Raw genomic sequence first — 43,525 nt, 5'->3', positions numbered from 1 at the left:
CGGCTCGTCGCGGCTCAGGGGCGGCCTTTACATGCCCGCGATCGTAGGAATTCAACACAATGAGGTGCTGAGCGAGTTCGCCAAGAGATTGAAGGCGAACGGAAAGGCTCCCAAGCAAGTTATCTGTGCAGTGATGCGCAAGATGTTGCACCTGATCTATGGCGTGCTTAAGAGCAACAAGCCATTCGACCCTGGAATTGCTTTGGCCGCTTGAAGGCTGATCGACCAGGACTTGGATGGCAAGGTTGTCGCTGCCGCGTGGGCTGCGGAGGCACCCGCCTGCCTGCTAGAAAGCAGCAGCGCTAACGCGCTGCTGGGGTTGCAGTCGGGACATCAAGACGATATCTACGGATTTTGTGTACGCCGACGATTGCCTGCTTTGCCGAGATCCCCTGTAGGAGCGCGCTTGCCCGCGAACGCGGTGGGTCAGTCGACATCTCCGTTTCAGACCCACCGCGTTCGTCCGATCGCGGCCCGCAGCAAGCCGGTTCCCACAGACCACTCGGCAGACCGGGGACGCCCGCAGCCTATCCCTCACAGAACAACAAGTCAGTGACCCCGATCAAGCACTCACACGCGCCTCGGTTTCCAGGCGGTTGATCGCCTTCTCCAATTCGTCCAGTGCCTTGTCGCTGTCCGCCGATTCTTGCTTGAGCAGGGTTTCACTGCGCTGACACGCCGCGCGCAGTTGCGGGACGCCGCAGTAGCGGGTCGCGCCGTGAAGGCGGTGGACGCGTTCGATCAGCGCGACGTTGTCCCTGGCCTCACGGGCAGTGAGGATGGCTTCGCGGTCAGTGGCGAGGGAGGCCAGCAGCATCGCCAGCATGTCCGCCGCCAGATCGGCTTTGCCCGCCGCCAGCCGCAGCCCTTCTTCGTGATCAAGCACTTGCAGGTTGATGCCACCCTGGGCGATCTCGATCTGCCGCTCCGGCGCCTGATTGCGAAGCGCCAGCCCGGTCCATTTCAGCACCACTTGCGCCAGTTGGCGTTCGCTGATCGGCTTGGTCAGGTAATCGTCCATGCCGCTCTGAAGCAGCGCGCGTTTTTCATTGGCCATGGCGTGGGCGGTGAGGGCAACGATCGGCAGCGACGTGGCCTGACGCTCGCTCTCCCAACTGCGAATAGCTTCCGTCGCCTGACGCCCGTCCATGCCCGGCATCTGCACGTCCATCAGCACCAGATCGAAGGGTTCATCCTGCACCGCTTGCACCGCCGCATAACCACTGTCGACGGCCTTGACCTTGGCGCCCATGTCTTCGAGCAAGGTCTGCACCAGCAGGAGATTGGCCGGGTTGTCGTCCACGCAGAGAATGCGCGGCGGCCGGCTCGACAGCGGCTCCGGTACCTCGTTGCGCAACTGCTTGGGCTGAATCAATTCCGACAGCGCGCGGCGCAATTTGCGCGTACACGCCGGCTTGGCCTGCAACTGGTTATAGGCGTCAGGCACGGAAAACTGATACAGCGCCTGTTCGGTGGTCGGGCACAGCACCAACACTTTGCAGTTGAGGTTTTCCAGGTCCCAGATTTGCTGGCGCAGGCGCTCGGGCGGCAACTCGTGGGCGGTGACGCCGAGCACGGCCATGTCGATGGCGTGGGGCGTCTGATGCACCACCGTCACGCCATTGATGAGGTTTTCCAGGTTGTTGAAGACCATCGGCAGCAGGCCGCAGTCTTCCAGTTGATGTTCCAGCGCCTGGCGCGACAGATCGTGATGCTCCAGCACCGCCACGCGACGGCCCAGCAGCGGCGGGGCGGGCAGGTCTTCGAGGTCGTCGCGGGTTTTCGGCAGCGTCAGGCTGATCCAGAATTCCGAACCTTCCCCTGGGGTGCTCTCGACGCCGATCTCCCCGCCCATCTGCTCGACCAGCCGCTTGGAAATCACCAGCCCCAGCCCGGTGCCGCCGGAGTGCCGCGACAGTGAATTGTCCGCCTGGCTGAACGCCTGAAACAGCGCGCGCACGTCCTGGCTGGACAGGCCGATGCCGGTGTCCTGCACGCTGATGCGCAACTGCACCGTGGTGTCGTGTTCCTCCTCCAACATCGCCCGCGCCACGATGGTGCCCTCGCGGGTGAACTTGATGGCGTTGCTGACGAGGTTGGTCAAAATCTGTCGCAGACGCAGCGGATCGCCCACCAGCGACAGCGGCGTGTCGCGGTAGACCAGGCTCACCAGCTCCAGTTGTTTGGCGTGGGCGGCGGGGGCGAGGATGGTCAGGGTGTCCTGCAACAGGTCGCGCAGGTTGAACGGGATCGCGTCGAGGACCAGCTTTCCGGCTTCGATCTTCGAGAAATCCAGAATCTCGTTGATGATGCTCAACAGGTTGTCGGCGGATTTCTCGATGGTGCCCAGGTAATCGTACTGACGCGGGGTCAGTTCGCTTTTCTGCAACAGGTGGGTGAAACCGAGAATGCCGTTGAGCGGCGTGCGGATTTCATGGCTCATGTTCGCCAGGAACTCGGACTTGATCCGGCTGGCTTCCAGGGCTTCCTTGCGCGCCAGGTCCAGCTCGATGTTCTGGATCTCGATGGTTTCCAGGTTCTGGCGCACGTCTTCCGTGGCCTGCTCGATGCTGTGCTGCAATTCTTCCTGGGCGTTCTGCAGCGTCGCCGCCATGCGGTTGATGCCCGAACCCAGTTCGTCCAGTTCGTAACTGCCCATGGGCGGCAATCGCGCTTCCAGGTTGCCGTCCTTGAGCTGGGCGACGACGTGTTTGATCTGGGTGATCGGGCCGTTGATGGTGCGGCTCATGCGCAGGGCCAGCATGGCGGTCAGGCCGAGGCCGATGACAATCAGGATGAGGCTGGCGAACAGGCTGCGATAACCGCGCAGCAGGGTGCCGTTGTGCGACAGCTCCAACTCGACCCAACCGAGCAGGCGATCGGCTTCGGCGGGGACCACATCGCCGGTCAGATGACGGCTGCGCCCGAACACCGGCATCAGGTAGCGGGTGGCGTCGTTTTCCGAGCGCTGCAGCATGTGCGTGCTGTTGCCGACGGGGGCTTGGTTGATCATGCTCGGCCCGGCGTGGGCCAGCATCGCGCGGTCGGCATCAAGGAACGACACCGCGCGCACGTCGGCCTGTTCCAGCACTTGTCCGGCGATGCGTTCGAGCATGGCCTGATCACCGCTGGCCAGCGCGCCGGCGGACAGCGGCGCCAGCTCGTTGGCAATCATCTCGCCACGCTTGAGCAACTGGGTCTGCAACTCGCTGAGCTGCATCCAGGTGAAATAACCGCCGAGCAACGCCGCCATCAGGCACGCCGGCAGCAAGGTCAGCAGCATGACGCGGCCTTTGATGCCCACTTTTTTCAGCACACTTGTTCTCCAACAACCCGGCAAGAATTCAGGCAACCGCTGCGCCAATGCAGCGTGTGACGCGCAACCACTGCGCAGTGTAGTCATTTGCGCTTCGTGCACACAGTGCGACCGACGCGTGCACAGCTGATGGAACTGGACACTCCCCTCGTAGGACCGGCTTTAGCCGGGAAGGCATTGGAGGTCATGCCGCGAAATTTGATGGTGCCCAACCGGGCCTCTTCCCGGCTGAAGCCGGTCCTACTAAAGAACGCATCGCCGGCAGGCCAGCATTGCTCCGCCGCGCGCAATCTTGAATAATCCGCGTCTTGAGAATCAGTCGCAGACGCCAATGACTCCCGCCAGCATCCACCGCCCCCACATACTCGCCATCGAGGACGATGTCGTGCTCGGCGCATTCGTTCACGATCAGCTCGATCGCTGCGGGTTTCAGGTGACCTGGTGTCAGAACGGCGTCGAAGGGCTGGCCTGCGCGCAACGCGAACCCTTCGATGTCGTGTTGATGGACATTCTGCTGCCGGGCATGAACGGCCTCGACATCCTTACCCACCTGCGCCGCCGCCACACCGTGCCGATCATCCTCATGTCCGCCCTGGGCGCCGAGGCCGACCGAATCACCGGCTTCCAGAACGGCGCCGACGACTACCTGCCCAAACCCTTCAGCGTCGATGAGCTGCGGGTGCGCATTGAGGCGATCCTGCGCAGGGTCGAGCTGGAACGACGCTTTCACGCCCTGGCAGCGACCGAGCCCGAGGCCAGCGCCGAAACAGCCGACGAAGACGGCCTGACCTTTGACGAGCGCCGCTGCGACGTTTTCTTCGCAGGCACCCCGGCGCAATTGACCGGCAGCGAGTACCGCCTGCTGGAAACCCTGTGGCGCAACCCCGAAGACGTCCTCAGCAAGGCCTTCCTTTATCAGCACGTTTTGCAGCGCGGCTATTCCCGGCACGACCGCAGCCTGGATATGCACATCAGCCAGATTCGCCGCAAGCTCAAGGCCGTCGGCTATCAGGCGCGACAGCTGCGCACAGTTTGGGGCAAAGGCTACGTGCTGACCGCGGTGGCGGCGGATGCCTGAGGTGTTGAATGCCTGAATCACGCAAACGACTGCCCGGCCGGCATTCGCTGTTCTGGAAACTCGCCGTACTGCTGGTCGGCTTCTGCCTGCTGATGATCTGGCTCAGTTGGTATTGGGGCCGCTACATCGAGACCCGCAACGCCTATCTGAACGCTGAGGCCCATCAGGTGCTGAACCACTATGCGGCGCAGGCCGAGCGTGCGTGGAGCAAGGAAAGCCGGCGCGGCATCGACGAATGGCTGAAGCAGGTCCGTCAGCAGGAAACCGGCTGGGTCGGGGTCATCGGCAGCGATTTGCAATCACTCGCCAGTACGCCACTGACCCGCGAGCAGGCCCAGCGGTTGACGTTCATGCGCGGCATCGACTGGCCCATGAGCACGCGACAGAAGACCGTGCCCTGGCTGAAGATCGCCTTTCCCGGCCACCCTGACGCGGGCAGCCTGGTCATTGAACTGCCCGAGCGCTTCAAACCGGGGCGTTATGCGCTGATCGGGCAAATCCTCACCAACGGGCTGATTCCTGCGTTGTTCACCCTGTTGCTGTGCGTCGGGCTGTATCGCCTGCTGATTCGCCCGCTCAATCAACTGCGCGAACAGGCCAACGCATGGCGCGCCGATCGGCTGACCAGCAGGCTGTCGCCGCAAATGACCGAGCGCCGTGATGAGCTGGGTGAGCTGAACCGCGCCTTCGATCACATGGCCGCGCGCCTGCATTCGACGGTGCAGGTTCAGCAGCAGTTGCTGCGTGATCTCTCCCACGAACTGCGCACGCCTCTGAGTCGCCTGCGGGTAGCGTGCGACAGCGAGCAAACTTTGCCAGAGCTGCGCGAGCGATTGAGCCGGGAGGTGGATGGCATGCGCCGTCTGGTGGATGACACTCTGCAGCTGGCCTGGCTCGACACCGAGCGGGAAAAACTGCCCGGCGAGGACATTCAGGTGGTGGCGCTGTGGGAGATGCTGGTGGATGACGCCTGTTTCGAAACCTGCTGGCCGTCACGTCAGTTGCGCTGCGATCTGGACAGCGAGTGCTGGGTCAGTGGCCATCTCAACACCCTGGCCCAGGCGCTGGAAAATATCCTGCGCAACGCCATCCGCCACTCGCCACCCAAGGGCATCGTGCGCCTTGACGGTCGCCGGGAAGGGGACGACTGGCTGTTGTGGCTGGAAGATCAGGGCGGCGGGATTGATGAGGACGATCTCGAGCGCATATTTGCGCCGTTCATTCGCCTGGACGGCGCCCGCCCCGGCGACGGTGGTTTCGGCCTGGGCCTGAGCATCGCGCGCAACTCCCTGCGGCTGCAGGGCGGGGACTTGTGGGCGGAGAACACCGGGCAAGGGTTGAAGATGATCATGCGGTTGCCGGCGAGGCAGGCCTGATGTCGCGGTTGGATCTGGTCACCAACCCGAATTGTAGGAGTGAGCTTGCTCGCGATGCGGAATGTCTGTGAGCTAAATGTTGCCGGCCTGAATGCAATCGCGAGCAAGCTCACTCCTACAGGGGGCAGTACCCGGCCCAGACAAGCCCAAGGACACCCCTTATTCCATTCAGCGATAACCACCTCACTTTGCGTGATATGGGCTGGCAGCGATTGCCGGTATGATGGGCGACCTCCGCACGTCTGGATCGCGAACACGCCATGACCCTGCAGTATCAAACCATCGCCGATTGCGTCGGCAACACCCCGCTGGTGCGTCTGCAACGCATGGCCGGGAACACCAGCAACACGTTGCTGCTCAAGCTCGAAGGCAATAACCCGGCCGGTTCCGTGAAGGACCGCCCGGCGCTGTCGATGATTACCCGTGCCGAAGAGCGCGGGCAGATCCACCCCGGCGACACCCTGATCGAAGCCACCTCCGGCAACACCGGTATCGCCCTGGCCATGGCCGCGGCGATCAAGGGCTATCGCATGATTCTCATCATGCCGGACAACTCCAGCGCCGAGCGCAAGGCAGCCATGACCGCCTATGGCGCCGAGCTGATTCTGGTCAGTAAGGAAGAGGGCATGGAAGGCGCCCGTGACATGGCCGAGCGCATGCAGGCCCAAGGCCACGGCAAAGTCCTCGACCAGTTCGCCAATGGCGACAATCCCCAGGCCCATTACGTCGGCACCGGCCCGGAAATCTGGCGGCAGACCGGCGGCACCGTCACCCATTTCATCAGTTCCATGGGCACCACCGGCACCATCATGGGCACCTCGCGTTTCCTCAAGGAACAGAACCCGAACATCCAGATCGTCGGCCTCCAGCCTATGGACGGCGCTTCGATCCCGGGCATTCGCCGCTGGCCTCAGGAATACCTGCCGAGCATTTATCAAGCCGACCGCGTCGATCGGATTCTGGACATGGGCCAGGCCGAAGCCGAGGACGTCATGCGTCGTCTGGCGCGGGAAGAAGGTATTTTCTGTGGCGTGTCGTCGGGCGGCTCGGTGGCCGGGATGCTCCGGCTGTCCCAAGAAGTCGAGAACGCGGTGATGGTCGCGATCATTTGTGACCGCGGCGACCGTTACCTGTCGACCGGTGTCTACGATGCGCCCAACTGATGGCCAAGCGTGATGCAGGCCTGCGTTTCCAGCCCAGCGGCGGCACCCGGACCCCGCAGGTCCCCACCGGTAAAAAACAACGCCTGACCATCGAGCGGCTGGCCAACGACGGTCGCGGCATCGGTTTCGTCGACGGCCGTACCTGGTTTGTCATGGGCAGTCTGGCCGGCGAAGAGGTCGAGGCCCGCGTACTCAATGCCCACGGCAAAGTGGTCGAAGCCCGTACCGAGCGCGTGTTCCAGGCCAGCCCCATGCGCCGCCCGGCCGCGTGCCCGCATTTCGGCCGTTGCGGCGGTTGCAGCACCCAGCAAATGCCCCACACCGAACAGCTCGCCCTGAAACAGAGCATGCTCGCCGAGCAATTGAGCCGCATCGCCGGGGTCGAGCCGGAGGAATGGGCCGCGCCCCTGACCGGCGATGAATACGCCTACCGCCGCCGCGCCCGCGTTGCCGTGCGCTGGGACGTGCGGGCCAAACGCCTGGACGTCGGATTCCGCGCCGCAGCGAGTCAGGACATCATCGCCATCGAACAATGCCCGGTGCTGGTACAGGCCTTGCAACCGATCATGATGGCGTTGGCGCCCATGCTTCGTCGCCTGAGCAAACCTCAGGCGCTGGGGCATGTCGAGCTGTTCAGCGGTTCGGCCATTGCCGTGCTGCTGCGGCACACCGCGCCGTTGCCTGAAAGTGATCTGGCAATCCTCAAGGGATTTTGCGAAACCCATGACGCGCAGCTGTGGTTGCACGGCGAAGGCGAGCCACAACCGGTCGACCCCTCCGCGCAACTGGGCTACCGCCTGGAGCCGTGGAATCTGTCCCTGGCGTATCGCCCTGGCGACTTCGTGCAGGTCAATGATCAGGTCAACACCGCGATGATCCAGCAGGCCCTGGCCTGGCTCGCGCCGGGCAAGGACGAACGAGTGCTGGACTTGTTCTGCGGGCTTGGTAACTTCGCCCTACCGCTGGCGCAAATGACGCGCGAGGTGGTGGCAGTGGAGGGCGTCGAGGCCATGGTTCAGCGTGCGACGGCCAATGCCGCCGGCAACGGTTTAAGCAACGTGACGTTTTATCAGGCCGATCTTTCGCAGCCACTGGACAAGGCGGCCTGGGTGGCGGAAGGTTTCGCCGCAGTGCTGCTCGATCCGCCGCGTGACGGTGCGTTCGAAGCAGTGGGCAAGCTCACGTCGCTGGGCGCTCAGCGCGTCCTTTATGTGTCGTGCAATCCGGCAACGCTGGCGCGCGACACGGTTGAATTGATCAAGCAGGGCTACCGTTTAAAACGTGCCGGAATCCTCGATATGTTCCCGCAGACAGCGCATGTCGAGGCGATGGCGTTATTTGAAGCGAGCAAGTGAGGCGGCGGCTCAGGAAATGCCGATGCCTTACACGGAGTCTCGTTTAATCCGACTGGCCCGCGCGTACACGCCTTTGCATGGCCCGCAAGGTGCACGCGCTCAAGAAGGCCGGCGACTGATGGCGCATTTCATCGCGCCGTAGGGAAGGTAAGCAACATGGTACAGGTGAGACCACACCAGCCGATCAACACAGACGGCAGTATCAACCTCGACGCGTGGCTGGATCACGTGGTCAGCGTCGACCTCGCAGTGGACCGACAGGCTCTCAAAGAGGCCTGTGAATTTGCCCGGCACGCCGAGCAACAGGACAACGCCGCCAAGAACCTCTGGGCGGAGGGCACGTCGAGTTTTCAGACGGGCCTGGAGATCGCTGAAATCCTGGCCGACCTCAAGCTCGACCAGGATTCCCTCGTTGCCGCCGTGATTTACCGCGGCGTGCGCGAAGGCAAGATCTCGCTGCCCGACGTCAACCAGCGCTTCGGCCCCACCGTCGCCAAGCTTATCGACGGCGTGCTGCGCATGGCGGCGATCAGCGCCAGTCTCAGCCCGCGTCAATCGCTGGTGCTCGGCACTCAGGCCCAGGTCGAAAACCTGCGCAAAATGCTGGTGGCCATGGTCGACGACGTGCGTGTCGCCCTGATCAAGCTGGCCGAACGGACGTGCGCTATCCGGGCGGTGAAGAACACCGACGATGAAAAGCGCAACCGCGTCGCCCGGGAAGTCTTCGACATCTACGCGCCGCTGGCCCACCGGCTGGGCATCGGTCATATCAAATGGGAGCTGGAGGACCTGTCTTTCCGTTACCTGGAGCCCGAGCAGTACAAGCAGATCGCCAAGCTGCTGCACGAGCGTCGCCTTGATCGCGAGCGTTTCATCACCGACGTGATGTCCCAGCTTGAGAACGAGCTGCTGGCCACCGGCGTCAAAGCCGACATCAGCGGCCGGGCCAAGCACATCTACTCGATCTGGCGAAAAATGCAGCGCAAAGGCCTGGAATTCAGCCAGATCTACGACGTTCGCGCCGTTCGCGTGCTGGTGCCGGAGATGCGCGATTGCTACACCGCCCTCGGCATCGTCCACACCCTGTGGCGGCACATTCCCAAGGAATTCGACGACTACATCGCCAACCCCAAGGAAAACGGCTATCGCTCGCTGCACACGGCGGTGATCGGTCCGGAAGGCAAGGTGCTGGAAGTGCAGATCCGCACCCACGCCATGCACGAAGAAGCCGAGCTCGGCGTCTGCGCGCACTGGAAGTACAAAGGCACCGACGTCAAATCCGGCTCCAATCACTACGAAGAGAAAATCTCCTGGCTGCGTCAGGTCCTTGAGTGGCATGAGGAGCTGGGCGACATCGGCGGGCTGGCGGAACAGCTGCGCGTCGACATCGAGCCCGACCGCGTCTACGTGTTCACCCCGGACGGTCACGCGATCGACCTGCCCAAGGGTGCGACGCCGCTGGACTTCGCCTACCGCGTGCACACCGAGATCGGCCACAACTGCCGTGGCGCGAAGATCAACGGCCGCATCGTCCCGCTCAACTACAGCCTGCAGACCGGCGAGCAGGTCGAGATCATCACCAGCAAGCACGGCACGCCGAGCCGCGACTGGCTGAACTCGAACCTGGGTTACATCACCACGTCCCGGGCGCGGGCGAAGATCGTGCACTGGTTCAAGCTGCAGGCGCGCGACCAGAACGTCGCCGCCGGCAAGGTGCTGCTGGAGCGCGAGCTGGCGCGTCTGGCACTGCCCCAGGTGGATTTCGACAAGTTGGCCGAGAAGGCCAACATGAAGACCGCCGAAGACATGTTCGCGGCCCTCGGTGCCGGGGACCTGCGCATTGCGCAGCTGGTCAATCTGGCTCAGCAACTGGTCGAGCCGGAGCGGGGCAACGAGCAGCTGGAGCTGATTCCACGCAAGGCTACGGGCTACAAACCGGGCAAGCGCGGGGACATTCAGATCCAGGGCGTCGGCAACCTGATGACCCAGATGGCCGGCTGCTGCCAGCCGCTGCCGGGCGATGCGATCGTCGGTTACATCACCCAGGGCCGCGGCGTGAGCATTCACCGTCAGGACTGCGCCTCGGTGCTGCAACTGGGCGGGCGCGAACCCGAGCGGATCATTCAGGTCAGCTGGGGCCCGGTGCCGGTGCTCACCTACCCGGTGGACATCATCATCCGCGCCTACGACCGCTCGGGCTTGCTGCGCGACGTTTCGCAGATCCTGCTCAACGAGCGCATCAACGTGCTGGCGGTCAACACCCGCTCGAACAAGGAAGACAACACTGCGCTGATGTCGCTGACCATCGAGATCCCGGGCCTGGACGCGCTGGGTCGTCTTCTGGGGCGCATCTCGCAACTGCCGAACATCATCGAAACGCGGCGTAACAGAACGCCTTGATTTTACGGCGGTTGATCGTTCCCACGCTCTGCGTGGGAACGCAGTCCGTGACGCTCCGCGTCACTCGTGGGACGCAGAGCGTCCAGGCGGGCATTCCCACGCAGAGCGTGGGAACGATCAGCATCAAGCCGTACGCGGATAACTTGAAGCTTGTGGCTTGTCGCTTACAGCTGTGAACGAAGAGAGACCCCCATGTACAGCCTCCAAGACCTCCTAACGCTCATGGCCCGTCTGCGCGATCCGCAATTCGGTTGCCCGTGGGACGTGAAGCAGAATTACGCGAGCATCGTGCCGCACACCCTCGAAGAAGCCTACGAAGTGGCCGACGCCATCGAGCGTGGCGACTTTGATGACCTGCGCGGTGAGCTTGGCGATCTGCTGTTTCAAGTGGTGTATTACTGCCAGCTGGCCCGGGAAGAAGGCCGTTTCGAGTTCGACGGCGTGGTCGACGGCATCACCCGCAAACTGATTCGCCGTCATCCCCACGTGTTCCCGACCGGCGATCTGTACGCGCCGCTGGAAACGCCGCGTCTCAGCGAAGAGCAGGTCAAGCATCGGTGGGAACAGATCAAGGCCGAGGAGCGCGCCGAAAAGGCCAGCGCGCCGGAGCAGCTTTCCCTGCTCGACGATGTGCCAAATGTACTGCCGGCGTTGTCTCGAGCGGCGAAATTGCAGAAGCGTGCGTCTCAGGTCGGGTTCGATTGGCCGGACGCGTTGCCGGTGGTCGATAACGTCCGTGAGGAACTCGACGAAGTCCTTGAAGCCATGGCTGATAATGACAGCGCGGCCATCACCGAAGAAGTCGGCGATCTGCTGTTTGCCGCCGTCAATCTGGCCCGACACCTCAAGGTCGATCCGGAAAATGCCCTGCGCGCCGCCAATGCCAAATTCGAGCGGCGCTTCAGATTTATTGAACAGGCCTTGCGCGACACCCGGCGCCCCATCGAAGATTGCAGCCTCGAAGAGATGGATGCGCTCTGGGGCGAAGCCAAGCGCCAGGAAAAGATCACGCCCAACTGCGGTTGAGTTGACTATTTAGAGAGAGAAGACAGATGGCGGGTATTTCCCTTCGTGACCAGTTGCTGAAAGCCGGCCTGGTCAATGAGAAACAGGCGAAGCAGGCCAGCAAGAGCAAGCAGAAGGAACAGCGTCTGGTGCACAAGGGCCAGGCGGTGGCGGATGACACCAGCCAGCGCGCTGCCCAGGAAGCGATGGCGGAGAAAGCCAAACGCGACCAGGAACTGAATCGTCAGCAGCAGGAAAAGATCGAGCAGAAAGCCCGTGCCGCCCAGGTCAAGCAGTTGATCGAAGCCACGCGCCTGCCGAAGCTGACCACCGAGGACTACTACAACTTCGTCGACGACAAGAAGGTCAAGCGCCTGTCGGTCAACGCCCTGATGCGCAGCAAGCTGAGCAGCGGTGCGCTGGCCATCGTGCACCACGGCGGTACTTACGAGGTGATCCCACGCGAAGCGGCCCTCAAGGTGCAGGAGCGCGACCCGCGCCGCATCGTCATGCTCAGCGCCCCGACCGAAGAGCCGGAGGGCGACGATCCGTACGCCGCCTACAAGATCCCGGATGATTTGATGTGGTAAGCGCCCGTCGCTCACTCAGCTAAAACAACAAAACCCGCCAAGAGGCGGGTTTTGTTTTGCTGCGATTCCGAAATTACGAATGACTGGCCTGCTGTTTTGCTTCTTGCTCAGCTAGCTCTGCTGCGTAACGCTGTGCGTCCGATTCGTAATGAAACATCCCTACCAGTTGGTCCTGTTGGCGAACATCCCAGATCTGGATGCCATCGGCGATGGATTCGTGGGAGATATGGGCGTCGTCGCGTTCAGTAACAGTTACGGTCATAGTGCAAACTCCTGACTCTTGGATATCTGCGGCAGGACGTCGCAGGCCTTCTTTATAGTTTTTGGTAGCCAGCTAAGTAAACGTGCACATCCGGCAACAGTTATTTACCGAATCCGTAACAGTGCGCTAAATGCTTGTATTCGAAGGGTGTGTGGCGTTTTGTCACACTCGGTTGAAGGCCATGAAGAATCTTTCATTTTGTCGTTCGCAGCCAGCGCGCTTGTTGGTCGGCACAAAACATCGCCACGCCGCAGATCAAATGTAGGAGCGAGGCTTGCCCCGCGATCTGTCGCGAAGCGGCAGCAAGCCCGGGGAAACGCGGTTCATCAGACAAACTCGGGTTGCTAGGTTTTACGACTGCTGCGCAGCCGATCGCGGGACAAGCCACGCTCCTAAGGCGTTCGAGGTGTAGCAGCAAACCTAGGCACGCCGCAGATCAAATGTAGGAGCGAGGCTTGTCCCGCGATCTGTCGCGAAGCGGCAGCAAACCCGGGGAAACGCGGTTCATCAGACAAAGTTGGGTTGCCAGATTGACGACTGCTGTGCAGCCGATCGCGGGACAAGCCACGCTCCTACGACGTTCGAGGTGTAGCAGCAAACCTAGGCACGCCGCAGTTCAAATGTAGGAGCGCGCTTGCCCGCGATCTGGCGCGAAGCGGCAGCAACCCGGGGAATGAGGTCCGTCAGATCAATGCTCGCCTGGCAATACTGGTTTTACGGCCAAAAAAACCCCGCCATGTAGGCGGGGTTCGATGTTGCGCGATGTAGGCGTGAATCAGCTGGCTGAATTAACTGCCCTTGACCGACTTACCGTTCACCGTGCCGTCCTGCAGCATGATGTTGTATTCCTTGCCGTCGGTTTCAACCTGTTGCAGGCGAACCAGCAGGTAGTCGTAGTCCTTGGCGAACCACATCACGGTGATGCGCTTGTTCTGCGTCGGATCACGCACGCGCTCGACCTTGATGGCGTCGACCGAACCCACTTTGGTCTCGACCTTTTCAGTACCCAGCACGCGGAAATCATAGGTATCGACTTCATCACCGTCGACCACCTGATACGACATGCTCTTCTTGCCTGCCGCTACGTCATGCTGCAGCGCGAGCTGGTAGGTGGACTTGTCGAGGACGCCGGCATTCAGCGGGATTTTCACCGCGTTGCCACGGTCCGAACCGGTGATGAACTTGGTTGGCCAGTCGAAGACCAGATCGACTGTCTTGCTCTTGCCCAGGCCGCCACGTTCGAAGTGGTAGGTCTGCGGCAGCAACTGCTCCTTGTCGACTTTGATCGTGCTGACTTCGGTCAGGCTGGCGATCATCATCGAGGCCTTGAAGCTCAGGGTCCAGGTGCCGTTGGCGTTCTTCTCGAGGCTGCGGCTGGCGCTGCCTCCGCTCATGGGCAGCTGTTTCCAGTCAGCGGTGTAGCTGGCGGAGAAAGGTTGAAGGTCGGCCGCGTTAACTGCGGGAAGTGCGAACAGAGCGAAAGCGAAGAGCAAAGCGCGACGCATAATATCTCCTAATGTCGGATCAAGTGGCCGCTGGGCCCTAAGGGCTGGCCGTCCAGTGAGGCGCCGTGTTCGTCGAGGGTCAATCGTCCTTCGGCGAACCAGCGAATGGCCAGGGGATAAATCAGGTGTTCCTGGGCGTGAACCCTTTGTGCCAGCGTGGCGGGCGTGTCGTGCAACTCTACAGAAACAACTGCCTGTACGACCAGAGGCCCCCCATCGAGTTCCTCCGTGACAAAGTGCACGCTGCAGCCATGTTCGGCATCGCCGGCGTCCAGCACGCGTTGATGGGTGTGCAGGCCTTTATACAGGGGAAGCAGGGAAGGGTGAATATTCAGCAGGCGGCCATGGTAGTGGCGGACGAACCCGGGCGTGAGGATGCGCATGAATCCGGCGAGCACCACCAGCGACGGCTGAAACGAATCGATGGCCTCGATCAGCGCGGCATCGAAGGCCTCGCGACCTTCGTAGCCGGTGTGGTCGAGCACGTGGGTGTCGATCCCCGCGCGGGCGGCACGCTCGAGCCCGAAGGCATCGGCGCGGTTGGAAATCACCGCACGGATGCGCGCAGGGCTCACGCTGTCCTGAAAGCTGTCGATCATCGCCTGCAGGTTACCGCCAGTGCCGGACAGCAGCACTACCACGTCACAGGGTTGGGGCATGTCAGGCATTAATGAGCCTTGACGTTCTTCAGCTCGACTTGTGCAGCGCCTTCGGCAGCGGTGCCGATCTGGCCTATCACCCACGGCTGCTCGCCAGCTTCACGCAGGGCATTGAGAGAGACTTCGACGTGTTCCTGCGCAACGCAGATGACCATGCCGACGCCGCAGTTCAGCACGCGGTGCATTTCATGCTCATCGACGTTGCCTTTCTCCTGCAGCCAGTCGAAGACCGCCGGACGTGTCCAGCTGGCCACATCAACGATGGCCTGAGCGCCTTCAGGCAGCACGCGAGGAATGTTGTCCAGCAGGCCGCCACCGGTGATGTGGGCCATGGCTTTTACCGCGCCGGTGTCTTTGATCAGCTTGAGCAGTTGTTTGACGTAAATGCGGGTCGGCGCCATCAGCAGTTCGGTCAGCGGCTTGCCGTCGAGCTGGATGGTGTCGATCTCGGCACCCGACACTTCGATGATCTTGCGGATCAGCGAGTAGCCGTTGGAGTGCGGGCCGGAAGACGGCAGGGCGATCAGCGCGTCACCGGCGGCCACTTTGGAGCCGTCGATGATGTCAGCTTTCTCCACGACGCCGACGCAGAAGCCGGCCAGGTCGTAGTCTTCACCTTCGTACATACCAGGCATTTCAGCAGTCTCGCCGCCGACCAGCGAGCAGCCGGCCAGTTCGCAGCCCGCGCCGATGCCGGTCACCACTTGAGCCGCGGTGTCGACATTGAGTTTGCCGGTGGCGTAGTAGTCGAGGAAGAACAGCGGCTCGGCGCCGCAAACCACCAGATCGTTGACGCACATGGCGACCAGATCGATGCCGATGGTGTCGTGTTTATTCAGGTTCAGTGCCAGACGCAGCTTGGTGCCGACGCCGTCGGTGCCGCTGACCAGTACAGGCTGCTTGTAGCCGGCCGGGATTTCGCACAGAGCGCCGAAGCCCCCGAGCCCGCCCATCACTTCCGGGCGCTTGGTGCGCTTGGCGACGCTCTTGATGCGTTCGACCAGCGCTTCACCGGCGTCGATGTCAACACCGGCGTCTTTGTAGCTCAGGGAGGGTTGCTTGCTCATGATCCAGGCCTTTAGGGGGGGATTCGGGGTAACGACCGAGTGGCAACGACGCGGGGGCCGTGTCCTCGCCGGTCTGCGAAGGCGCGCGATTTTATCAGGGTTGGGCGCAAGCGGCCATCCTTGGGCCGACGGGCAGGACATGGTGAAGAAAAAATAACCCGGTTTATCCCACCGCACCCGTTCGTCGCCAGGAGGATCCGGTGTAACGTTGGCGCCTGAGTGAGCGATTCGGGCGCGTCTGCGGTCAGAGTCGGGTCACTTGAGTTCATGCAGCTATTTATAGCGTTGCCTTTTTACCCAGCGGGAATCCTTCATGCGTCCACCTTCCTTCATGCGCCTAAAAAACTGCCTGTTCGTGGGTTGTCTCTCATTGATGAGTCTGCCAGCGCTCGCCGAGACGGTGAACACTCTTTATCAGGTGCGCGAACCCGTCAGCGGCCAGACCCCTGACGAGAAAACCCGCGCCACCCAGGCTGCGCTCGAAACCCTGGTCATCCGCCTGACCGGCGACCCCAAGGCGGTACAGAACGGCGGCCTTGCCGAGGTGCGCAAGGACCCTCAGCAAATCATCAGTCAGTACGGTTATGACGCCGGCCCGCCCGAAAGCCTGCAGGTCGATTTCGATCCGGCGAGCACCGAACGTGTCATGCGCCAGGCGGGTTTGTCGCTTTGGGGTTCCAACCGTCCGGTGATCATGGCCTGGTGGCTGAATGACGCCACTGACGGCGCCAATCTCGTCGGCGACGGTCAGGCCTCTGCCGAACCTTTGCGCCGCGCGGCTCAGCATCGCGGCCTGCCATTGCGTCTGCCACTGGCGGACCTGGGCGAGCAAGGCATCGGCAACGCCAAGACCCTCGACGGCAACAACGTCGGCCCGCTCAAAGAGGCTTCCGAGCGCTACGGTTCGGACGCGATTCTGGCGGTTCACGCGCAGGAAAACGGCGGCCAGTGGCAGGGCAAGTGGCACCTGTGGCTGGGCGACAAGATGGAGCAGGGCAGTGCCAGCGGCGCCAGCTCGGCGGAACTGGCAGACGCCGTGCTGTTGGCCGTGAGCCAGCGTCTGGCGCCACGCTTCGTGGTCAAGCCGGGTGCTTCGACGGGCATGGTGCTGGATGTGCAGGGCATGAATCTTGAGCGTTACGCGCTGCTGCTGCACCTGCTCGAACCGTTCGGTGGTCGCCTTAAATCAGCGGACGGTGATCGCATCGCTTTCGACGTCAGCGGCAGCCCCGATCAGTTGCGTTCGCAGCTCGCGCTGGCGAAATTGCAGGAAGTTCCAGCCAGTGAAATCGCCAGCGCGCCGGTTAACCCCGCGCCCGTTGCTGCGGACGGCACGCCGGCAGCACCGCAGCCGCCCGCTGTTTCTGACAGCGCATTGCACTTCCGTTGGTGAGCAGGTTCATAACGACGTTGCACGAAGCACATCATCCTGGGGAAAGAGGCAGTAATGACTGATACGCGTCGTTGGTTCTGGCTGGGCGGGGTTGTCCTGGTCTGTTTGTTCGTCTGGCTGCTGCATTCGATTCTGACGCCGTTCCTCGTGGCGCTGCTGCTGGCGTACATGGGCGACCCGCTGGCAGACCGGCTGGAAAAACTCAAGCTGTCACGCACCATGAGTGTGGTGACGGTGTTTCTGTTGTTCACCCTCATCTTTATGGGCTTGCTGCTGGTGCTGGTGCCGATGCTGGCCAAGCAGCTTTATCGGCTGTACGAACTGGCGCCGCAGATCCTCGACTGGCTGCAACACACTGCCATGCCGTGGGCGCAGGCCAAGCTCGGGCTGGCAGAAGGGTTCTGGAAGTTCGACAAGGTCAAGGCGGCGATCTCGGAGCACATGGGCCAGACCGGCGACATCGTCGGCATCGTCCTGTCCCAGGCCACCACCTCGACCCTGGCGCTGATCGGCTGGCTGACCAATCTGGTGCTGATCCCGGTGGTCTGCTTCTACCTGCTGCGTGACTGGGACGTGATGACCGCCAAGGTCCGCAGCCTGTTGCCGCGTCACCGCGAGAAGAAGATCGTCGCCCTGGCGGACGAGTGCCATGAAGTCCTGGGCGCGTTCATTCGTGGCCAGTTGCTGGTGATGGTCGCCCTGGGCGTGATTTACGCCGCCGGGCTGATGCTGGTCGGTCTGGAGCTGGGTCTGTTGATCGGCGTCATTGCCGGTCTGGCGGCCATCGTGCCGTACATGGGTTTCGTCATCGGCATCGGCTCGGCGATTCTGGCGGGCTTCTTCCAGTTCGGCGGCGACCTGTACCCGATGCTGGGCATCGTCGCGGTGTTCATGGTCGGTCAGGCGCTGGAAGGGATGGTGCTGACGCCGCTGTTGGTGGGCGACCGCATCGGCCTGCACCCGGTTGCAGTGATCTTCGCGATTCTGGCGGGCGGCGAGCTGTTCGGTTTCACCGGCATCCTGCTGGCGTTGCCGGTGGCTGCGGTGATCATGGTTTTGGTGCGCCATGTTCATGACCTGTACAAGGATTCGGACATCTACGGCGGCCTGGACGACCCGGATCTCTGATTCGCGGACGTAGAGCGCAGGTCAAGGATGGACCCTGACCCTGTAGCTGGCTTGCTGGCGAACCGGTTGATCATTTGCGTCGTGTTGCCTGACACGACGCTTTCGCCAGCAAGCCGGCTCCTGCGATCGGTTCATTTTTCCTCGTAATCCCCAGTCATACCAGTCACCTACGCAAGCCTTTGATTTTGCTGGCGGTCTGCCGCATTGTGCGGTCAGCCCTGCGGGTATAGACTTTGCGCACTTTTCACAGAGGCCCCTTGGCGGTTCGTCACGAACCGTTCAGCCAGCATGAAACCAGTTCAGCTGCCCCTGAGTGTGCGTCTGCGTGATGACGCCACCTTCATCAATTACTATCCAGGCGCCAATGCCGCTGCACTCGGCTATGTCGAGCGGCTGTGCGAAGCCGAGGCCGGCTGGACCGAAAGCCTCATTTATCTGTGGGGCAAGAACGGGGTAGGGCGCACGCACCTGTTGCAGGCCGCCTGCCTGCGATTCGAGCAGATGGGTGAACCGGCGGTTTACCTGCCGATGGCCGAGCTGCTGGATCAAGGCATCGGCCTGTTCGATCATCTGGAGCAATATGAACTGGTCTGCCTCGACGACCTGCAAGCGGTGGTCGGCAAGCCTGAGTGGGAAGAAGCGTTGTTCCACTTGTTCAATCGCCTGCGCGACAGCGGCCGACGCTTGCTCATCGCGGCGTCATGCTCACCCCGGGAGCTGCCGGTCAAACTGGCGGACCTGAAATCGCGCCTGACCATGGCGCTGGTGTTCCAGATGCGCCTGTTGTCCGACGAAGAAAAACTCCGCGCCCTGCAATTGCGCGCGTCGCGTCGAGGCCTGCACCTGACCGATGAAGTGGGGCATTTCATCCTTACCCGCGGCAAGCGCAGCATGAGCGCGCTGTTCGACCTGCTTGAACAACTCGACCAGGCATCGCTCCAGGCCCAGCGCAAGCTGACCATTCCCTTCCTGAAAGAAACCCTCGGTTGGTAAGCCCGCCCGTGGTCGATCCGGCCCTGGTCCTGCAAACCGCAGCGGCCTTGCGCCACGCCACGCGGATATTGATCATCACCGGTGCAGGGCTTTCGGCGGATTCGGGCCTGCCGACCTATCGCGGTGTCGGTGGGCTGTATAACGGCGAGACCGACGATGGTTTGCCCATCGAAATGGCGTTGTCTGGCCCGATGCTGCGTCGTGATCCTGCGCTGTGCTGGAAGTACATCGCACAATTGGGCAGCGCTTGCCTGGGCGGACGTCCCAATGCGGCGCACTACGCCATCGCTGAATTGCAGCGGCGCAAGCCGGAATGTTGGGTATTGACGCAAAATGTCGACGGCTATCATCGCGCGGCGGGAAGTCCGCCAGAACGGCTGATCGAGATCCACGGCCAACTGGCGCCGCTCTACTGTCAATCTTGTGGCGCCGAAGATCCGCAGCTGAGCGAGCATCTCAGTCGACCACTGCCACCCCTTTGCCCCAGCTGTAGTGGCGTTCTGAGGCCATTGGTGGTGTTATTTCAGGAGATGCTGCCGGAGTTGGCATTGAATGTGCTTCAGGAGGAGATGGCAAAAGGTTTTGACGCTGTGCTCAGCATCGGAACCACCGCCAGTTTCCCGTACATTCATGAGCCCATGCTGCGCGCTCGGGTGACGGGCGGCTTTACTGCCGAGATAAACCCTTCGCCGACCGATCATTCCGCGCACATGGATGCGTTTCTGAGGTGTAGAGCCTTAGAAGTGATGGACGACATCGTAAGTCACATTTGTTTCGATTGAATTTGCAAATGGGTACGATTGAAGGCATAGTCTCGGCTTCTTTACACTTCAGCCACGGTCGTGCACATGCTAAACCGCCTCGCACCCCTCGTGCCTCTCGCACTCGTTACGCTGTTGTTCGGCTGCGCGGCCCAGATGCCGACGTCGCAACAACAGTCGCAAAGCCCCCAGTTCCGGGACTCTGCCACCGCTCAATCCGCCAGCAAACGCGCCGACTACGCCTCTTCCGTTCTGGATGACGAAGTCGCCACTGAAGACGAACTCGCTCAATTTGCCGACAACAAGCCGTACCGCCTGCCGGTTCTGGCCGACAGCATCCTTGAACGCGGTAAATCCTTGATAGGCACTCGCTATCGCTTCGGCGGTACGTCGACCACCTCCGGCTTCGACTGCAGCGGTTTCATCGGCTATCTGTTCCGTGAAGAGGCCGGCATGAGCCTGCCGCGTTCTTCTCGCGAAATGATCAACATCGATGCCCCTCTCATCAAGCGCAATGACCTCAAGCCAGGCGATCTGCTGTTCTTCAGCACCGCCGGTCGCGGCCGCGTCAGCCATGCGGGCATCTACCTGGGCGATGACCAGTTCATCCATTCCAGCAGCCGTCGCAGTGGCGGTGTTCGTGTCGACAGCCTGGACGATGCCTACTGGTCCCGTACCTTCATCGAAGCCAAACGCGCGCTGGCAATGGCGCCTGCAACGGCATCGTCAACGGTACCTGCAACCACCACCGCGATGAGCTCGACTACAATCAAGCGCCAAACCCGTTAATTCCGGGCGCGCAAAGGGCCTGACCCTCTTGCGCGCAATCCCGGCTCTCGGCAAAGTAAGCTGCACCCCGCACAGGTTGTCGTGTTTATGTCGTTAACGGTTCGCCTGATCGTCGCCTCTCTGGCTGTGCTGCTGGCCGCTTGTTCCAGCACTCCACCGCCCGCTCCACGCAAGGTCGTCTACCGGCCTGTGGTTTCCGCTCCTCCCCAGTTTTCTTCACCGCTCGCCGACGACGTCCTGTTGCGCGCGATCGGTCTCGTTGGCACGCCTTATCGCTGGGGTGGCAACACGCCTGATTCGGGTTTCGATTGCAGTGGCCTGATCGGCTATGTCTATCACGACGCCGCGGGCATCACTTTGCCGCGATCGACGCGGGAGATGATCACCCTGCGTGGCCCCGACATCGACCGCAGCCAATTGCAGACCGGTGATCTGGTGTTCTTCGCCACCAGCGGTGGTTCCAACGTCAGCCATGCCGGCATCTACGTCGGGGAAGGGCGATTTGTCCATGCACCGGCCACCGGCGGCACGGTCAAGCTCGACAGCCTCGACAAGCCGTATTGGCAAAAAGCCTGGCTGAACGCCAAGCGCGTGATCCAGCCATCGAATCTGGCCAGGCAATAGCCGCTCCTGAGGCAATGTGTTCAAACGCTGTTGGCGAGCGAACACACGACCGGCGGCGCGAACCCCGTCAGCGCCAAACACACCCCTCTGAGCCGGCTTGCTGGCGAACCTGATTCGTCTCGCGCTGATGAGCTGACTGCGGACACCTTCGCCAGCAAGCCGATATCTACGGATCGTGTGTACGCCACAGACTGTGGGCGTTACCGAGATCATTGTAGGAGCGCGCTTGCCCGCGAAAGATTTTGCCTGTGACGCATCTGTCGCCTGAACCACCGCCTTCGCGGGCAAGCGCGCTCCTACAATGGGGCGTGGTTTACCGACTTCCGCATTGGGCGCAAAACCTCCGGGAGCAAGCTTGCTGGCGAATGCATTCGTGCGGACGCTGCAATGTCGTGTGGCCCGACGCCTTCGCCAGCAACCCGATATCTACGGATCGTGTGTACGCCACAGACGGTGGGCGTTACCGAGATCAGTGTAGGAGCGCGCTTGCCCGCGAAAGATTTTGCCTGTGACACATCTGTCGCCTGAACCACCGCCTTCGCGGGCAAGCGCGCTCCTACAATGGGGCGTGGTTTACCGACGTCCGCATTGACCGCTAAACCTGCGGGAGCAAGCTTGCTGGCGGACCTGATTCGTCTCGCACTGATGAGCTGACTGCGCCGACGCCTTCGCCAGCAAGCCGATATCTACGGATTGTGTGTACGCCACAGATGGTGGGCGTTACCGAGATCATTTTAGGAGCGCGCTTGCCCGCGAAAGATTTTGCCTGTGACACATCGGTCGCCTGAACCACCGCCTTCGCGGGCAAGCGCGCTCCTACAATGGGGCGTGGCTTACCGACGTCCGCATTGGCCGCAAAACCTGCGGGAGCAAGCTTTCTGGCGAATGCATTCGTGCAGACGATGCACTGTCGTGTGGCCCGACGCCTTCGCCAGCAAGCCGGCTCCCACGATTTTGCGTTTCAGGCAGTGGCCAGTCAGGACCTGATGTTTCGCATGCACCTGTCAGGTGCGATCCCTTGATTGACGCTCTGGGGTCAACCCTCTAACCTTCGCGCCATGTTTCAGGTGCCCGGGACTTCGTTGGTCCATAGGGTGAAACAGGGAAGCCGGTGCGATTGCTCGTGCGATCAATTCCGGCGCTGCCTCCGCAACGGTAAATGAGTCAAGGCCACGCACAATGCCACTGTGTTCGCTGAACATGGGAAGGCGCCTGGCCTGCCACGTCGGTGGCAACTCATGAGTCCGGAGACCGGCCTGATCCATCGAACAGCATCACGGAGGGCGATGCTCTGCTGCAGGCCGGGCCATGTCCGGTGCCTGCTGACAGTCTTTGCCTATGCCCTCCGTTTGCCACACCTGCCCTCAAGCGGAGAGCTGAGATGAGCGAATCCCCCGAACGTGACGAACGCCACCTGGCGCGCATGCTGCGCAAAAAGGCGGTGATGGACGAGCGCATTTCCAGCGCGCCGAATGAATGCGGGTTGCTGCTGGTGTTGACCGGCAACGGCAAGGGCAAGAGCAGCTCGGCCTTCGGCATGCTCGCCCGCGCCATGGGCCACGGCATGCAGTGCGGCGTCGTGCAGTTCATCAAAGGCAGGCACAGCACTGGCGAAGAGATGTTTTTCCGCCGCTTCCCCGAACAAGTGCGTTACCACGTAATGGGCGAGGGCTTCACCTGGGAAACCCAGGACCGCCAGCGTGACATCGCCGCCGCCGAAGCCGCCTGGGCCGTGACCCGGGAGATGCTCAAGGATGACTCCATCGGCATGGTCGTGCTCGATGAGCTGAACATCGCCCTCAAGCACGGTTATCTGGACCTGGAGCAGGTGCTGATCGACCTGCAGGCACGCCCGCCAATGCAGCACGTGATCGTCACCGGTCGCGGGGCTAAGCAGGAGTTGATAGACCTTTCAGACACCGTGTCGGAAATCGGCGTGGTCAAGCATGCCTTTCAGTCCGGGATCAAGGCGCAGAAAGGCATCGAACTGTGAGTGAGCGCCAGCCCCGGCACTGCCCGGCAGTATTGATCGCCGCCCCCGCGTCCGGTCAGGGCAAAACCACCGTCACCGCCGCACTGGCCCGTTTGCACCGTAATCAGGGGCGCAAGGTGCGCGTGTTCAAATGCGGGCCGGACTTTCTCGACCCGATGATTCTCGAGCGCGCCAGCGGCCATCCGGTATACCAACTGGACATGTGGATGATCGGCGAGGACGAAAGTCGGCGCCTGTTGTGGGAGGCGGCCGCCGATGCAGACTTGATCCTTATCGAAGGCGTCATGGGCTTGTTCGACGGCACGCCGTCCAGCGCGGACCTGGCCCGGCGCTTCGGTGTGCCGGTGCTGGGCGTGATCGACGGCACTGCCATGGCCCAGACCTTTGGCGCACTGGCGCTGGGACTGGCGCGGTATCAGCCGGATCTGCCGTTTGCCGGTGTGCTGGCCAATCGCGTCGGCACGGTGCGCCACGCGCAGTTGCTGGAAGGCAGCCTGACCGAAGGCCTGCGCTGGTACGGCGCGCTGTCCCGTGAAACCGGCATTGAGCTGCCGAGCCGTCATCTCGGCCTGGTTCAGGCCAGCGAACTGAATGACCTCGATATGCGCCTCGACACTGCTGCCAACGCGCTGGCCAGCACCTGCGACGCCACGTTGCCGCCGGCCGTGACCTTCACCGCGCCCGACTTCGTTCCCGCCGAACCGCTGCTGGCCGGCGTGAAAATCGCCATCGCCCACGACGAGGCGTTCGCGTTTTTCTACGGTGCCAGCCTGGACCTGTTGCGAGAGATGGGCGCCGAATTGTCATTCTTCTCGCCGATCCGCGACCGCGAATTGCCCGACGTCGACAGCCTGTATCTGCCCGGCGGTTACCCGGAATTGCATCACGCGGCGCTGGCGGAAAACCACAGCATGGTGGCTTCGATTCGCGCGCACCACGCTGCCGGCAAACCTCTGCTCGCCGAATGCGGCGGCATGTTGTATCTGCTCGATGCCCTGACCGACGTCGACGGCCAGCGCGCCGAAGGGGTGGGCTTGCTCAAGGGCGAAGCCGTGATGCAAAAACGTCTGGCGGCCCTGGCCCTGCAATCGGTGGAGCTGCCAGAAGGCACTTTGCGCGGCCACACCTATCACCATTCCCTGACCAGCACCGAACTGACCCCCATCGCCCGCGGCCTCAGCCCCAATGGCGGACGCGGCGCCGAAGCGGTGTACCGCGAAGGGCGCATGACCGCGTCGTACGTGCACTTTTACTTCCCCTCCAATCCCCAGGCGGTGGCGGCGCTGTTTTTGCCATGAGCTCGCTTGCATGACTGACCACACGTTCACCGACCCAGAACGCGCGGCCGTTTACCGCGCGATCGCCGAGCGTCGCGACATGCGCCACTTTTGCGGTGGCACGGTAGCGCCGCAGTTGCTCGCCCGCCTGCTCGAAGCCGCCCACCACGCGCCGAGCGTCGGCCTGATGCAGCCGTGGCGCTTCCTGCGCATCACCGACAAGGCATTGCGTGCGCAAATTCAGGCGCAGGTCGAGGAGGAGCGTATTCGCACCGCCGAAGCCCTGGGCGAGCGGTCCGACGATTTCATGAAGCTGAAGGTCGAGGGCATCAGCGACTGCGCCGAGGTGCTGGTCGCCGCGTTGATGGACGACCGCGACAAACACATCTTCGGCCGCCGCACCTTGCCGGAAATGGACATGGCGTCGCTGTCGTGCGCCATTCAAAACCTCTGGCTGGCGGCGCGTGCCGAAGGCCTCGGCATGGGCTGGGTGTCGCTGTTCGATCCCCAGGCCCTGGCCGATCTGCTGAAGATGCCAACCGGTTCAAAACCCCTGGCGATTTTGTGCCTCGGCCCTGTGAAGGAATTCTACCCGGCGCCGATGCTGGTGATGGAAGGCTGGGCGCAGCCGCGCGGGCTGCAAGAGCTGGTCTACGAGAACACATGGGGAGTGATTGCATGAGTGTGGCGTTATTGAGCGTCGCCGGGGTCGCGCTGGACGCGTTGCTCGGCGAGCCAAAACGGAACCACCCGCTGGTGGCGTTCGGCCGTTTTGCCGAACGCATCGAACAACGCCTGAATGCCGCAGGGCGGGGCTGGCGCAGCCATGGCGTGACGGCGTGGTTCATCGCCGTGATTCCGTTGACGCTGATCGCCACGTTGCTCAGCTGGCTGCCGTTGATTGGCTGGTTGGTGGACGTGCTGGCGCTGTACTGCGCATTGGGTCTTCGCAGTCTGGGCGAGCACGTCGAGCCGGTCGCCCAGGCGCTGCGCAGTGACGACCTGGACGAAGCGCGTCGACGGGTCGGCTATCTGGTCAGTCGCCAGACCTCAGAGCTGGACAGCACTGAAGTGGCCCGTGCGGCCACGGAATCGGTGCTGGAAAACGGCAGCGACGCGGTGTTTGCGGCGATTTTCTGGTTTGTGGTGCTCGGCGCGCCGGGCGTAGTGCTCTACCGACTGAGCAACACCCTCGACGCCATGTGGGGCTATCGCAACGAGCGCTTCGAACGCTTCGGCTGGGCGGCGGCGAAAATCGACGACCTGCTCAACTACATTCCCGCCCGCCTGGTGGCGTTGACCTACGCGCTGCTGGGCAATACCCGGCTGGCCCTGCGTTGCTGGCGCACCCAGGCACCGAAGTGGGACAGCCCCAACGCAGGCCCGGTGATGGCGGCCGGCGCCGGTACGCTGGGCGTCGAACTGGGTGGTCCGGCGATTTATCACGGCGAACTGCATGAGCGCGCGACGCTGGGCGAAGGCGTGCCAGCGGACGCGAACGCCATCGATCGCGGTTGGCAACTGGTGCAGCGCGGCGTGTGGCTGTGGTTGCTGATCTTGTGTCTGGGGACAGAATTCTATGCTTGAACACGGCGGTCGATTGCGTGGCGCAGTCCTGAAGTACGGCATTGATGAGGCGGACTGGCTCGACCTGTCAAGCGGGATTTCGCCGTGGTCGTGGCCGATTCCGGTCATCCCTGAAGCGGCGTGGGCCCGCCTTCCGGAGACTGACGACGGTCTGGAAGCCGCTGCCCGCCGCTATTACGGCGCCACGGACGTGCTGCCGGTGGCCGGTTCCCAGGCGGCGATCCAGGCCCTGCCGCGTCTGCGTCAGGCGGGCAAGGTGGGCGTGTTGTCGCCGTGTTACGCCGAACACGCAGAAGCCTGGCGCAACACCGGTTTTCTCGTGCGCGAAGTGCTTGAGCACGAAGTGGAGCGGTTCATCGACACCCTTGATGTGGTTGTGGTGGTCAACCCGAACAACCCCACCGGCCTGAGCCTGCCGCCCGAACGCCTGCTGGAATGGCACGCGCGTCTGGCCCAGCGCGGCGCCTGGCTGGTGGTGGACGAAGCGTTCATGGACAACACGCCGGAGTTGAGCCTGGCGGCTTACACCCAGCGCGCGGGCCTGATCGTGCTGCGCTCGTTCGGCAAGTTTTTCGGGCTGGCCGGTGTGCGCCTGGGTTTTGTGCTGGCGGAGCCGCGCTTTCTCAAAGTCATGGCGCGGCAGATCGGGCCCTGGTCGGTCAGCGGGCCGACGCGGATCATCGGTCAGGCCTGTCTCAACGACGTGGCCGGCCATCAACGCCAGCGTCAGCGCACCGAGCAGGCCAGCCAGCGTCTGGTAGACGTGCTCAATCGCTGCGGTTTCGCGCCGAAGGGCGGCTGCGCATTGTTCCAGTGGCTGATCACGCCGCTGGCGGAAGAGCTTTATACGTTCTGCGCACAGCGAGGCATCCTCCTGCGCATCTTTACTCACAACAGCAGCCTGCGTTTCGGCCTGCCCCGCGAAGAAGCGGACTGGCAGCGTCTGGAACAGGCGCTGAGCGAATTCTCCCGGGAGCGCTCATGACCCTCGGCAAAACCCTGATGGTTCAGGGCACCACCTCCGACGCCGGCAAAAGCACGCTGGTGACGGCGCTGTGCCGCTGGCTGACCCGCCAGGGCGTGCGCACCGTGCCGTTCAAACCGCAGAACATGGCGTTGAACAGCGCGGTGACCGCGGACGGCGGCGAGATCGGCCGCGCCCAGGCCGTGCAAGCCCAGGCCTGCGGCCTCGAACCCCACACCGACATGAACCCGGTGCTGCTCAAACCTAACAGTGATACCGGCGCCCAAGTGATCATTCACGGTCGCGCCGTCACTACCATGAACGCCGTGGCCTACCACGACTACAAAGCCATCGCCATGCAAGCCGTACTCGCTTCCCACCGCCGCCTCAGCGAAGGCTGGCCGGTGGTCATGGTCGAAGGCGCCGGTTCGCCGGCCGAGATCAATCTGCGCGCGGGCGACATCGCCAACATGGGCTTTGCCGAAGCGGTTGATTGCCCGGTGCTGCTGGTGGCGGATATCAATCGCGGCGGGGTTTTCGCCCATCTGGTCGGCACGCTGGAATTGCTGTCGCCCAGCGAGCAGGCGCGGGTCAGAGGCTTCATCATCAATCGCTTTCGCGGCGACATCGCCCTGTTGCAACCCGGCCTCGACTGGCTCGAACAGCGCACCGGCAAACCGGTGGTCGGCGTGCTGCCCTACGTGATGGACCTGCACCTTGAAGCTGAAGACGGCCTCGACCAGCGCCAGACTGACAAGGCCGAGCAGGTGCTCAACGTCATTGTGCCGGTCTTGCCGCGCATCAGTAATCACACCGACTTTGACCCATTGCGCCTGCACCCCCAGGTCAATCTGCAATTCGTCGGGCCGGGGCAGGCGATTCCTGGCGCTGATCTGATCATCCTGCCCGGCTCGAAAAGCGTGCGCAGCGATCTTGCATATTTGCGCGCGAATGGCTGGGACACCGCTATCAGCCGCCACCTGCGATACGGCGGCAAAGTGCTGGGCATATGCGGTGGTCTGCAAATGCTCGGCGAACAGTTGCATGACCCGCTGGGGCTGGAAGGTGCGGCGGGTTCAAGCCCGGGCCTGGGGTTGTTGGCTCTCAGCACGGTCCTGGAAGAAGAGAAGCAACTGCGCAACGTCAACGGGCGGCTGACCCTCGAAGACGCTGACGTCAGCGGTTATGAGATTCATGCGGGCGTGACCACCGGCGTAGCGCTGGAACGTCCATTGGTCCAGCTCGCCGACGGTCGCTGCGATGGCGCGTGCAGCCCTGACGGCCAGGTCCTTGGCACTTATTTGCACGGGCTGTTCGAGAACCCCGCGTCGAGCAGCGCCTTGCTGCGGTGGGCTGGGTTGCAGAACGTGCAGTCGGTGGATTACCACGCCCTGCGCGAGCGCGACATCGAACGCCTGGCCGATCTGGTGGAAACCCACCTGGACGGTAAATTGTTACGCGAACTCTGCGGCCTGGAGCAACCCTGATGCTGCAATTGATCCTCGGCGGCGCGCGCTCCGGCAAAAGCCGGCTGGCTGAAAAGCTTGCCAGCGACAGCGGCCTGAATGTCATCTATATCGCCACCAGTCAGCCCCTCGACGGCGAAATGAACCAGCGCGTCGCATTGCACCGCGAGCGTCGTCCGGCGGAGTGGGGGCTGATCGAAGAACCTGTCGAACTGGCCCGCGTGCTCCGGGAAAACGCCGGGGAGGGCCGCAGCCTGTTGGTGGACTGCCTGACCCTGTGGCTGACCAATCTGCTGATGCTGGACGATCCGCAGCGCCTGGCTCAAGAGCGTGAAGCCTTACTCGATGGCCTGGCTGAACTGCCGGGCGAGATCATTTTTGTCAGCAATGAAACCGGGCTCGGCGTCGTGCCCCTCGGTGAGCTGACCCGTCGTTATGTCGATGAAGCCGGCTGGCTGCATCAGGCGCTGGCCGAACGTTGCCATCGCGTAGTGTTCACCGTCGCCGGACTGCCCACGACCCTTAAAGGACCCGCACTATGAGTAACGCCTGGTGGCTCGCGCCTGCCTGTGACGTCGACCAAGCCAGCCGCGAAGACGCGCTGGCCCGTCAGCAGCAATTGACCAAGCCGACCGGCTCGCTGGGCCGGCTGGAAGACGTCGCGGTGCAACTGGCCGGCCTGCAGGGTCGCCCGAAGCCGAAGGTCGATGAGGTCTGGATCGCGATTTTTGCCGGCGATCACGGCGTGGTCGCTGAAGGGGTTTCGGCGTACCCCCAGGAAGTCACCGGGCAGATGCTGCACAACTTCATCATGGGCGGTGCGGCCATCAGCGTGCTGGCGCGGCAGTTGTCGGCGCAGCTGGACGTCGTCGATCTGGGCACGGTTGCCCCTTTGGAACTACCGGGCGTGCGCCACCTCAATCTCGGTCCGGGCACCGCGAATCTGGCTGATGGCCCGGCGATGACCGAGGCGCAGCTGCACGCGGCTCTCGAGGGCGGTCGCGACAGCGTGTTGCGCGCCAGGGCGGCGGGCGCCGAGCTGTTCATCGGCGGCGAAATGGGCATCGGCAATACCACTGTCGCCACTGCGCTGGCGTGCGCGTTGCTCGATTGCCCGGCCGCCTCGCTGGTCGGCCCCGGCACCGGTCTGGATGCCAAGGGCGTGAGCCACAAGGCCGAAGTGATTGAGCGTGCGCTGCAACTGCATGCTGCTTCCGTCGGTGACGCCCTGGCCAGTCTGCGTGCCCTCGGTGGTTTTGAAGTCGCGGCGCTGGTCGGCGCCTACCTGTCCTGCGCGCAGGAGGGCATTGTTGCGTTGGTCGACGGCTTTATCTGTTCCGTGGCGGCGCTGGTAGCAGTGCGCATCAATCCGTCGTGCCGGGAGTGGCTGTTTTTCGGCCACCGTGGCGCCGAGCCGGGCCATCGCCTGGTGCTGGACGCGCTGCAGGCCGAGCCGTTGCTGGACCTGGGCATGCGTCTGGGCGAAGGCAGCGGCGCGGCGCTGGCAGTGCCATTGTTGCGTCTGGCCTGCGAGCTGCATAACGGCATGGCGACCTTCGCTGAAGCCGCTGTGGCAGACCGCCCGGCATGACCTTGCATCTGGACCTGCTGCGCCACGGCGAAACCGAATTCGGCGGCGGCCTGCGCGGTAGCATCGACGACGCCCTGACTGACACCGGCTGGCAGCAGATGCGTGCGGCGGTGGCTGATCGTGGCCCCTGGGACCGGATCGTCAGCTCGCCACTGCAACGCTGCGCCCGTTTCGCCGACGAATTGGCTGAGCGCTTGGGCTTGCCCGTCGAACTGGCGCCCGATCTTCAGGAATTGCACTTCGGTGACTGGGAAGGCCACAGCCCCGCGCAATTGATGGAAACCGATGCTGCCGGGCTGGGGCGCTTTTGGGAGGATCCATATGGGTTTACGCCACCCAATGGCGAGCCCGTCCAGGCGTTTGCTACCCGCGTGTTGGCCGCGGTCGAGGGATTGCAGCGGGCATATGACGGTCAGCGCGTGCTGCTGATCAGTCACGGCGGGGTGATGCGTCTGTTGTTGGCCCGCGCCCGCGGTCTGCCTCGGGAGCAATTGCTGCAGGTCACCGTGGCCCACGGCGGTCTGTTCGGTCTCGATGTGCAGGCCGACGGCGAGTTGAAGGAGGTTTAAATGCTGCCGTTCTGGATCGCCTTGCAGTTCCTCAGCAGTCTGCCGATTCGTCTGCCCGGCATGCCGACGCCCCAGGAGTCGGGGCGCTCGCTGCTGTTTTACCCGCTGGTTGGATTGCTGTTCGGCGTACTGTTGATGGCGATGGATCATCTGCTCGACGGCGCGCCGACACTGCTGCATGCCGCCTTGCTGCTGGCGGCGTGGGTGATGCTCAGCGGAGGGCTGCACCTGGACGGTCTTGCCGACAGCGCGGACGCCTGGCTCGGTGGGTTCGGCGACCGCGAACGCACGCTGCTTATTATGAAAGACCCACGCAGTGGCCCGATCGCCGTGGTCACGCTGGTGGTGGTGTTGCTGTTGAAGTTCAGCGCTGTGCTGGCGTTGATTGAAGCGCACACCAGCGTTGGTCTACTGCTGGCCCCGGTGATCGGCCGCGCAGCGATGCTGGCGCTGTTTCTGAACACCCCTTACGTGCGCGTCGGCGGGCTGGGTCAGGCGCTGGCCGATCACCTGCCGCGCAAGGCCGGGATGCGGGTGCTGGCAGCGGTGGCGGTGGGCTGTGTGCTCATCGGTGGCGGTGCGGCCGCATGGGTGCTGGTCATTGCGGCGGGCGGTTTCTTCTGGCTGCGCCGGGTGATGATGCAACGTCTGGGCGGCAGCACCGGCGACACCGCCGGCGCGATGCTCGAACTGCTGGAAACCCTGGTGCTGGTCACATTGGCGCTGATGTGCAATTGATGCAGTGTCCTGCCTCCGGCGTGCGGAGCAGGAGTAGGAGTAGGAGTAGGAGTAGGAGCGTGGCTTGTCCCGCGATCTGCCGGGAACCGGCAGCAAAATCCTGCGCGGCGGTGTGCCAGACGGTCCGCGTAAGCTGACTTGCTGCCGCTGCGCGCCAGATCTCGGGACAAGCCACGCTCCTACAACTTGCTACGTTAGCTAATCGAAGATTTATCCATGGTGTTCCGGATCAACCGGAGAGGTGTCATGCATAGCGTTGCGCTGGTGGTGTACCCGCAATTCCAGTCCCTCAGCCTGTCGGTCGGGTCCGTGCTGACCTGCGCGAACCTGATGCAGGGCGAGGTGGCGTACTCCTTTCATCTGGTGTCCGAAAGCGGCGGGGCGGTGATGTCGTCCGAAGGCTTTTCGGTCAACACCACGCCATTGCAGCCCGACGGTTACGACACGATCATCGTCAGTGGCTACATGGACCTGCAATTGCCCACGCCCAGCCTGCTTGAGTTCGTGCGCACCGCGTCCGCTCAGTCGCGGCGAGTGGCCTCGCTGTGCACGGGCGGTTTTGTGCTGGCCGAAGCAGGCCTGCTCGATGGCAAGCGAGCGACCATGCACTGGATTCACGCGCCGGAGTTTCGCAAGCGCTACCCCAACGTTCGCGTCGAGGACGACAAACTGTTCACCGTGGACGGCCAGGTCTGGACCGGCGCAGGCATGAGCGCTGGCCTGGACCTCGCACTGGCGATGGTGGAGAACGACCTTGGTGTCGACATCGCCCGGCGGGTCGCGCGCAAGTTGGTGATCTATCAACGTCGCGGCAGCGAGCATTCCCAGTTGTCGACGCTGCTGGAGCTCGACCCCAAGTCCGACCGCGTGCAACTGGCGCTGGCCTACGCCCGCGAGAACCTCAAAAGTGATCTTTCAATAGACGCACTGGCGGCCATTGCCCGGTTGAGCCCTCGTCAGTTCAGTCGGGTGTTTCGCGAGGAAACCGGTCAGACCCCGGCAAAAGCCATCGAATGCCTGCGGGTGGAAGTGGCACGGGCGATGATGGAAACCAGTCGACATCCCATTGAAGTGGTTGCCCGGGAGACCGGTTTCGGCGATCGGGAAAGGATGCGCCAGGCGTTTCTGCGCAACTTCGGCGAACCGCCCCAGGCGATACAGCGGGCATTTACCGCGACCGAGAAAGTCGGTTAGCCCCGATAGCCACTTTTCCGTGGCGCGCTAGGCATTCGGCGCGCGGCGGAGTAGCGTAGCGACAGCTCCACTTTTCCTGCCCGCTCATGAATGGACGTCGCCATGGCCCTACGCTGGATTCACGCGCCTCTGCTGTTGCTTGCCCTCAGTGGTGCCGCCGCGGCAGCCGATTGCCCGCCACTGCTGCAGGGCGAGCTGCCCAAGCTGCGGGCGAAACAGGATATCGACTTGTGCAAACAGTTCGCCGGTAAGCCGATGCTCGTGGTCAATACCGCGAGCTTCTGTGGCTTCGCGCCGCAGTTCAAAGGGCTTGAAGCGCTCAATCAGCGCTTCAAGGGTGAGGGGCTTGAAGTCCTCGGCGTGCCCTCGGACGATTTCCTGCAGGAGTCCAAGGACGCTGCCGAGACCGCCAAGGTGTGTTACGTGAACTACGGCGTCACCTTCACCATGACCGAACCGCAGCCGGTGCGGGGCGACGACGCCATCAACCTGTTCAAAGTGCTCGCCGAGCAAGGCAATCCGCCGCGCTGGAACTTCTATAAATACGTGGTTGATCGCAAAGGCAACGTCGTCGCCAGCTTCTCCAGCAAAACCGCGCCGGACGATCCCGAGCTGATTTCAGCTATCGAGAAGGCCATCGCCTCCAAACCGTAAAACCGCGCTGACGCAAAGCATACCGGCCACAACGAAAAACCCCGCAGCCATCACTGGCTGCGGGGTTCTCTGTATGGCGGACAGGTGATCTGCCGGTCCCGCCAACTGCATCAGAAGCGGTACGTCATGCCCACGCCGAAACCGTTGGCGCTGTTGTCGTACTTGGCGTTGTAGCTTTGACCCAGAGCGTTCGCGTCGGCGACCTTGACCTTCTCTTCCTGCAAGTAGGAGTAGGCCACATCAATGGTGATGTCGTCAGTCGGGCTGTAACCGGCGCCCAGGCTGAAGATCGTGCGATCGCCGGTCGGGATGCGTGGCGAGCGGTTCTCGTTGTTGGTTGGCGACTGGTCGAACGACAGGCCGGTACGCAACACCCACTGCTTGTTCAACTGATACGACGTACCCACGGCGTAAGCCCAGGTGTCGTGCCAGTTCTGCTCTTCACTGATGGTGCCGACCAGACTTGGCGCAGCGACGCCACCCGCGCGCGTGACGCCCGAATTCTTCACGGTGATGTCTTCCAGACGGCTCCAGCGTGTCCAGGTGGCCCCCGCGTAGAGCTTCCAGGCATCGTTCATCTTCTGCGTGACCGAGAAGTCCACAGTTTCAGGCGTGTCAATATTCAACTTGGCGTCGTATCGACCCGCGCCCAGTACTTGGGCAGGTACGCCTGCGCCCGGGGTCACTTCGGTGTGGCCTTCGAGCTTGTAGGTCACTTTGGAGTGGTAGGTCAGGCCGACGCTGGTGGTGTCGGTGGCTTGAACCAGGATACCGGCGTTGAAACCGTAACCGACGTCATCGCCCTTGACCTGCACGCGGCCGTCGCCCGTACGGGCACCCAGCAGCGGGCTGACATTGAGTGCCGATTCCAGCGCACCGGAAATACGGTTGATGGTCGGACCGAAACCGATCGACACCTTGTCATTGAAGGCGTAGCTGACGGTCGGCTGGAAGGTCACAACCTTGACGATGCTCTTGCTGCCAAAGTTGCGGCCCTGGAAGTTGTCTTCGTAGTCGGTCACCAGGCCAAATGGCGCGTAGACACCAAAGCCGAATGCCCAGTGCTCGTCGACCGGGTTCACGTAGAAACCCATCGGTACGGCGATGAAAGGCACCATGTCGCCTTTGTTGGAACCGGTGCTGCGGCCGCTGGTGTCGGTGATGTCGGTAGAGGCATCGATTGCAGCGACCCCCACGGTCGCTTGGGCGCGCTTGAGGCGCGACATGCCGGCCGGGTTGCCGTACACGATGCTGGCGTCATCGACGGACGAGGTACGGCCCGCAAAACCGGTACCCATGCCGCTGATGCTTTGCTCGTTCAGGGCAAAGCCGGATGCAAAAATCTGGGTGGAGGCAAGAGTGATGGCGAGACTGAGGCTGGATTTGATCATTGTTTTTTTCATTGTTAGAACTCCTGTTGATCACCGCGCGGAAATTACCAATATTTCTGCCGACGCGCCATAGCCTGAATCAGCCTATTTAGAGCGGTTCTTGTAGGACAATCCGGAAAGTTCGCAGGTTTTTCGTTGAATACCGATCGGTCACGAAATGGCCGTAGAGGGCTGAAACAAGGGGCTGACCCATGTTTGCCAAGCCAAGGTGAAATCCTGCAGTTGACCGCCGGGTTGAAATATCTCGCGCCACATTTGCGCCATGGCCAGAGAATCATCTGCATCCGGCAGTGAAATATGGCTCGCTTCGACCATCAACCAGGCGATGGCCGTCGAGTAACGAAGGTTGACGGTCAGCTCCATATCGGGCCCGGTGAGAAACGCGTGCTGGCTGGCCAGGCCTCGAACGAGGCTGGCAAGGTCCGGATCGCGGGCCAGGTATTGGTCCCAGAGCTGGCGGTGCTGGGCGTCGGCGATGCTGTAAAGCCCGTGGCCGCGCGGGTTATCCAGTTCGGCACCCAGGGCGGACTGGCTGGCGGCGACGCCCAGCAGCAGGGATTCGGCGGCTCGATTGTGTCGGCCTAGATAGATGAGCGTCGGGCGGATGACGTAGCGACACAGTTCACTGGCGGCGATTCCCATAACACCCTCGGGGAGTTAGTGAGTCGGCGGACCCTGGCGCTTGGCAGCAGGGATGAAGTGGGTCCACCGGCAGCGACCTGAGCCGCTGACTTGAAGTGTAGTGTGATATTTACGGTGTAAAGGTCTGTTTTCCGGTCAGTTCCCGTGCAGCTTGAACAGGGTGGCTGGCATTCATGGATGCCCCCGCTGCTTTTTATGTAAGTAAAACAGATACAAAAAAGCCCCACCGTTGTCGGGTGAGGCCTTGTCGATGCAGCGTTATTAGCCGACGGACGGTATCAGTCAACGTTACCAGGCAACCCTATCAGGCAACTAAGGCCTGACGGGTACGGTCGATCACAGCCTGCAGCGGAGCATCGCTGGAGTATTGATCCGGGTACAAGCGCTCGCTATGGCGGGCGATACCGTGCTCGTTCACGATGGTGAAGCTGAAGCAGCCTTTGCGTGCTGCCATGATCAGGCAGTTCATCGGGGCAAAAGCGTTGGTCAGTGTACGAATAGCGTTTTGAGTCTGGATATGAGTAGTCATGTTATGGGTGTTTCCTGAATCGACACGCAATAAGAGGCGTGCAAAATAAAAACGTTCCAGTAAACGCGGACCGATGCTCGAATGCGAGTCAGGGGCAGGGCGCAGAACCTGTCTGGAACAAAAGCAGCCAGTTGAGCGCATTTAAAATGTGGCGCGGGGCTGACTGGTAGGTACTTAGGAGGACAGGCAACACAACGCGAGCTAAGGTTCGATGCTCGAGGTGAAGATCCTGATCAATTTGCAGGCTGGTTGGATAGAGCATGATTATTCTGCACACCCCTCCGTTGCGACGGCAGGTCGTGTGAGTTCATGTCTGGAAACCATCGAGGTGATCGATCCCTGTTTTCAATCCGTTCGCTCAATTGGCGAACCTGGATTGGGGGATTTGTTCGATCAGAATTGACTTTCAGCTTGGTACTAACGGCGGCGATGCTAATGGAGTTGCAGATGCAAAGCAAGCGCTGATTTTAAATCAGGTGGGCGAGTGTCGAAGCGCGGGGGAAAGAGAGTACAGCATATCGAGCAGAAAAGCTGGCTTGGTGCCTTATTCCTGCGAATTTCAAGCGGATGCCGTGGCGGCTGAAACCGGCTTATGAACAGCCGAAATCAACTTGTGCACATTGCGAAAGGTATCTGTCATGTCACTGTCACGTCGACCGCTAACCGCTTGATTTAATGCAACGAATTATTAAGTCAATGAAAACCATCGTTTTTTTTACGCTGGTGAAAAAATCGTCAGTTTGAACGCAGGCCCCATTCCACGTGCGTTTGCGAGAGCTTAAGGTGTGTTGTCCACTGAGTTATCCACAGGTTCTGTGGATTGTCCCAAGCGTTGGCTCTATCACGCCGCTCTTGAAGCATCCGCTCGCGGTTTTGCCTTTCCCTGGCACTCTTCTACCCGGATCGGACGTCGAGCTCGCTTCTGCGCATAATGCTGCCTGCATGAATGTCGGAGTCAGGATTTTATGGTGTTTGAGTTAACCAGCCTGTTGCTGGGTTTGGCGGTGGCCGCAGTGCCTTTGTTGGGGCTCGCGTGGCAGTTGCAGCGGCGTCTGGCGCAGCGCGAGGCGGACGCCGCGTTGCTCGACGAACGCTTGAGTAATGCGCAGATGGCTCAGGACGGGCTCAATGCTCAGCTTGATGCCAGCCGCGACGAGATCAGCGATCTCGCCCAGGCCAATGCGGTCAAGCAGGCGGATCTGGCGGCGCTGCGCCGGGAAGTCGAGTTGCTGCGCCAGCAGCATGAAGGTGCGCGCGAGGCCCAGGAAGACTGGGGCCGCGAACGGACCGCCAGAGAGGCCGAGCTGCGCCGACTCGACGCCCAGTGCGCGTCCCTTGGCGCCGAGTTGCGTGAACAGCAGGAGAGTCATCAGCAGCGGCTTACTGACCTGCAAGGCTCCCGCGACGAGCTGCGTGCGCAGTTCGCAGAGCTGGCCGGCAAGATTTTCGATGAGCGTGAGCAGCGCTTCGCCGAGACCAGTCAGCAGCAGTTGGGGCAGTTGCTCAATCCGCTCAAAGAGCGCATCCAGTCGTTCGAAAAGCGCGTAGAAGAAAGTTACCAGAACGAAGCCCGCGAACGTTTCTCCCTGAGCAAGGAACTGGAGCGCTTGCAGCAGCTCAACCTGCGCCTGAGCGATGAAGCCAACAACCTGACCCGTGCGCTGAAGGGTCAGAAGACCCAGGGCAACTGGGGTGAGCTGATCCTGGAACGGGTGCTCGAGCATGCCGGTCTTGAAAAGGGCCGCGAGTATCAGACCCAGGTCAGTTTGAAGGGGCCTGACGGCGAACGCTTCCAGCCCGACGTTCTGATCATGTTGCCCGGCGACAAGCAGGTGGTAGTCGACGCCAAGGTCAGCCTGACGGCCTATCAGCAGTACGTGTCGGCCGACGATGAGGTGATTTCCCAGGCGGCGCTGAAGCAACACGTGCTGTCCCTGCGCAATCACGTCAAAGGCCTGTCCGGCAAGGACTACAAACGCCTTGAAGGGCTGCACAGTCTCGATTTCGTCTTGCTGTTCGTGCCAATCGAGGCAGCGTTTTCTGCCGCGTTGCAGGCCGAGCCGAATATGTTCCAGGAGGCGTTCGATCGCAACATCGTCATCGTCAGCCCGACCACGCTGCTGGCGACGCTGCGGGTCATCGACAGCCTGTGGAAGCAGGAGCGGCAGAGCCAGAATGCGCGGGAGATCGCCGAGCGGGCAGGGTGGCTCTACGACAAGTTCGTGCTGTTCATCCAGGACCTGGACGAAGTCGGCAACCGCCTTCAGCAACTGGACAAAGCCTACGGCGCCGCGCGCAACAAGCTCGTCGAGGGGCGCGGCAATCTGGTCAGTCGTAGCGAACAGCTCAAGCTTCTCGGTGCTCGGGCCAGCAAGAGTCTGCCGGCGGATCTGCTGGAACGGGCGATGACTGATCCCGATGGACTGGCGCAGTTGCCGGAGTAATCCGGGACGTTGTTCCACGAAGATGCAACCGCGCGGGGGCGTATAAGCTGGAACAAAGGCCCCGTGGATCGTATACATATTCCTGCGTTTCCAATTGTCCGTTTCCTGCCAGATAAAAATGCACCGATATTGGTCACGGTGCACTGGCAGCAGGCGCAGGGCCTTCGCTCGCCCTTCTCGGACTTAAATTTCCAGCGTCTTCGATAGCCGGAAACCCCCGGTCTTGGGGTCTCGCGCGAACGTCGCGTCGGCAATGGCACGCATTCTGCCTCTCTCTTCGTATACAACCCGCACGCGCTCCCGTACGCAGTGTGCGCATGAGTGCTGTCGGGAGCCGGTTCGTCCTTCGAAGGAGAAATCGATGACCGAGTCACTGCCGAAGGGCTACAGCCCGCGCCTGTACAACGAGGACCTGGGGCCTGTGCCGCAGAAGTGGACCTGGTACAACATCTTCGCGTTCTGGATGAGCGACGTGCACAGCGTGGGCGGCTATGTCTTCGCCGCCAGCCTGTTCGCCCTTGGGCTGGCGAGCTGGCAGGTGCTGATCGCGCTGCTGGTGGGCATCTGCATTATTCAGGTGATCGCCAACCTGCTGGCGAAGCCAAGTCAGCAGGCGGCCGTGCCGTATCCGGTGATCTGCCGTCTAGCCTTCGGCGTATTCGGCGCGAATATTCCTGCGGTGATTCGCGGCCTGATCGCAGTGGCGTGGTACGGGGTGCAGACGTACCTGGCTTCAAGCGCGCTGATCATCGTCGTGCTGCGCTTCTTCCCACAGGTGTCGGTCTATGCAGAGCCGCACTTTGCAGGTTTGTCTTACCTCGGCTGGTTCGGCTTCCTGGCGCTGTGGGTGGTACAGGCGGCGGTGTTCTGGACCGGGATGGACTCGATCCGCCGCTTCATCGACTGGGCTGGTCCGGTGGTCTACGCGGTGATGTTCATCCTGGCGGGCTGGATTGTCTGGAAAGCGGGCTGGGCCAACATCAGTTTTACCCTCTCGGAAAAATCGCTGACCGGCTGGGAAGCATTCACCCAAGTGATCATGGCCACGGCGCTGGTGGTGTCCTACTTCTCGGGCCCTACGCTCAACTTTGGCGATTTCAGCCGCTACTGCCGGAGCATGTCCGAAGTGCGCCGCGGCAACTTCTGGGGCTTGCCGATCAACTTTCTGGCCTTCTCGCTGGTCACTGTGGTCATCGTTTCGGGAACATTGCCGGTGTTCGGCGAAATGCTGCATGACCCGATCGCCACTGTGGCGCGCATCGACAATGACGTCGCTGTGCTGCTCGGCGCGTTTGCCTTCGTGACCGCGACGATCGGCATCAACATCGTCGCCAACTTCGTGTCGCCGGCGTTCGACTTCGCCAACGTTGCACCCAGCAAGATCAGCTGGCGCGCAGGCGGGATGATCGCAGCGGTGGCGTCCATTTTCATCACGCCCTGGAATCTGTTCAACAACCCCGCCGTCATTCACTACACGCTGGACGTGCTCGCAGCCTTCATCGGGCCGTTGTTCGGCATCTTGCTGGTGGACTATTACGTGATCAAAAAGCAGCAGATCGACGTCGACGCGCTGTTCAACGATGGACCGACCGGACGCTACTGGTACACCGGTGGCGTGAACTACACGGCGGTCAAGGCACTGCTGGTGGCGACCTTCGCAGGCATTGCGATCACCTTCGTCCCGGTATTGCAGCCGATGGCCAACTTTGCATGGTTTACAGGATGTTTCCTGGGCGGCGGGCTGTTCTATCTGCTTGCCAGACGTCGCCAGGCCCATGAATGCGCGGCGTTGACGCCCGTGGTGACAGGCTGACGGCACTGCCGTTTGTCGCGTGAAGTCCTCGATTGTTCGATTTGCAATGTCACAACGTCATGCAGGGCAAAAAATTCCTGCCGCGACACTCGGTAGCAGGCGTAAAGTGCGCCTTAGCACTATGATCTGCTACAGGCAGTCCGGAGATTGGCTGCCGAGTATTTCCCTGAAGGGGGCGTTATATGAACAGCAAACTGCAAGAATGGCTCCACGATGTAGGCGTCGCGCTCGGGCTGATTGAAGAGCCAAAGCTGCAACCGATTCCCGTGCGCACCAATGATGATGAGCGTCGTCGTCCACGGCGCTAGGTGCTTGGCAAGACGCGTTGAAAAAGCGGCGCTATCGCTCGATAGCCCGCTCCGCTTTCCCCGACCGTTCGGTCAATCCTCCTTTTCGCCGCAGACACGCTTCTGAATCGATCCCGCTTGCGGCTCAATGGTGAGTGCTTTGTTTCTTCTCCGTGAGGATCAGGTCAATCAGACCTTGCAACGTCAGCTGGCCATAGGGTGAATGCGCTGACATCCCTGCGATACCGGCCTTGATCTGATTGGGAAGGGCAATGCCAAAGTCGCGTTGCAGAATCGAAAAAAATTCAGTGAAGTCGTCTTCATCCAGCTCGAGCGCACTCAGCGTCACATCCTCCTCTTCCTGAATCAGGGTTTTGTCGACGAGGATCTTCCCGATCGTGTCGATAACATGTTGTCTGACTTCGCTCCGCTTCATGGCAGGCCTCTGCTTTGACTCAAGTGGTAATCACCCCAACATCAAAATACAGAGGGTTGTGGCAGGAATGCCCGATGAGCAACCACCCTGAGAAACCTGCGCTGCGATGCGCAACACCGGCGGTCTGTGATTAAGGCTAGCCCAAGTTTGCAAGGGATGAATGACAGGTGTGTGGTGATTTTTTGTAACGGCGCGCCCGATGCAGCACACCCATTGTGGGACCGGCTTTAGCCGGGAAGGCGTCAGGCGTCACTCCGCAAAATCGAGGGTGCTCATACGGGCCTCTTCCCGGCTGAAGCCGGTCCCACTAAAAAGCAGCGCGCCCGGCCCTGCCAAATCAGCGCGTCTGGCCTTATTGACGCAGCACACCCATTGTGGGACCGGCTTTAGCCGGGAAGGCGTCAGGCGTCACGCCGCAAAATCGAGGGTGCTCATACGGGCCTCTTCCCGGCTGAAGCCGGTCCCACTAAAAAGCAGCGCGCCCGGCCGCACTAAAGCAGCGCGTCTGGCCTTATTGGCGCAGCGCACACACTTTGTGGCACCGGCTTTAGCCGGGAAGGGGCCGGTGGCTCAAATTCAATCTGTCAGCGGTGCGCGACGCCGGGCAGCACGCAGAGCATTTCATAGAGCAGGTTGGCGCCCAGCAACGAGGTGTTGCCGGTGGTGTCGTAGGGCGGCGAGACTTCGACAAGGTCGCAGCCGATCAGGTCCAGCCCCTGGCACCCACGAATGATCTCGATCGCCTGAATGGTGGTCAGCCCGCCGATCTCCGGGGTGCCAGTGCCCGGCGCCCAGGCCGGGTCAATGCCGTCAATGTCGAAACTCAGGTACACCGGACCGCCGCCCACTTTCTCACGCACCTCGGCCATCAGCGGGGCCAGCGATTTGTGCCAGCACTCCTCGGCCTGGACCACGCGGAATCCTTGCTTGCGGCTCCAGTTGAAATCTTCTGCGGTATAACCCTGGGCACGCAAACCGATCTGAACCACGCGATCGCAATCCAGCAGGCCTTCCTCCACTGCCCGGCGGAAGGTGGTGCCGTGGGCGATCTTCTCGCCGAACATGTGATCGTTGACGTCCGCATGGGCGTCGATGTGCACCAACCCGACCTTGCCGTGTTTCTTCTTCATGGCGCGCAGGATGGGCAGCGTGATGGTGTGGTCGCCGCCGAGGGTCAGCGGGATGATGCCGTGCTCGAGAAAACCGTCGTAGGCCTCCTCGATGATGCGTACGGCATCCAGCAGATTGAACGTGTTGATTGCCACGTCGCCGATGTCCGCCACTGACAGCGAATCAAAAGGGGCGGCACCGGTGGCCATGTTGTAGGGGCGAATCATCACCGATTCGGCGCGGATCTCCCGCGGACCAAATCGAGTGCCGGCGCGCAGGGACGTGCCGATGTCCAGCGGCACGCCGACGAAGGCTGCATCCAGACCGGCCGCCGTTTGCAGGTGCGGCAAGCGCATCATGGTGGCAATGCCGGCGAAGCGCGGCATTTCGTTGCCGCCCAGTGGTTGATGGAAAATCTTGTCCACGGGAATGCCTCATCGGTGGTAATCAAAAAGGGGCGGAAGCGGGCTTCCGGCATGGCCCCGATTCTGTTGACCGGGCCCGCCGCGAACAATCGGCCAGGCGAAATACTTAGTTCAGATATTCCTGAAGTATCGGGTAAGCTGCGCGGAAAACACACCCTGGAAGCCCCATGGCCAGCGCGCTCCCCGACCTCAAATTGCTACGCATCTTCGCCTGCGTCGTGCGCCATCAGGGCTTTGCCAGCGCTCAACAAGAGCTCAATCTCTCGACGTCGGCGATCAGTACCTACATGAGCCAGCTTGAAGCTGCGTTAGGCATCGTGCTCTGTCATCGCGGGCGCGGCGGGTTCAGCCTGACCAGCAAAGGCGAGCTGTTTCATCAGGAAACCCTGCGCCTGCTCGGCGAACTGGAAGGCTTCGAGCTCTACGCCGCTGCGCTCAAGGGCGAACTGCGCGGCACGCTCAATCTCGGGGTGCTGGACTCGACGGTCAGTGACCGTGCCTTGCCCTTTGCGGAAGTCATCGGCGCCTACAGTGCGGAGCATCCGGCCGTGCATTTGCACCTTGCCGTGATGAGTCCGTACGAACTACAGCTGGGCGTGCTGGACAACCGCCTGGACCTGGCGATCGGATCGTTCTCCACCCGCATGAACGGCCTGCTCTATCAGCCGCTGTACCGCGAGCAGCACTGGCTGTACTGCAGCAACCGCCACGCGCTGTATACCGAACGGCGCATTCCCGAACCGGTCATCACCCAACAGCGCATGGTCGGACGCGGCTATTGGAGCCAGGCCGAACTCGCCCGCCACGGCTTCAAGCACAGCGCCGCGACTGTCGAGAGTATGGAAGCGCAGCTGATTCTGGTGCTGTCCGGCGCCTACATTGGTTACTTGCCTGAGCACTACGCGCAATCGTGGGTGGATTCCGGGCACCTGCGCGTCTTGCTGCCAGCGA

General features: G+C 62.0%; 40 protein-coding genes, 1 pseudogene and 1 riboswitch (1 of these 42 running past the window's edge). Of the genes and pseudogenes, 31 read left to right on the top strand and 10 right to left on the bottom strand.

The window, feature by feature from the left end:
• Positions 1-214, top strand: a pseudogene (locus BMY98_RS16590) (IS110 family transposase); the annotation flags it as partial.
• A 348-nt stretch (positions 215-562) separates the two neighbouring features.
• On the opposite strand, the gene BMY98_RS16585 reads toward BMY98_RS16590, so the two are convergent.
• Positions 563-3,316, bottom strand: a complete 2,754-nt coding sequence (locus BMY98_RS16585) for a response regulator (RefSeq protein WP_074890970.1) — start codon at positions 3,314-3,316, stop codon at positions 563-565.
• A 331-nt stretch (positions 3,317-3,647) separates the two neighbouring features.
• On the opposite strand from BMY98_RS16585, the gene BMY98_RS16580 reads away from it, so the two are divergent.
• From BMY98_RS16580 to BMY98_RS16550, 7 genes are all read left to right on the top strand, one after another.
• The gene (locus BMY98_RS16580) at positions 3,648-4,394 is read left to right on the top strand and encodes a response regulator transcription factor (protein WP_074890969.1); all 747 of its coding nucleotides are present in this window, start codon (positions 3,648-3,650) and stop codon (positions 4,392-4,394) included.
• A gap of 8 nt (positions 4,395-4,402) precedes the next feature.
• Positions 4,403-5,770, top strand: a complete 1,368-nt coding sequence (locus tag BMY98_RS16575; RefSeq protein WP_074890967.1) for a sensor histidine kinase — start codon at positions 4,403-4,405, stop codon at positions 5,768-5,770.
• Between the two features lie 260 nt (positions 5,771-6,030).
• Positions 6,031-6,933, top strand: a complete 903-nt coding sequence (cysM, locus tag BMY98_RS16570) for a cysteine synthase CysM (RefSeq protein ID WP_074890966.1) — start codon at positions 6,031-6,033, stop codon at positions 6,931-6,933.
• On the top strand, positions 6,933-8,288 hold the full coding sequence (rlmD, locus tag BMY98_RS16565; protein WP_074890964.1) for a 23S rRNA (uracil(1939)-C(5))-methyltransferase RlmD: 1,356 nt from the start codon (positions 6,933-6,935) through the stop codon (positions 8,286-8,288). Before cysM ends, rlmD begins: the two co-directional genes overlap by 1 nt.
• 156 nt (positions 8,289-8,444) lie before the next feature.
• Entirely contained in the window at positions 8,445-10,688 is a 2,244-nt protein-coding gene (gene relA, locus BMY98_RS16560; RefSeq protein WP_074890963.1) for a GTP diphosphokinase, read from the top strand.
• Between the two features lie 192 nt (positions 10,689-10,880).
• Complete coding sequence (mazG, locus tag BMY98_RS16555; protein WP_074890961.1) at positions 10,881-11,714, top strand: nucleoside triphosphate pyrophosphohydrolase; 834 nt, start codon at positions 10,881-10,883, stop codon at positions 11,712-11,714.
• Positions 11,715-11,740: 26 nt separating this feature from the next.
• The gene (locus BMY98_RS16550) at positions 11,741-12,283 is read left to right on the top strand and encodes a DUF2058 domain-containing protein (RefSeq protein ID WP_074890960.1); all 543 of its coding nucleotides are present in this window, start codon (positions 11,741-11,743) and stop codon (positions 12,281-12,283) included.
• 73 nt (positions 12,284-12,356) lie between these two features.
• Here BMY98_RS16550 and BMY98_RS16545 read toward each other — a convergent pair whose 3' ends face one another.
• The 4 genes from BMY98_RS16545 to purM all read right to left on the bottom strand — a co-directional run bounded on the left by BMY98_RS16545 (position 12,357) and on the right by purM (position 15,776).
• Positions 12,357-12,545 carry a hypothetical protein gene (locus BMY98_RS16545; RefSeq protein ID WP_074890958.1) on the bottom strand — a complete coding sequence of 63 codons (189 nt, stop codon included), beginning with the start codon at positions 12,543-12,545 and terminating at the stop codon, positions 12,357-12,359.
• Between the two features lie 788 nt (positions 12,546-13,333).
• The gene (locus tag BMY98_RS16540) at positions 13,334-14,050 is read right to left on the bottom strand and encodes a DUF3108 domain-containing protein (protein WP_074890956.1); all 717 of its coding nucleotides are present in this window, start codon (positions 14,048-14,050) and stop codon (positions 13,334-13,336) included.
• An 8-nt stretch (positions 14,051-14,058) separates the two neighbouring features.
• The gene (gene purN, locus BMY98_RS16535) at positions 14,059-14,709 is read right to left on the bottom strand and encodes a phosphoribosylglycinamide formyltransferase (RefSeq protein WP_074890982.1); all 651 of its coding nucleotides are present in this window, start codon (positions 14,707-14,709) and stop codon (positions 14,059-14,061) included.
• Positions 14,710-14,717: 8 nt separating this feature from the next.
• On the bottom strand, positions 14,718-15,776 hold the full coding sequence (purM, locus tag BMY98_RS16530; RefSeq protein WP_074890955.1) for a phosphoribosylformylglycinamidine cyclo-ligase: 1,059 nt from the start codon (positions 15,774-15,776) through the stop codon (positions 14,718-14,720).
• Between the two features lie 331 nt (positions 15,777-16,107).
• On the opposite strand from purM, the gene BMY98_RS16525 reads away from it, so the two are divergent.
• The 18 genes from BMY98_RS16525 to BMY98_RS16440 all read left to right on the top strand — a co-directional run bounded on the left by BMY98_RS16525 (position 16,108) and on the right by BMY98_RS16440 (position 33,497).
• Complete coding sequence (locus tag BMY98_RS16525; protein WP_074890980.1) at positions 16,108-17,169, top strand: DUF2066 domain-containing protein; 1,062 nt, start codon at positions 16,108-16,110, stop codon at positions 17,167-17,169.
• A 54-nt stretch (positions 17,170-17,223) separates the two neighbouring features.
• Positions 17,224-18,297, top strand: coding sequence for an AI-2E family transporter (locus BMY98_RS16520; RefSeq protein ID WP_074890953.1), 1,074 nt, complete (start codon positions 17,224-17,226; stop codon positions 18,295-18,297).
• A 288-nt stretch (positions 18,298-18,585) separates the two neighbouring features.
• Positions 18,586-19,290: a DnaA regulatory inactivator Hda gene (gene hda, locus BMY98_RS16515; RefSeq protein ID WP_074890952.1), complete on the top strand. Its 705-nt coding sequence runs from the start codon at positions 18,586-18,588 to the stop codon at positions 19,288-19,290.
• Positions 19,291-19,298: 8 nt separating this feature from the next.
• A complete protein-coding gene (locus BMY98_RS16510; protein WP_074890978.1) occupies positions 19,299-20,072 on the top strand; it encodes an NAD-dependent deacylase in 774 nt (257 codons plus the stop codon).
• Between the two features lie 66 nt (positions 20,073-20,138).
• Positions 20,139-20,840 (top strand): C40 family peptidase, encoded by a 702-nt coding sequence (locus BMY98_RS16505; RefSeq protein WP_074890950.1) that lies wholly within the window; start codon positions 20,139-20,141, stop codon positions 20,838-20,840.
• 87 nt (positions 20,841-20,927) lie between these two features.
• The gene (locus BMY98_RS16500; RefSeq protein WP_074890949.1) at positions 20,928-21,464 is read left to right on the top strand and encodes a C40 family peptidase; all 537 of its coding nucleotides are present in this window, start codon (positions 20,928-20,930) and stop codon (positions 21,462-21,464) included.
• Positions 21,465-22,512: 1,048 nt separating this feature from the next.
• Positions 22,513-22,738, top strand: a riboswitch (cobalamin riboswitch).
• 107 nt (positions 22,739-22,845) lie between these two features.
• Complete coding sequence (cobO, locus tag BMY98_RS16495; protein WP_074890947.1) at positions 22,846-23,457, top strand: cob(I)yrinic acid a,c-diamide adenosyltransferase; 612 nt, start codon at positions 22,846-22,848, stop codon at positions 23,455-23,457.
• Entirely contained in the window at positions 23,454-24,755 is a 1,302-nt protein-coding gene (locus BMY98_RS16490) for a cobyrinic acid a,c-diamide synthase CobB (RefSeq protein WP_074890946.1), read from the top strand. Before cobO ends, BMY98_RS16490 begins: the two co-directional genes overlap by 4 nt.
• Before the next feature lie 10 nt (positions 24,756-24,765).
• Positions 24,766-25,416, top strand: coding sequence for a 5,6-dimethylbenzimidazole synthase (bluB, locus tag BMY98_RS16485; protein ID WP_074890944.1), 651 nt, complete (start codon positions 24,766-24,768; stop codon positions 25,414-25,416).
• Positions 25,413-26,321 carry an adenosylcobinamide-phosphate synthase CbiB gene (cbiB, locus tag BMY98_RS16480; protein WP_074890943.1) on the top strand — a complete coding sequence of 303 codons (909 nt, stop codon included), beginning with the start codon at positions 25,413-25,415 and terminating at the stop codon, positions 26,319-26,321. The genes bluB and cbiB overlap by 4 nt, the downstream gene beginning before the upstream one ends.
• Positions 26,314-27,306: a threonine-phosphate decarboxylase CobD gene (gene cobD, locus BMY98_RS16475; protein WP_074890941.1), complete on the top strand. Its 993-nt coding sequence runs from the start codon at positions 26,314-26,316 to the stop codon at positions 27,304-27,306. Before cbiB ends, cobD begins: the two co-directional genes overlap by 8 nt.
• Positions 27,303-28,772, top strand: coding sequence for a cobyric acid synthase (locus BMY98_RS16470; RefSeq protein WP_074890940.1), 1,470 nt, complete (start codon positions 27,303-27,305; stop codon positions 28,770-28,772). Before cobD ends, BMY98_RS16470 begins: the two co-directional genes overlap by 4 nt.
• Positions 28,772-29,293, top strand: coding sequence for a bifunctional adenosylcobinamide kinase/adenosylcobinamide-phosphate guanylyltransferase (gene cobU / locus BMY98_RS16465; protein ID WP_074890938.1), 522 nt, complete (start codon positions 28,772-28,774; stop codon positions 29,291-29,293). Before BMY98_RS16470 ends, cobU begins: the two co-directional genes overlap by 1 nt.
• A complete protein-coding gene (cobT, locus tag BMY98_RS16460; protein ID WP_074890937.1) occupies positions 29,290-30,342 on the top strand; it encodes a nicotinate-nucleotide--dimethylbenzimidazole phosphoribosyltransferase in 1,053 nt (350 codons plus the stop codon). The genes cobU and cobT overlap by 4 nt, the downstream gene beginning before the upstream one ends.
• A complete protein-coding gene (gene cobC, locus BMY98_RS16455; RefSeq protein WP_074890935.1) occupies positions 30,339-30,911 on the top strand; it encodes an alpha-ribazole phosphatase family protein in 573 nt (190 codons plus the stop codon). Before cobT ends, cobC begins: the two co-directional genes overlap by 4 nt.
• Positions 30,912-31,649, top strand: a complete 738-nt coding sequence (locus BMY98_RS16450) for an adenosylcobinamide-GDP ribazoletransferase (RefSeq protein ID WP_074890934.1) — start codon at positions 30,912-30,914, stop codon at positions 31,647-31,649. It begins immediately after the preceding gene.
• A gap of 246 nt (positions 31,650-31,895) precedes the next feature.
• Positions 31,896-32,843 carry a GlxA family transcriptional regulator gene (locus BMY98_RS16445; RefSeq protein WP_074890932.1) on the top strand — a complete coding sequence of 316 codons (948 nt, stop codon included), beginning with the start codon at positions 31,896-31,898 and terminating at the stop codon, positions 32,841-32,843.
• Between the two features lie 102 nt (positions 32,844-32,945).
• Entirely contained in the window at positions 32,946-33,497 is a 552-nt protein-coding gene (locus BMY98_RS16440) for a glutathione peroxidase (RefSeq protein ID WP_074890930.1), read from the top strand.
• Between the two features lie 110 nt (positions 33,498-33,607).
• Here the strand turns inward: BMY98_RS16440 and BMY98_RS16435 are convergent, their stop codons facing one another.
• The 3 genes from BMY98_RS16435 to BMY98_RS16425 form a co-directional block, all read right to left on the bottom strand.
• Positions 33,608-34,900: an OmpP1/FadL family transporter gene (locus BMY98_RS16435; protein ID WP_074890929.1), complete on the bottom strand. Its 1,293-nt coding sequence runs from the start codon at positions 34,898-34,900 to the stop codon at positions 33,608-33,610.
• 138 nt (positions 34,901-35,038) lie between these two features.
• Entirely contained in the window at positions 35,039-35,530 is a 492-nt protein-coding gene (locus BMY98_RS16430; protein ID WP_074890927.1) for a hypothetical protein, read from the bottom strand.
• A 304-nt stretch (positions 35,531-35,834) separates the two neighbouring features.
• Positions 35,835-36,059, bottom strand: coding sequence for a hypothetical protein (locus tag BMY98_RS16425; RefSeq protein WP_065992924.1), 225 nt, complete (start codon positions 36,057-36,059; stop codon positions 35,835-35,837).
• A 220-nt stretch (positions 36,060-36,279) separates the two neighbouring features.
• On the opposite strand from BMY98_RS16425, the gene BMY98_RS26900 reads away from it, so the two are divergent.
• The 4 genes from BMY98_RS26900 (at position 36,280) to BMY98_RS27820 (ending at position 40,624) form a co-directional block, all read left to right on the top strand.
• The gene (locus BMY98_RS26900) at positions 36,280-36,462 is read left to right on the top strand and encodes a hypothetical protein (RefSeq protein WP_139214517.1); all 183 of its coding nucleotides are present in this window, start codon (positions 36,280-36,282) and stop codon (positions 36,460-36,462) included.
• A gap of 676 nt (positions 36,463-37,138) precedes the next feature.
• Complete coding sequence (locus BMY98_RS16420; RefSeq protein WP_175514178.1) at positions 37,139-38,503, top strand: DNA recombination protein RmuC; 1,365 nt, start codon at positions 37,139-37,141, stop codon at positions 38,501-38,503.
• A 361-nt stretch (positions 38,504-38,864) separates the two neighbouring features.
• Positions 38,865-40,316, top strand: coding sequence for an NCS1 family nucleobase:cation symporter-1 (locus BMY98_RS16415; protein ID WP_074890923.1), 1,452 nt, complete (start codon positions 38,865-38,867; stop codon positions 40,314-40,316).
• 182 nt (positions 40,317-40,498) lie between these two features.
• On the top strand, positions 40,499-40,624 hold the full coding sequence (locus BMY98_RS27820) for a PA1414 family protein (protein ID WP_139214516.1): 126 nt from the start codon (positions 40,499-40,501) through the stop codon (positions 40,622-40,624).
• A gap of 124 nt (positions 40,625-40,748) precedes the next feature.
• Here the strand turns inward: BMY98_RS27820 and BMY98_RS16410 are convergent, their stop codons facing one another.
• Positions 40,749-41,039, bottom strand: coding sequence for a hypothetical protein (locus tag BMY98_RS16410; RefSeq protein ID WP_074890921.1), 291 nt, complete (start codon positions 41,037-41,039; stop codon positions 40,749-40,751).
• 584 nt (positions 41,040-41,623) lie between these two features.
• The gene (gene speB, locus BMY98_RS16405) at positions 41,624-42,574 is read right to left on the bottom strand and encodes an agmatinase (protein WP_065992936.1); all 951 of its coding nucleotides are present in this window, start codon (positions 42,572-42,574) and stop codon (positions 41,624-41,626) included.
• Positions 42,575-42,741: 167 nt separating this feature from the next.
• Here speB and BMY98_RS16400 point away from each other — a divergent pair, with 167 nt between their 5' ends.
• Positions 42,742-43,525, top strand: partial view of a LysR family transcriptional regulator gene (locus BMY98_RS16400; RefSeq protein ID WP_074890920.1) — the 5' portion only. It continues 110 nt past the right edge of the window; only the first 784 of its 894 coding nucleotides appear in the window; the start codon lies at positions 42,742-42,744; the stop codon falls past the right edge of the window.

The sequence above is a fragment of the Pseudomonas graminis genome (genome assembly GCF_900111735.1).
GTDB classification, from domain to species: domain Bacteria; phylum Pseudomonadota; class Gammaproteobacteria; order Pseudomonadales; family Pseudomonadaceae; genus Aquipseudomonas; species Aquipseudomonas graminis.
This window is presented reverse-complemented; position numbering and strand designations above follow the sequence as displayed.

Coding starts and splice junctions, on each gene's coding strand:
- hda (WP_074890952.1), top strand. CDS start 18,586: ATGAAACCAGTTCAGCTGCCCCTGAGTGTGCGTCTGCGTGATGACGCC.
- cobC (WP_074890935.1), top strand. CDS start 30,339: ATGACCTTGCATCTGGACCTGCTGCGCCACGGCGAAACCGAATTCGGC.
- BMY98_RS16415 (WP_074890923.1), top strand. CDS start 38,865: ATGACCGAGTCACTGCCGAAGGGCTACAGCCCGCGCCTGTACAACGAG.
- cobD (WP_074890941.1), top strand. CDS start 26,314: ATGCTTGAACACGGCGGTCGATTGCGTGGCGCAGTCCTGAAGTACGGC.
- cysM (WP_074890966.1), top strand. CDS start 6,031: ATGACCCTGCAGTATCAAACCATCGCCGATTGCGTCGGCAACACCCCG.
- cobT (WP_074890937.1), top strand. CDS start 29,290: ATGAGTAACGCCTGGTGGCTCGCGCCTGCCTGTGACGTCGACCAAGCC.
- BMY98_RS16545 (WP_074890958.1), bottom strand. CDS start 12,545: ATGACCGTAACTGTTACTGAACGCGACGACGCCCATATCTCCCACGAA.
- BMY98_RS16410 (WP_074890921.1), bottom strand. CDS start 41,039: ATGAAGCGGAGCGAAGTCAGACAACATGTTATCGACACGATCGGGAAG.
- BMY98_RS16500 (WP_074890949.1), top strand. CDS start 20,928: ATGTCGTTAACGGTTCGCCTGATCGTCGCCTCTCTGGCTGTGCTGCTG.
- cobO (WP_074890947.1), top strand. CDS start 22,846: ATGAGCGAATCCCCCGAACGTGACGAACGCCACCTGGCGCGCATGCTG.
- BMY98_RS16550 (WP_074890960.1), top strand. CDS start 11,741: ATGGCGGGTATTTCCCTTCGTGACCAGTTGCTGAAAGCCGGCCTGGTC.
- purN (WP_074890982.1), bottom strand. CDS start 14,709: ATGCCCCAACCCTGTGACGTGGTAGTGCTGCTGTCCGGCACTGGCGGT.
- cbiB (WP_074890943.1), top strand. CDS start 25,413: ATGAGTGTGGCGTTATTGAGCGTCGCCGGGGTCGCGCTGGACGCGTTG.
- bluB (WP_074890944.1), top strand. CDS start 24,766: ATGACTGACCACACGTTCACCGACCCAGAACGCGCGGCCGTTTACCGC.
- BMY98_RS16520 (WP_074890953.1), top strand. CDS start 17,224: ATGACTGATACGCGTCGTTGGTTCTGGCTGGGCGGGGTTGTCCTGGTC.
- relA (WP_074890963.1), top strand. CDS start 8,445: ATGGTACAGGTGAGACCACACCAGCCGATCAACACAGACGGCAGTATC.
- BMY98_RS16450 (WP_074890934.1), top strand. CDS start 30,912: ATGCTGCCGTTCTGGATCGCCTTGCAGTTCCTCAGCAGTCTGCCGATT.
- BMY98_RS16435 (WP_074890929.1), bottom strand. CDS start 34,900: ATGAAAAAAACAATGATCAAATCCAGCCTCAGTCTCGCCATCACTCTT.
- BMY98_RS16525 (WP_074890980.1), top strand. CDS start 16,108: ATGCGCCTAAAAAACTGCCTGTTCGTGGGTTGTCTCTCATTGATGAGT.
- mazG (WP_074890961.1), top strand. CDS start 10,881: ATGTACAGCCTCCAAGACCTCCTAACGCTCATGGCCCGTCTGCGCGAT.
- BMY98_RS16445 (WP_074890932.1), top strand. CDS start 31,896: ATGCATAGCGTTGCGCTGGTGGTGTACCCGCAATTCCAGTCCCTCAGC.
- BMY98_RS16440 (WP_074890930.1), top strand. CDS start 32,946: ATGGCCCTACGCTGGATTCACGCGCCTCTGCTGTTGCTTGCCCTCAGT.
- BMY98_RS27820 (WP_139214516.1), top strand. CDS start 40,499: ATGAACAGCAAACTGCAAGAATGGCTCCACGATGTAGGCGTCGCGCTC.
- purM (WP_074890955.1), bottom strand. CDS start 15,776: ATGAGCAAGCAACCCTCCCTGAGCTACAAAGACGCCGGTGTTGACATC.
- rlmD (WP_074890964.1), top strand. CDS start 6,933: ATGGCCAAGCGTGATGCAGGCCTGCGTTTCCAGCCCAGCGGCGGCACC.
- BMY98_RS16425 (WP_065992924.1), bottom strand. CDS start 36,059: ATGACTACTCATATCCAGACTCAAAACGCTATTCGTACACTGACCAAC.
- BMY98_RS16540 (WP_074890956.1), bottom strand. CDS start 14,050: ATGCGTCGCGCTTTGCTCTTCGCTTTCGCTCTGTTCGCACTTCCCGCA.
- BMY98_RS16470 (WP_074890940.1), top strand. CDS start 27,303: ATGACCCTCGGCAAAACCCTGATGGTTCAGGGCACCACCTCCGACGCC.
- cobU (WP_074890938.1), top strand. CDS start 28,772: ATGCTGCAATTGATCCTCGGCGGCGCGCGCTCCGGCAAAAGCCGGCTG.
- BMY98_RS16430 (WP_074890927.1), bottom strand. CDS start 35,530: ATGGGAATCGCCGCCAGTGAACTGTGTCGCTACGTCATCCGCCCGACG.
- BMY98_RS16580 (WP_074890969.1), top strand. CDS start 3,648: ATGACTCCCGCCAGCATCCACCGCCCCCACATACTCGCCATCGAGGAC.
- BMY98_RS16505 (WP_074890950.1), top strand. CDS start 20,139: ATGCTAAACCGCCTCGCACCCCTCGTGCCTCTCGCACTCGTTACGCTG.
- BMY98_RS16575 (WP_074890967.1), top strand. CDS start 4,403: ATGCCTGAATCACGCAAACGACTGCCCGGCCGGCATTCGCTGTTCTGG.